The following is a 57039-nucleotide window of genomic DNA, read 5'->3' as shown; positions in this document are numbered from 1 at the left end:
CGCGTGCATCGGGTCCGGTGGCCACGCGGGTCAGGCCGCCGGGCATGACCACATACCCGTTCGGCGTGGCGCAGGCGAACACGCGCAGGCCGACCGCGCGCGCCTGCAGGCCGGGCGCGACGCCGTCCTTCCACACCGGCGCCTGCGACAGCCGCACCAGTTCCTGGGCGATGTAATTGTTCGGGTTGGCGCGCAGCCGGGCGATGAGGGCCGCACGCGCGGCGCCGTCCAGGTCCTGGCCGAACACGGCCGCTTGCGGCAGTTGCGAGAAACTGGGCTTGATGACCAGCCGGTCCAGCTTGCCGACCACGGTGTCCAGCGCCGCCTCTTCGCCGCACCACCAGGTGGCCACCGACGGCATCTTGAGGGGCTCGCCCAGCAAGCGCCTGGACAACGCCGGCAAGAAGCCGAGCAGGGCGCCCGATTCGAGCAGGCTCGAGCCGAGGCTGTTAGCGACCAGCACATTGCCGCGCATGGCGGCCTGGGTCAGTCCTGCCACCCCGAGCAGCGTGCCTTGCAGCTCCAGCGGGTCGCATGACTCGTCGTCGACCCGGCGCATGATCACGTGCACCCGGTGCAGGCCGGCCAGGGTTTTCAGGTAGACCACGCCGTCACGCACCGTCAGGTCGCCGCCTTCGACCAGCGGCAGGCCGAGATAGCGCGCCAGGTACGCTTGTTCATAGTAGCTGGCGGTGCGCGGACCGGGCGTCAGCAGCACGATCAGCGGCGCTTCGCCTGCGCGCAATGGCGCCGGCGCGTCGCCGCCGGCCGCGCACAGGCGGCCCCAGTGCACCAGGCTCTCGTGCATGGTGCGGAAGAACCTGGTCAGCGGCTGCACCTTGAGTTCGCGCAGCAGGTCGGGGAAGGTGGGCGCGATGATGGCGCGGTTTTCCAGGGCATAGCCGGCGCCGAAGGGCGCCTGGGTGCGGTCGGCCATGACCCACCAGTGGCCGTCGGGCGCGCGCGCCAGGTCGACCGCGTAGAAGTGCAGGGCGATGTCGTCGTGATGGCGCATGCCGTGGCAGGGACGCAGGAAGCCGGCGTGGCCGTGGATCAGCGCCGGCGGCAGCAGGCCTTCGCTCAGCATCTCCTGCCTGCCGTAGACGTCGCCGAGGATCTTGTTGAGCAGAGTGGCGCGCTGGATCACGGCCGCCTCGATGCCGCTCCATTCCCCGTACGGCAGGATCAGCGGCAGCACGTTCAGGTCCCACGGCCGTTGCCGGCCGTGGACGTCGGCGGCCACGTTGTAGCTCACGCCGTTCTCGCGCACCTGGCGCTGCACCATGTCCTGGCGCTGGCGCATCATGGCGGGCGCCTCGTGCGCCAGGCTGTCCAGCAGCGCACGCCAGTGCGCGCGCGGCGCCTTGGCCGCGTCGAGCATTTCGTCGAAACTGTCCGGCGCGGCCAGGTAGTGGGCAAGTAGTTGATTCGGCATGAGGCGCTGCTGATGACTGGTGATGCAAAACGATAGGTTAGCTTGCCTGCCAGCGTAAATCTAGTGTCATAGGGAAACTCGGATTGAGTGGCTCCTTGTGCACCGTCATCGGACCCGGGGTGTGGCCATGCGGCCAGAAGCGCGCGAAGCGGCGCGCCTCGGCGGCATTCGCATTGACCGGCGAACCCGTTTCATTGCGTCCGCCGGGGTGCACCACGTGGTAGGTGCAGCCGCCGATCGCGCGTCCGTTCCAGGTGTCGACCAGGTCGAACACGAGCGGCGCCTGCACCTTGATGCTCGGATGCAGGGCCGACCAGGGGTTCCAGGCACGGAAGCGCACACCTGCCACATACTCGCCCGGCACGCCGGTCGGATGCAGCGGCAGCATGCGGCCGTTGCAGGCCACCACGTGGCGGCCATCGGTCAGCCCGCGCACCAGCAGCTGCATGCGTTCGACCGACGAATCGACGTAGCGCGCGGTACCGCCGGCGGAGACTTCCTCGCCCAGCACGTTCCACGGCTCGATCGCCTGGCGCAGCTCCATTTCCACGCCTTCGTAGGTGACGGTGCCGAAGCGCGGGAAGCGGAACTCGACGAACGGCTCGAACCAGTGGTCTTCGAAGGCGTAGCCGGCCGCGCGCAGGTCGCGTGCGACGTCGCGGATATCCTGGGCGACGAAGTGGGGCAGCATCCAGCGGTCGTGCAGGGCCGTGCCCCAGTGCACCAGCCTGGCCTGGCAGGGCGCGCGCCAGAACTGCGCGACCAGGGCCCGCAACAACAGCATTTGCAGCAGGCTCATACGCTCGTGCGGCGGCATTTCGAAGGCGCGGAATTCCACCAGGCCCAGGCGGCCGGTCGGGCCGTCCGGCGAATACAGCTTGTCGATCGAGAACTCGGCGCGGTGCGTATTGCCGGTCAGGTCGACCAGCAGGTTGCGCAGCAGGCGGTCGACCATCCACGGCTTGTCGCCCGGATGCAGGGTCGGCAGCACCTGGTCCATTTGCTGGAATGCGATCGCCAGCTCGTACAGATTGTCGTCGCGCGCCTCGTCGACCCGCGGCGCCTGGCTGGTCGGCCCGATGAAGGTGCCCGAGAACAGGTAAGACAAGGCCGGATGGATCTGCCAGTAGATGATCAGGCTCTTGAGCAGGTCGGGACGGCGCAGCATCGGGCTGTCGTCGACGCTGGCCCCACCGAGGGTGGCGTGGTTGCCGCCGCCGGTACCGGTGTGGCGGCCATCGTGCATGAATTTCTCGGTGCCCAGGCGCGTCAGGCGTGCTTCCTGGTAGAGGGTCGTCACGTTGTGCACCAGCTCGCTCCACGAGGCGGCCGGATGGATATTGACTTCGATGACGCCCGGGTCGGGCGTGACGCTGAGCAGCTTGATGCGCGGGTCGCGCGGCGGCGCATAGCCCTCGATCCGCAGCTTCATCTTGAGCTTGGCGGCGGTGGTCTCGATCGCGCCGACCAGCGCCAGGTAATCCTCGATGCGTTTTTGCGGCGGCATGAACACGTACAGGCGCCCGCCCCGCACTTCGACGCACAGCGCGGTATGGATCACGTCGCGCGCCGCCGGCTCGGGTGGCGCGGCGGGCGTGGCCGGCTTGCCTGTCCTGGCGGTCTTGTCCGCCGACTTGCCGGCGGCCAGGCCCAGCACCGGGCGCCGGTCCTTTTTCGCCGCCGGCAGGGCTGCGCGCGGCGCGAACGGATCGACATCGAAGCCGGGATCGCGCTCCTCGGGCAGCACCCACGGCAACGTGGCCAGCGGCAGGCGCAGGCCGATCGGCGAGTCGCCCTCGAGCAGGTACAGGTTTTCGCGCCGCAGCGGCCAGGGCGAGGTACGCCAGCTGCTGCCGAGCATGACCGCGGGGTCGTAGTCCCTGGCCTGCAGCGGCAGCACGTAGCCGGCCACTTGGCCCAGGCCGCGCTCGAGCAGGCGCGCCAGCCGGCGCCGTTCCTCCGGCGCGTTCAGGTCGGCCCGCAAGGGGTCGAGGTTGCGCGGCAGCGCCTGCTCGCGCTGGGCCTGCAGCAGCACGTCTTCATAGGCCGGGATGGCGCTGCCCGCCGGCAGGCCGAGCGACTTGACCAGCTCGGCGATGAAGCGGCCGGCTTCCTCGCCGCCATAGCCATCGTCGACATGCTCGTCCGAGAACAGGGACGGATCGAGCCAGATCGGCTGGCCATCGACGCGCCAGAAGATGTTGAGCGCCCAGCGCGGCAGGGGCTCGCCCGGATACCATTTGCCCTGGCCGTAGTGCAGCATGCCGCCCGGCGCGAAGTGGTTTTTCAAACGGTGCAGCAGGTTGCCGGCCAGTTCGCGCTTCTTGTCGCCGTGCGCCAGGGTATTCCATTCGGGACCATCCATGTCGTCGATCGAGACGAAGGTGGGCTCGCCCCCCTGGGTCAGGCGCACGTCCTGGGCCAGCAGATCGGCATCGACCTGCTGGCCCAGGCGGTCGATGGCCTGCCAGTCGGCCTCGCTATACGGCTTGGTCACGCGCGGATCTTCATGGATGCGGGTGATCGTCATCTCGTGGACGAAGGTGACCTCGGCCTTGTCGCTGAACCCCGTCACCGGCGCCGCCGACGACGGCAGTGCGGTACAGGCGAGCGGAATATGGCCTTCGCCCGCCAGCATGCCCGACGTCGGATCGAGCCCGATCCAGCCGGCGCCGGGGATATATACCTCGGTCCAGGCGTGCAGGTCGGTGAAGTCCTCCAGGGGACCGCTCGGACCGTCGAGCGCTTCCTGGTCGGCCCGCAGCTGGATCAGGTAGCCCGAGACGAAACGCGCCGCCAGCCCCATCTCGCGCAGGATCTGCACCAGCAGCCAGCCAGTGTCGCGGCACGAGCCGGAACACTTTTCCAGCGTGTCTTCGGGCGTCTGCACGCCGGGTTCCATCCGCAACAGATAGGCGATATCGCGCTGCAGGCGCTGGTTGATGGCCACCAGGAAGTCGTTGGTGTTCATCGGCTGCGCCAGCAGCTCGCGCCGCGCCGCGTCCACCCAGGCCAGCAGGCGGGGACCCGGCGGCTCGGCCTGGGCGTAGGCGCTCAGCTCCGCCTTCAGTTGCTCCGGATAGGCGAAAGGGAAGTTTGCGGCATAGCTTTCGATGAAAAAATCGAAGGGATTGATGACGGTCATGTCGGCGACCAGGTCGACCGTGAACTCGAGCGTATCCGTTTTTTCCGGGAAGACGAAGCGGCCGATGTAGTTGCCGTACGGGTCTTGCTGCCAATTGATGAAATGCGCTTGCGGTAGCACCGACAGCGAATACGACAGGATCGGCGTGCGCGCATGCGGCGCCGGACGCAGGCGCACTTCATGCGGCGACAGGGCGACTTGCCGGTCATAGCGGTAACTGGTCTTGTGGTGCAGCGCGATACGGATAGCCATGCAAAAGTGCCTTTATAGGGAAGATCACCAACGATACCAGTCTGATCGGCGGGTGCCTGTTTCAACAGTATTTAAGCATGATTCGTACCCGCAATATAATGCGATCGTGCGGCATCGCCCCAGCTGGCACGTTTCTTGATTGCACTTATGTCACTGGAGGATCCGATGCCGAATTTTTATGATGAAATGTATTCCGCTGCGGCAACTGCACGCCCTCACTACGACGCATTTGCCCGGTGGCTTGCCCTGCAGCCGCCGCACCTGATCGCGCAAAAGCGGGCCGAAGCCGAACTGACTTTCCAGCGCGTGGGAATCACCTTCGCGGTCTATGGCGACAACGCCGGCAAGGAACGCCTGATCCCGTTCGACATCATCCCGCGCGTGATCGACGCCGCCGAATGGGCCCGGCTGCAGGCCGGCCTGGTGCAGCGGGTGACGGCACTGAACCGCTTCCTGCACGATGTCTACCATGAGCAGAACATCCTGAAGGCGGGCATCATCCCGGCCGAACAGATCCTGGACAACGCCCAGTACCGGCCCGCCATGCAGGGCGTCAAGATGCCTTCCGATATCTACGCCCATATCGCCGGGGTCGACATCGTGCGCGCCGGCGAGGGCGAGTTCTACGTCCTGGAAGACAATCTGCGGGTGCCTTCGGGCGTGTCGTACATGCTGGAAAACCGCAAGATGATGATGCGGCTGTTCCCGGCGCTGTTCGCGAGCAACCGCGTGGCGCCGGTCGAGCACTATCCCGACCTGCTGCTCGACAACCTGCGCACCGTGGCGCCGCACAGTCCGGGCGACCCGACCGTGGTCGTGCTCACGCCCGGCATGCACAACTCGGCCTATTTCGAGCATGCCTTCCTGGCCCAGCAGATGGGCGTGGCGCTGGTGCAGGGGCAAGACCTGTATGTGAGCGACGACACTGTGTACATGCGCACCACGCGCGGGCCGAAGCAGGTCGACGTCATCTATCGCCGCATCGACGACGACTACCTCGACCCACGCGCCTTCCGCGCCGAGTCCACCCTGGGCGTGCCGGGCCTGCTCGACGCGGTGCGTGCCGGCCGGGTCGGCCTGGCCAACGCCATCGGCACCGGGGTGGCCGACGACAAGTCGATTTATCCGTATGTCCCGGACATGATCGAGTTCTACCTGGGCGAACAGCCGATCCTCAACAACGTGCCGACCTACCAGTGCAGGAAGAAAGAAGATCTCGCCTACACCCTGTCCAGGCTGCCCGAACTGGTGGTCAAGGAAGTGCACGGCGCCGGCGGCTACGGCATGCTGGTCGGGCCGGCCTCGACCCACGCCGAGATCGAGGCCTTCCGCGCGCGCCTGCTGGCCAATCCCGACGGCTATATCGCCCAGCCCACGCTTGCGCTGTCGGCTTGCCCCACCTATGTCGAAGCGGGCATCGCGCCGCGCCACATCGACCTGCGGCCCTTCGTCTTGTCGGGCAAGACCGTGTCGATGGTGCCGGGAGGCCTGACCCGGGTGGCGCTGCAGGAGGGCTCGCTGGTAGTCAATTCGTCGCAGGGCGGCGGCACCAAAGACACCTGGATACTGGAGAACTAGCATGTTGAGCCGCACCGCAGATCATTTGTTCTGGATGGCCCGTTATACCGAGCGGGCCGAAAACACGGCCCGCATGCTCGATGTCCGGGTCCAGTATTCGCTGATGCCGCAGTCGGCGCAAGCCGAGCAGCAGGGCTGGCGCAGCATGCTGGCCGTGTCCGAGCTGGAATCGCAGTTCGAGGCCAAGTATCCGGCGCTCACGCAGAAGGACGTGATCGATTTCATGGTCCGCGATCCGGACAACCTGTCCTCGATCACCAGCTGCCTGCGCGCGGCGCGCGAGAATGCGCGCGCCGTGCGCGGGGCCCTGACCACCGAGGTATGGGAAACCGAAAACACGACCTGGCTGATGCTGCAGCAGCACCTCAAGAAACGCACCTTCGAGCACGATCCGGGCCAGTTCCTGGAATGGGTCAAGTACCGTTCGCACCTGTCGCGCGGCGTCACGCTGGGCACCATGTTCCAGGACGAGGCGTTCAATTTCATCCGCCTCGGCACCTTCCTGGAACGAGCCGACAATACGGCGCGTATTCTCGACGTCAAGTTCAGGTCCCAGGCGTCCGATCCGATCCAGGCCGGGACGCAGGCGGAGTTCTACCAGCTTGCGGCGCTGCTGCGCTCGGTCTCTGCCTTCGAGATCTACCGCAAGGTCTACCGCGACGCCATCACGCCGAAGCGGGTGGCCGAGCTCTTGATACTGCAGGAGAAAATGCCGCGCTCGCTGGTGGCGTGCATCGCCGCCGTGGTCGCCAACCTGAAGGACGTACGCAATGCGCAGTCGCACGACACCGAGCGCCTGGCCGTGGAACTGTACGCCATGCTGCAATCGGCCCCGATCGGCGACATCCTCGAAGAAGGCCTGCACGAATTCCTGACCCGCTTCCTGGCGTCGGTCGACGCACTGGGCAACGGCATCAGCCGCGACTTCCTGATCCCGATCGAACCGGCCTTGCCTGAAGAAGGACCGACCCAGTCCCAGACGCAGACCCTGTCCGGGATGACGCAAACCCAGACCCAGACCGCGTGACGGGGCGCACCAGCATATCGCGCGTCGCACCGTTTTGAGGAAAACGGCGGCGCGCGCGTCATGATGGTGCGTCGGCTCAGGCTTCGGGCGCGGCAGGCGCCGGCGTCGTCGCCGGCCTGACTGGCACGGCATCCTTCTTGATCTGGGCGCGCACGACCCGGTGCACGAAGTGCAGTTTTTCCATGACCGGCGGGCTGAGCGTGAAGGGATACGAGTCCGGCATCCCGATGCTGCGATTCAGGCTGTTGAGCACATAGGTCAGCGCGAACCAGTCGTTCAGGGTATCGTCGAACGCATCCGTCCTGGTTGGCAGGGTGATGCCGTCGAGCGCAGGCTCGTCGGCCTTGCGCGGCTTGAGCTGCAGGCCGCAGGCGTGCGCCGTCTCCAGCGTATCGATCATATGCAGGTAGTGGGCCCAGGTCTCGGCCCAGTCTTCCCACGGATGGGAGCTCGCATAGCTGCTCACGAAGCGCTCCGCCCAGTCTTCGGCGGGCCCGTTCTCGTAGTGGCGTTTCAAGCTTTCGCCATAATCCTGGCGCTCGTCGCCAAACAGGGAGCGGTACTCGTCGATCCAGGGGCTGCCGACGACCAGGCGATCAAAATAGTAATGTCCACTTTCGTGACGGAAATGGCCTAACAGGGTGCGATAACGCTCGTGCATCTGTTCGCGCGTGCGTTCGCGCTCGGCCGGATCGGCTTCGGCGATGTTCAGGGTGATGACGCCGTCGGCATGGCCGGTCATCACGCACTGGTCGGTCACGCCGTCTTCCAGGAACTGGAATGCCAGGCCGGTTTCGGGCTCGGCTTCTTTTGACGCCGGGGTCAGGTTCAGCGTGGCCAGCGAAAACAGCAGGCGGCGCTTGGCTGCTTCGAGGCGCGCCCACAGGATATGGTTTTTTTCCGACGTCAGTGCCGGGATGACGACGGTCAGCTGGCACGAGGCGCACAGATCGTGCGGGTCGTCCGCAGGCAACATCCAGTTGCAGACATTGTGCTGCACATAATTGCGGCACTGTTTATAGACCTTGCCTTCGTCGCTGCGGTTCAAGCTGCGCCACAGGCCGTCCGCGGTCTGCTCGAAGCTGTTGACGCTGCGCGTGGCCGGCTGGTAGCCGAGCGTGCTGTCGCAGTTGAAGCACAAGGTATTTTCAAAAAATATCTGTTGTGAGCACTTATCACAGTGGAAGGTTTTCATGGCAGGACTGGAGAGTGGATAAGAGGCGTGGTGGTCGGTATTGACAATCTAACAGCAAAATCGATCTCAACGGGCGCGTGTAAGACAGCGCCGCATAACGTGTGCGTATGCAAAGAGGGTGTGCGATGGCCACCACAGGATGCCTTGGTCTGGCACAGATGAGCGCGCGATAGCGGGTCAGGCTCGATCGTGCGACCCGATGCCCGGTGCACGATCGTCTGGGTTGCCCGCATCGTCGATGGTGACGGGTCCTGGATTACTCATTCACCATGGGAGATATGCATGACTTTTGTTCGAGCAAGAAAAGGTGTGGCTGGCAACGCGGCAAGGTGGCTGGCGCGCGTGATGTTGCCGTTGCTGCTGCTGCTGGTGGCTGACGGTGCGGCGCTTGCCCAACCGGCGCATCCCACTTACCGCGTCATCAATCTCGTGCCGGGCGCGATCGCTACCTATCCGAACATCAACGCCAGCGGGCAGGTGGCTTTTTCATCCATCGACGGCGGGCGTACGACAGGATTTTTTTACGACGGCGCCGCGGTACGCAATATCGGCTCGCTGGGTGGCGGTATCGTTTATGTGAACGGCTTGAACGACGCCGGGCAGGTCGCCGGCACGTCCATCAACCAGGAAGGCACCGAAAACGCCTTCGTCTGGAGCGCCGGGAGCGGCATGGTCGGCATCCGCGCCGAACCGGGCAGGGGGCGTTCGTATGCCTGGGCAATCAACAACCGCGGTGTCGTCACCGGCTCGTTCGGCGATTCGGCGCGGCCTTTCCGCTGGAGTATGGGCAGCGGCATGGAAGACCTGGGCGTCACGCCGGCCTTCGCGCAACCTTCCGGCCGGGTGCTCAACGACGCCGGCCTGATCGCCGGCGTGACCACGATCGACGACGAAGTCACCCGTGTCTTCGCCTGGACGCGCGCGCGCGGCCTGGTCGACATCGACACGCTGGGCAGCGTCGAGTCGAACCCCGTCGCGGTCGGCGCCGGGGGCGAGGTGGCGGGCAACCGTCTCGCATCCTGGGACGACGGCGGGGACCGCCCCTTCCTGTGGACGCGGGCCACGGGGATGGTCGACCTCGGGATCGGCCGCGGCACGGCTGCCTGGGTCAACGCGATGACGCCCGACCTGCACATCGTCGGCGGCATCGGTCATGCCGACGGGCGCCAGCGCGCCATGTCATGGACGCGGCGCGGCGGCATGCGCGAACTCGGCACCCTGGGCGGCCGGACCTCGAGCGCGCGCGCCGTCAATGCCAGGGGCCGGATCGTCGGCTTCGCCGAGAACAGGGCCGGCGCCATGCGCGCCTTCGTCTGGAGCGCCGGCGCCGGCATGCTCGACCTGAATCCGCTGCTGCGCCGCGCGCCTCCCACCCTGGTGCTCGACCATGCGATGGCGATCAACGACCGGGGCGAGATCGTGGCCGGCTCCAACGCCGGACTGGTGCTGCTCCGGCCGGGCAATGGACGCGGGAGCGGGCATACGGTCGGGCCGCTGGTGGCGCCGCGGACGATTGCCGTCGGTGCGCCGCTGCAGGCGTCGGTGTCGTTCGTGGATGGCGACCGGATCGGCACACGCGGCGTGCATTGGTCGTGGGGAGATGGCAGTAGCGGGGCCGCCCGCAAGATCAGCGAGCGCGGCGGCGTGGCCAGCGCGAGCGCCAGCCACGGTTATTCAGCGCCGGGAAACTATACGGTGACGGCCACGGTGGTCGACCGGGAAGGCCGCGCCGTCGTGGTCAACCAGGAGGTCGAGGTGACCGGGCCCTAGGGCCCGTCCCGGCAGGTTCCGGGTCGCCTCGGCCCAGTCGCTCAGCCCTTCTTCTGGGCGGCGATCCAGCGATCGGTCGCCGCTTCGAGCACGTCGAGCGGCACCGCGCCGTGCGACAGCACTTCGTTGTGGAAGGCGCGCAGGTCGAACGACGAACCCAGCGTCTTCTCGGCGCGTGCGCGCAGTTCGCGCAGCTTCAGTTCACCGATCTTGTAGCTGAGCGCCTGGCCGGGAATCGCGATGTAGCGCTCGACCTCCTGCACCGCCGTCACTTCGTTTTGCGGCACGTTGTCCATGAAGTAGGCGATCGCCTGCTCGCGCGTCCAGCCTTTCGAGTGGATGCCGGTATCGACCACCAGGCGCACGCCGCGCCAGATCTCGGCGGTCAGGCGACCGATCCACTGCCAGGGATCCTGGTACATGCCGATTTCCTGGCCCAGCATTTCGCTGTACAGGCCCCAGCCCTCCGAGAAGGCGGTGCTGCCGCCGAAACGGCGGAAGGCCGGCAGGCCCGTCGTTTCCTGCGCCAGGCTGCGCTCGAAGTGGTGGCCCGGAATGGCTTCGTGCAGGAAGAAGGCGGTGGTCGTGAAGTTGGTGCGGGTCTCCGGCTTGTAGGCGTTGAAGTAGAACACGCCGGGACGCTTGCCGTCGACCGAGCCGCGCTGGTAAGAGGCCGGGGCCGCACTGACTTCGCGGAATGCCTCGACCGGGCGAATCTCGAACGGCGCCTTGGGCACGCGCGCGAACAGCTGGTCGACCTTGGCCTCGACGCGCGGACGCATCGCTTCATAGGCCGCCTGGATGTCCTCGCGCGACTTGAAGCGCAGTTCGGGCGCGGTATTGAGGTGTTCGAAGAACTGCTTCAGCGTGCCCTGGAAGCCGACCTTTACTTTTGCTTCCTCGAACTGCGCACGGATGCGCGCGACTTCGCGCAGGCCGATGTCGTGGATTTCTTCCGGCGTCAGCTCGGTCGTGGTCGAGCGGCGCGCGAGGAAGGCATACCACTCCTTGCCACCAGGCAGGGCGCCGATGCCGGCCGTATCGCGGCCCGCCGGCAGGTAGGTGTCGCGCATGAAGGCCAGCAGCTTGCGGTTGGCCGGTGCGAGCTGTTCGCGCACCATCTTGCCGTAGGCGTCCGTCAGGCGCGCCTTGTCGGCGGCGCTGAACGAGTCCGGGAATTTCCTGGTCGGCGCCATATAGGTGCTGGCCGACAGGTCGTCGCTGCCGACATTCTCGAGCTGCGGCAGCACGCGCTGGATCAGCGCCTTCGGCATCACGATGCCCTGCTTGATCCCGGCGCGCATATTGGTAATCGCGTCGTCCATGGCCGGCGCGTAGCCAGAAGCGCGCTTGAGCCAGTTATCGTAGTCCTGCACGGTCTGGAACGGCTGCGCCGAGGCGCCAGAACCGAGCTGGGCCATCAGCAGGTGCAGGCCCGAGAACTGGTCCACGGGGACCAGGTCGGACGGGAAACGCAGGCCGTCGAGATCCTGCTGCAGGCGGTAGCGCAGCAGGTCATAACTGATCCGGTCTTCCGAGGGCAGCGGGGCAGGATCGAAGGTGGCGCTACGCGCCAGGTATTTTTCCGCCAGCGCGCGCGTCTGCTTGCGATCTTGCGCCGAGGACGTCGGGCCGAAGCGGTCGTTGTAGCGATGGTCGCCATTGAAGGTGGCGGCGATCGGGTTGTCGCGCAGGTAGTCTTCCCAGTAGTCGGTATATAACTGGTTCATCTTTTCCGGCGTGGCCGGCGTCTTGACCTGGGCGATGGCGGGCAGGGCTGCGCACAGCAGGGTGCACAGGAACAGGGGAATCGAGCGTGTCATGTCTTCTCTTGGTGGTCGAGGCCGTGCAAGAATAACATGATGCCGAGGCAATGGAATCAACCGCCCAGCGGTGGCGCAACGGTACAACGCCGGCCTCGCAGGCCGGCGTCACGCCGGTGGTGGGGCTAGCGCGGCATCAGGTCACGCCCTGGGCCAGCATGGCGTCGGCGACTTTCACGAAGCCGGCGATGTTCGCGCCGTCCACATAGCTGATGCTGCCGTCGGCGCGCGCGCCATATTTCAGGCAAGCGGCATGGATGCCGCGCATGATCTGCAGCAGGCGGGCGTCGACTTCCTCGCTCGGCCAGGACAGGCGCTCGGCGTTCTGGCTCATCTCGAGGCCCGAGGTGGCGACACCGCCGGCATTGCTGGCCTTGCCGGGAGCGTACAGCACGCCCGCCGCCTCGAATGCTTTCGCGGCCTCGATGGTCGACGGCATATTGGCCCCTTCGGCCACGCACAGCACGCCGTTACGGATCAGGACGGCGGCATCGTCGGCATCGAGTTCGTTCTGCGTGGCGCAGGGCAGCGCCACGTCGACGGGCACATGCCATGGTCGCACGCCGGCATCGAAACGGCTGCCGGTGCGTTCGGCGTAGTCACTGACGCGGCCATACAGGTGGTTCTTGACTTCCATGAGGATGGCCAGCTTCTCGGCCGTGAATCCGTCGTTGTCGATCACCGTGCCGCTCGAGTCGGACACCGTGACGACCCTGGCGCCGAGGGACGTCGCTTTCTCGATGGCGTACTGCGCCACATTGCCCGAGCCCGATACGCTCACGCGCAAGCCCTCGAAGGAACGGCCTCGCGTCTTGAGCATCTCTTCGGCGAAGTACACGGTGCCATAGCCGGTGGCTTCGGGCCGCATCAGCGATCCACCGAAGCTCAGCCCCTTGCCGGTAAACACGCAGTCGGCCCGGTTGCTCAGCTTTTTCATCATGCCGGCCATATAGCCGACTTCGCGCGCGCCGACGCCGATATCGCCGGCAGGAACGTCGGTATCGGCGCCGACATGGCGGAACAGCTCGCTGACGAAGGCCTGGCAGAAACGCATCACCTCGCCCGGACTCTTGCCCTTGGGGTCGAAGTCGGCGCCGCCCTTGCCGCCACCCATGGGCAGTGTCGTCAGCGCATTCTTGAACGTCTGCTCGAAGGCGAGGAACTTGAGCACCGACAGGGTGACCGAGGGATGGAAGCGCATGCCGCCCTTATAGGGACCGATCGCCATGCTGTGCTGGATCCGGTAGCCGCGGTTGACCTGGACCTGCCCGTGGTCGTCCACCCAGGCGACGCGGAACATGACCACCCGTTCGGGCTCGACCAGCCGGTCGAGCAGGCCATGCTCGGCATATTTGGGATGCTGTTCGATGAAGGGCCACAGGCTTTCCATGACTTCGGTCACGGCCTGCAGGAATTCGCCCTGGCCGGGGTTGCGGTCGGCAACATGCTGCAAGAACTGGTGTAGGGATTCGTATTTCATGGTGGATCCTAAAGATCGGAAAATGTCTGAGTCAGGTACCTCGCCGTCGGCGCCGGTTGTCGGCGTCCTGTGGGGAGCAGGCGCGGACGACGACCGCGGCCCGTCCGGCGGTAGGCGGCTCGTCACGCAGCGGCGGGCGTCACCTTGTAGGATTGGCGCGGCCGTGATGGTAGGGGAGTGGTGACCCGAAAGACTGACACGCCGACTTCCTGGGTCGGCGTCTCGATGATGCTGTATCAGGGAACCATGTTATCAGAAGCGGTTCGCACGCTCTAGCAATGTGCTGGCCAGGCTGAAACGCTTGCAGCCCGATTGTCCGGTGGTAAGCTATTGATGTTGTCACTCCAACCTTGAGGGAATCCTATGAAACCGCTGTTCTCCTCCGACGAGGAAGCAAACGCCGCCTCTGTCGCCCCCGCGACGCCCGCTGCGGGGTTGCCTCCATTGCTGGATCCGGCCCGCACGGCGGACGCGCTGCCGGCGTTGCCCCCGGAGGCAGGCGCGGCGCCAGTGGTGCGCGTCGACCTCACCGGTATCGACGACAAGGCGATCGAGACACTGGGCAGCGCCGCCGGCCCCGGCGTGGCGAAGGTGTCGGCCAAGCTGCTGGGCACCGTGCGCGCATCGGATGCGGACGTGTTCGGCACGCAGCTGAACGAGCTGATTGCCACCTCGAAGGGCCTGGACCCGGCCAAGCTGCGTTCCGGCGGCCTGATGTCGCGCGTGACGAACATGTTCGGCTCGGTCAAGGAAAAAATGCTGTCGCAATACCAGGTGGTCGAATCGCGCATGGACACCCTGGTTTCCGAGATGACCCGCCATGCCAGCGTGCACCGGGGCCGGATCCATGATTTCGACGAGATGTACAAGGGCCTGGAAATCTATTACCAGGGCCTGGACGCCGACGTCAGGAAGGGCGAAGCCTGGGCCGAGCGGCTGCGCCAGGCGGTGGCGCAGCAAGGCGCGGCGGCGAATGCCTTCGAGGCGCAGCAGGCGACCGAGCTCCGGCGCCGCCTCGAGCGGCTCGAAAAACGCATCGACGACTTGCGCCGCGCCATGCTGATGGCCACGCAGATGGTGCCGCAGATCCGCCTGTCGCAAGACAATGCACGGGCGTTGACCGACACCTTCACGGACATCGTCAATGTGTCGATTCCCGCGTGGCGCAATGTGTTCTCGCTCTACCTGCTGCAACTGGAAGCCAAGCAGAGCGCGGCGGTCGCCAACGCCGCCTACGACGCCACCGATGCGGCCTTCCGCGCCCAGGCCGACATGCTGCTGGAAAACACCGAGACCGTGGCGCGCGCCAAGCAGCGCTCCATCGTCAGCCTGGAAACCGCCCAGCACGTCCAGACGCAGCTGGTCACCGCCTTCGACAAGCTCGAGCAGATCTCGCACGAAGGCCAGCAACGCCGGCGCGACGAGCTGCCGAAGCTGCAGGAACTGGAGCGCGAGCTGATCGCCAGGTTCTCGCCCGGCGCGGCGTAATGGCGGTTGGCGCCCGTTGATGCGCTTGCCCAATCCAGCAAAAAATACCATTCTTACCATACAAGGAAAGCTCATGTCGACGACGCTCCAGACCGGCCACCGCATCAACCTCGAAAAATCCGCTCCGGGCTTGAAGCGCGTACGTATCGGCCTCGGATGGAAGGTCAACGCGACCGACGGCCACGCCTTCGACCTCGATTCGTCGGTGTTTTTGTGCAGGAAGGACGCGGACGACCATCCGGTCATGATCAGCAACGCCCACTTCGTCTACTACAACCACACGACCTCGCCGGACGGCGCCGTCGTGCACTCGGGCGACAACCGCACGGGCGACAAGGATGGCGACGACGAAGTCATCACCGTCGACCTGGCCAAGGTCGACGCGGCGGTAATGGAAATGCCGATCGTGGTCACCATCCACGATGCAGAGGTGCGCAGGCAGAATTTCGGCAGCGTGTCCGGCGCCTACGTGAAGGTGTACAACGACGATACCGGCGAGACAATTGCTGAATACAACCTGAACGAAGACTACTCGGACAAGACCGCGCTGCAATTCGGCTCGCTGTACCGCAGGGATGGTGAATGGCGTTTCCAGGCCGTCGGCGCCGGTTTCAAGCTGAACCTGGCGACCTTTATTCGCAAGCTGGGCGGCACTGTCTGAGCAAAGGCATGCGCCCTGCCGCGCAGCCTTGCCCGAGCGGAGCGTTGATGGCTTTTGATGCAAGCAGCTAGATGACACACCAGACGCCCAAGGCATTCGACTTCGGCGAGGCGCCGGAGCCGTCCCCCGGCCCGGTCGACCGTCCAGCCGGGCCGCGGGCGTTCGACTTCGGCAACGCGCAGGATGGTGCTGCAACGCCTGATCGCGACGGCCCACCCAGGGCGCTGTCGTTCGACGATATACCCACGGCGCCGGCGTCGTCTTCCTTGATTCGGAAAGCCGCGGCCCGGCCATTGTTCGACAGCGAAGACCATCCGGCGGTGCGCGATGCGCTCGCCACGGTGCACGCCGACTATCCGGATGTGTTCGCCCAGGCCGAGCAGCGCCTGGCGATCCTGTTCCGCCGCATCCTGCCGGTCAGGCTGGCGCTGGTCACCGACTGGGCCGAGGCGCCGCTGATGGAACAGGCCGCGCTGCTGCAGCCCATGACCGACCTGGTGCTGAAGTTCACGCAGATGGGCGTGCCGGCGCTGCTCGAGGCCGCGCTCGCTACCACCAGGGGGCCGGTGGGCATGTTCGGCAAGCTGTTCCGCCGCCCGACTTCGCCGGCCGAGTACCGGCCGGCGTTGACGTCGTCCCGCATGCAGCTTCTGCAGTTGATGGCCGACAGCGAGGCCGCCATGCGCAAGCTGGACGCGTCCGCAACGGAACTGGGCCTGCATCTGCTGGTGCTGCGCGTGGTGTCGACACTCGTTGAAGACGCGCCGGATACGGCCTTGCGAGATGCGCTCGTGCAGCGCCGCACGCTGATCCAGCAGGCGGTGCGCCAGGCCGAATTGTCGGTGCTGCAAATGGGGCAGGTACGGCAGCAGGCGGCCGACTTGATCGGGCAGGTGTCGTCGTTCCTGACGGTGACCTTGCCGGCGCTCGAGATGGCGCAGGCGCAGGGTGGGACCGGCAGGAATCCCACCTGAAATGAACTGATGCGTTGCTGGCCTGAAGATGGCTATCGATCGCTGCCGTGGGTTGTCGCGCGTGACGGCAGCGTTCCGGTGCGTGCTGGTCGGCGTCTTTGCCTGTCCGGCGTGATGTGAACGGCGAGAGGCTGCTGGTGGCCGTACAATCCGAGCATCCGACCGTTTCCGCGATTGCGACCATCCATGGACCGACGCCATTTTCTAGCCGCACTGACGGCGTGCGCAGCGCCTGTTGCGAGCGCTGCCGAATCGCCGTGGCTGCTACTCCAGCGCGGCAGCTTCGTCATCCTGATGCGCCACGCTGCCACGGTGCCGGGCATTGGCGATCCGCCCGGTTTCAGGCTCGGTGCGTGCGCCACCCAGCGCAACCTGTCGGCGGCCGGCCGCGACGATGCCGTCAGGATCGGCGCGGCATTGCGCAGGCACGCGGTGCCGGTCGGCCCGGTGCTGTCGAGCCGCTGGTGCCGCTGCCTGGACACCGCCCGGCTGGCGTTCGGCCGGGTCGAACCGAGTACGATGATCGACTCGATGTTCCAGGATGACGAAAGTGCGCGCCAGCGCAAACTGGCGCAGCTGCGCACTTACCTGGCGGGGTACGACGATCCGGGCAACCTGGTGCTGGTGACCCATGACGTGAACATCCGCGCGCTGGTCGGCAAGTACGTGGAACAGGGCGAATTCGTCATTGCCGCGCGCAGCCCCGACGGCGCCTTGCGGATCGAGGCGACCGTCCCGGTGGCACAGCTGGCAAGCTGACGGGCAGGCAGGATCTTTCGCCCTACCATTGCACTGGCCGGTCATCGTTGCAGCGCGGCTCGGGTGTGCAGCACGTCCGCCGCATTCTCATGCGTACGAGCAAGCACCTGTCGCTTGTCGTACAGCAGGTATGCCTGTTCAATCGGGAGCAAATCTTCCTCGGCCTGGGCTCATGCGAAAACCGCGCCGTGTGCACGCTTCTTCCCTTCGTCGGCCTGGTGGGGGTGATATGCTGCGCCATTATCCTTCGAAGCTATTTCAATGACCAACAAACAACAGCCTTCCGCCACAAAGCCGTCCGGGACGGCCACCGGGCGGGTGGACAATCCCTTCCTGGATGCCGAGTTCTATCACCGTATGCGCGACTATACGGAACGTGATGCCGCGTTTTCAAAGGAGTTGAAAGCCATCGGCGACAGGGGCGCGGGCAAGCAAAGCACCGATATGCGCGAGGCGCCGTCACTGCAATTGCTGCGTGCCGTCGTCAAGAAGGGATTGTCGCTGGAGGCCATGCTGGGGCGCATGGTGCAGGGCGTAGAACGGGGCTTGTGGGAACCGTGGCTGAGCAGCTTCGGTATCGAGATCCGCGGCGTCAACTATGCCAAGCCCGAACAACGCAACGCCCGCCTCGCGCTCGACATGAGTCTGGCATGCAAGGTCAACTCCGTGTTTGCCAACGCAGGCGTCGTCAACTGGCGCAGCCTGGTGGCAGAGGACTGCGCGCAGATTCAGATTGACAAGCCGACCGAGAAATCCGGCGCCAAGGTCTACGCCATCTTCTACCTGGATGCGCCAGGAAAGTGACACATCCAGGCAGGCGGTGCCGGGCTTAGGCCGATTCCTGGCGGGCGGGTAGTTTCCAGCCCGGCCGGATGAAATGGCAGGTGTACCCGTTCGGGTTGCGTTCCAGGTAATCCTGGTGTTCTGGCTCGGCCTCCCAGAAAGGCCCCGCCGCGGCGATCTCGGTGACGGCCTTGCCGGGCCAGAGGCCGGACGCATCGACGTCGGCGATGGTCTGCTCGGCCATGCGCTTTTGGGCGTCGTCGAGATAATAGATGGCCGAGCGATAGCTCATCCCACGATCATTGCCCTGACGGTTCTCCGTGGTCGGATCGTGGATCTGGAAGAAAAACTCGAGGATCTGGCGATAGCTGATCTGGCCTGGATCGAACACCAGTTCGAGCGCTTCCGCGTGCGTGCCATGGTTACGGTAGGTGGCGTTGGGCACGTCGCCGCCAGTGTAGCCGACGCGTGTCGACAGCACGCCGGGCATACGCCGCAGCAATTCCTCCATGCCCCAGAAGCAGCCGCCGGCCAGGATGGCGGTTTCAGTTTGCGCTGTCATTGATTGCCTTTGCTTGAATGAGTGGTGTATCAAAGAGCCTATCTTCCCACGTTGCTCCGTTCTTCGCTGTCCGGGGCGAAAATCGAAGCACCGACCCTGTTAAACTGGCGATAATCTGTCGATGCCCACTTACCGGAGTACACAAATCCTACGTATCCTCGTAAATGCAGCGTTCCGCATGCCAAAGTTGACGATGGCTGTCGCATTGTTGCTATTGGCAGCGTTGGCCAGTGTAATGACCTACACCGGTTTCCTTGTCGTCGGGGTGTTGGCCGATTATCTTGGCACGGGGCGGTTCCTTGCCGGTCTGCTTCTAGGTGGCCTTTTTGCAAGATTTCCCCGGATAAGCAAAGGCAAGTTGCGCGTCGTTGGGCTATTGCCTAAACCTGTACGTCGACCGCTCATCGTGGGCTTGCTGGCACTTTGCCTAGTGCACTTCGTGTTGCGAGGCGACGCGGTTTCCGCAACGTTGACAGGGTTTTCCACGGCTGTTGTTCTCACATTCCCCTGGTTGAAGCGGGCCGCTTTTGATCGCATATCGTCCGTCTTCAAACGCACTGGCCCACAAGCTCCCCGCGGCAGCGACGATATGGTGATCGATGGCGAGTTCAGGGAGCGAAAAGACTGAAACTGGGGCGTTCGAGTTCTCGTTGTCGCGGCGCCGCAATGCCAAGCCCGGACGCTTGACGCTCCGGAAAACAAAAACGCCACCCAAAGGTGGCGTTCTACTTGCCACCGAACTCTTGGTGGCCCTCGGGCGGAATCGGAGCGCCAGCACAAGGATCGTCAATCTTCGCGCCGAGTCTGTCACCGCATCAGTGTTTGCTGGACCAAGGTTCTGCCTGCCACAATGGTCTTTTCCAACAAACATCATAGACGCTTCAACGGCGGCGCGCCGCCCTCATTCCCAGTACGCCCAGGCCCAGCAAGACCAGGCTCGCTGGTTCCGGCACCGGAATCGGTGCATCGGCAATAATATCCAGTTGCGCGGAAAAGAATTCCAGCGGGTCTGCGCGCGCGAAGTCTTTCATGTGAAGTGTCCATATGCCGGATGCGTCCATCCCGTCGAAGGCTGACAGCGCTGCCGCAGGGCGGAAGTTTCCGCCTTCGATGCGTGGCCCAGCGGCGCGCAGGGCTTCGTCGTCGAACGTCACGCTGACCCGGCCTTTCCCCGCGCTTGCCAGTCCGTTATAGGTGACGAATGGGGAGACCAGAACAACGGCTTTCCCGTTCGGCGCAATCAGGGTGAACTGAAACTCTTCTTCGAAAGGATCACCTCGACCCAGGCAGGCAGTGCCGCTTGGTCCAATCTCCGGGTTGTCACATTTGGCGAATTCGATCGTAATATTGACATCGGTGATCACGCCCTGCGCCGTGACATCCAGCGTGCGGCTGGCCTCACCGCCGTCCAGCGCGCCGTAATTGGTATTGGTGGCGAGAATTGCCGCATTGGTGCTGGCACAAAACATCAGGCCAATGACGGCGCCGATCAGTTGGGGAAAGATATTCATGAATTGTCCTTAACAAAGTTTCCTTCTAAGAGCAATTATTGAGCTATGGATAAAAATGCCGATTATCAAGGAGTTAGCGCATAAACCTGTTTCAGGCGCGATTATGTGTAAAGTTTTTCGACGCGGCCAATTGGTCTGGAAAGCACCAGGGGGCAAGAATGTCGGATGCTGACAAAACGCCAACCTGCATGGGTTGGCGTTTTGCTGAAACGTTCTGGTAGCCCTGGACGGCGGAATCACATCATCGATACAAGTACTTTCAATATTCTGGCCGCCGACCGAGGTGCGATTTCGATGACGGGAACTCGGATGGCAGCTTCCGTTAGCTGGCGCACTGCGTCAATGAGATTCGGGCCGCATAGTAGCCTTTGGGTTGCTGCGCTTGGCTGCAACCGACAACTTTTTGCGCGGAAAGGATCATCATGAAAGCACTTGTCTATAACGGCCCCTGCAATGTCCAGATCAAGGAGGTTCCGGATGCAAAGATCGAAAAGCCGACAGACGTTCTGGTGCGCATCACCACCACCAACATCTGTGGCTCCGACCTGCACATGTATGAAGGCCGCACCAGTATGGAGAGCGGCCGCATCCTTGGTCACGAGAACATGGGCGAGGTGATCGAAGTTGGCAAGGCGGTCGACCGGGTCAAGGTCGGTGACATGGTATGCCTACCATTCAATATCGGCTGCGGCTTTTGCGAGAACTGCGAACGCGGCCTGTCCGGCTTTTGCCTGACCGCCAATCCGGGTACCGCCGGGGCTGCCTATGGCTTTGCTGGCATGGGACCGTACAGCGGGGGACAGGCAGAATTGCTGCGCGTACCCTACGGTGACTACAACTGCCTGGTGTTGCCGGAAGATGCACAGGAGAAGGAAAACGATTATGTCATGCTGTCCGACATTTTCCCGACCGGTTATCACGCCACCGAGCTGGCCGGCATGCGGCCCGGCGACTCGGTCGTGGTGTATGGCGCCGGTCCCGTCGGCCTGATGGCGGTGATGTCGGCCTACCTGAAGGGCGCAAGCCGCGTATTCGTGGTCGATACCCACAAGGACCGACTGAAGCTGGCCGAAAACATGGGCGCGATCGCGATCGACGATACCGAGCAGGGAGGCGTGCAGCAAATTCTTGACCTGACCGATGGCAAGGGTGCTGATTGTGGTTGTGAATGTGTCGGTTACCAGTGCTGCGACAAACACGGCAAGGAAGTGCCGAACCTGACGATGAACAATCTGGTGCAGTCGGTCAAGGCCACCGGCGGCATCGGGGTAGTCGGTGTCTTTCTGCCCGAGGATCCGGGCGCCAAGGACCAGCTCGCCAAGGAGGGCAAGCTGGCCTTTGACTTCGGCCAGCTTTGGTTTAAGGGGCAACGCATAGCCACTGGCCAGGCCAACGTCAAGGCCTACAATCGTCACCTTGCCAAGCTGATCCAGGCAGGGCGTGCCAAACCGTCAGCGATCATTTCACACGAACTCGCGCTGGATGAAGCGCCCAAGGGCTATGAACAGTTCGACAAACGGGCGGATGGATGGACCAAGGTGGTGCTCAAGCCCGGTAAATAAAGCGATCCCCGGGCGCTGAAACGACAACGCCAACCCGATGGGTTGGCGTTTCGTTTGACACCTGTTCTTGGTGGCCCGGGGCGGAATCGAACCACCGACACAAGGATTTTCAATCCTGGCCTCTATGAACGCGCATGTGATAATTTTTAGCAAGATTAAGTTTGCTATGGAGGCAACATTCCCCGTACACTTGGCAGGAAGAAACAGGCTTCGCCTTGGGCGGCTCATTGCCGATTTGGCAAATACTCGAGATGCCACGGCAAGTATGCTTTTGGAACGCAGAAGAGCAGGTGTCTGTTTCCTTTGCACGCCTTCTTAACGATCGGCGTCTCGATGTTTGCTGCGTGATCCTCCAAATCGCTAGCGCTCCTCGCACCGCTGCTTTTTGCAGTCTTTTAACGTTCGGTGGTTCCTCGTGGGTCATTTTCTCTCCGTTACGTTCCAGATCATTCGACGTAACCTGCTTTTATTCGGATTCATTGTGCTCATTCTCGTCTCGGGAAAATTGATTCGGAGCGAGTGGATACACGTTCAACGCATTGTCAACGAACTACCGGCGCTGCGGACCGTTCAAGCGGACGTGAGCAATCATCAGGCGGCACTGGCGCACGAAATGGCCCGGCAGGTCGGGCGGTTGTCCGAAGCAACCATTGAGCAGCTTGATGCGGAAATCCGTGTTCTCGACAACCAAATCACCTGTTTACAACACAACCGGAATAACGTAGCCCTATCGCCTGGCGCATTAAAGGGCGCTGATTGGATAGTGGAAGAGCTGCGGCAGAAGGCTATACGTGGAGTCGAAATCGAACTGCGGCGTCAGACAAGAGCTTATCTGAGTGCATTGCGCACACACGTTTTTGTACTAGGCAACCGACGGGCGGCGCTTGAAAAGCTCGAGAAACTCCGTCTGGAGCATGTGCGAATTTATGCGGGTCTCCGACGCACAGAGCAGCAACTGACCCAAATTGAAGCGGCTGCAGGTGTGCTGATGAAGATCCCCTTCACGAGGTGGTACGAGCAAGTAGAGAAGCTGAAAAAGGATGCGAAGGTCTTTAAAGCTGCGAATAGCCGGGCGCACAAGGATTATCTGGCGCAGAAAGCAATTCTGGCCCGACTGTCGCTGCCCGTCGCGCTGAACGAATTTCGGGTTAATGAACAGCAGATTGCAGAAGCCGTTTCTCCGCTGCGTAACCGAGTTCTCGAGGCCGAGCGCCTAGCGGAGCAGAACCACCTCTGGCAGGCGTACCAGGCGGTGCGTCCAGTACTGCCGATTGCGTTGGCCGTGCTAATCGGCTGGTGGCTTGTTCCGGTAGCCATTCGCACACTCTTCTATTTCGTTCTGGCGCCGCACGCCGCACGCAGGCCTCCGATTGTGATTTGTACGAAGAAGGGGAGTGGGGCTACGTTAACGTCTCCAAACCAACGCTCAGCTCGTGAAGGCTCGTTTATCTCTTCGATATCGCAGACGATGAAATTACCTCCTGATCATGAAATGCTCATCCGTCCGGACTACTGCCAAAGCCAGCCCGCAGGAGTGAACGCCAAGACGAAGTTGCTATTCGACTGGAACCATTGGCTTACAAGCATCGCTTCGCATTTATGGATGTTGAAACGACTTCGTACCACGCAATCTGCTGATATCGTGGTGTCGTCCACCACCGACGCACTTGATGAAGTCGCTGTTCTGGAGATTTCTCCCGGCGAGGCCGTTGTGCTCCAGCCACGGGGGCTGGTTGGGATGGTGTACAAGACTGGGCAGCGCCCGAAAATTAGCAGCCACTGGCGCTTGGGAACACTCCATGCATGGCTGACGTTCCAGTTGCGTTACCTCGCTTTTGAAGGACCAGTTACGCTCATCGTAAAGGGGTGTCGTGGCGTGCGCCTGGAAAGCGCATCCACCGGTCGAACGATCAGCCAAGATGCGACCTTGGGTTTTAGCGCAAATGCCATTTATGCTACCGTTCGCGCTGACCCGTTTGTTCCGTACCTGAGAGGCAGGCAGTCGCTTTTCCACGATAAGTTCACTGGACAGAATGCCTACTACCTATATGAGGAAGTGCCGCGCAATGCGCGCCCAGATGGTCAAAAACATAATCCGTTGGAAGTGCTACTCGATGCGAGCCTGAGGGCTTTCGGAATCTAAATATCACCATGCCTCCGATTCTACTGAACGATCTACTGCAGATACCCGCGGCACGTTGACCTTTTTTGGAGAAGAGATGAGTGAAATTTTGCTGCACGCAGCTGATCGGTCCGCACTCGAGCGAGCACTTGACCGCTGCAAAGAATGGGCTGCAAAACATCAAGCAGAGGTAGGAGTTGCAGAGATAGCACTTGGTGCCGCCATCCTGTCGTGGGGAGTGCTCAATGGCCAGGTTGTCCTTGGTCGGGACCTGGCAGGTAGTCAACTAGCGGACATGAGTGGATTAACGGGACTTGGAATCGGCGCGGCCGGCTCAGCGGCTTTTGCCATGACGCTGCTTAAGGGCGTGTTCGTCGGAGGCGTTGGAATGGTTGCTGGTGTCACCTGCGTTCCCGCAATGGTAATCATTGGAGGAGGAGCGGCAATTCTGGGGAGCTTCGGCTACGTGTTAGGGGACAAGGTTGACGCGCTACTGAACGCGCCCAATGGATTCGGGGACTTGTTGCTTGACGGGGCAATTGTCGCGGTAGGTGTGGCGTTGATAATCGGTGGGGCACGTCGAGTTGTGAACGATGAGCGGGTATTGTCATTGGCTTCAAGGTTTAGGGAAGGCGTGATTAGTCTGGTTCCGCAAGCGTCCGAAGCGGTTGCTGCGACGTGGGACGACCTGCAAGATCTCGTAAAAGAGGCTGCTGAAAGCCCCTCGGCATACGCAACCGGAGGGGCAACAGCGTTGGCCGGTGCTGCAATAGGAAGTTCCCTGGCTGCTGGCTCGGTAACGGTGTTAGGGTCGAGTGGGCTTGGAGCGGCCGCAATATCGCTGGGACTAGTGTCCGCACCCATTTGGCCCATCATAGCCGGGGGCGCGGCTGGCCTGACGCTTGGAATCGCTGCATGGAAGGGGATACAACATCTGCGAAAACAGGAAGATCAGTAAGCGGGAAAAGTCGCAGTTCGGAACTCGCCTATCACTAACGAGTACCGGAAATATACCCGACACAAGGACTGTGGAGTCCACAAACAAAAACGCCAACCGGCGACGGTTGGCGTTTCGTTTGACACCTGTTCTTGGTGGCCCGGGGCGGAATCGAACCACCGACACAAGGATTTTCAATCCTCTGCTCTACCAACTGAGCTACCAGGCCAAGAGGCCGCAATTATAGCAGCGTTTGCGCTGGATAAACAATCCGGCCGTGGCGACGCTTATTCCTTGCTCGAAATCCGCTGCGCATGGTCGCGTTCCAGCGCCAGCCGCGACTGGCGCCGGCCCTTGGCTTCTTCGAAGCGGCGCAGTTCGTCCGGCGTCTCCGGCGCGAGGGCAGGAACCGCTGCCGGCTTCTTGTCGTCGCCCACCGCCACCATCGTGAAGAAGCAGCTGTTCACATGGCGCACCACCTTGCTGCGGATGTCCTCGGCGATCACCTTGATCCCGATCTCCATCGAGCTGCGCCCGGTGTAGTTCACGGCAGCCAGGAACGTCACCAGCTCGCCCACGTGGATCGGCTGGCGGAAAGTCACCTGGTCGACGCTCATCGTCACCACATAGGCGCCGGCATAGCGGCTGGCGCAGGCGTAGGCGACCTGGTCGAGCAGTTTCAGGATCGTGCCGCCATGCACATTGCCAGAAAAGTTGGCAGTGTCGGGCGTCATCAGCACCGTCATGCTGAGCTGGTGGGAAGGCAGGTTCATGGTCGTGTCATTACAAATGGAAATCGTTCGTTGATGTTGCCTTAGAAACTGCTGCGCGGCAAGTTCGACCGTTGGCAGATGCCGTTTTTGAGCGCGTCAAAGCACGCATATCGACATGCACATAAAATCGTAGGCATCGAAAAACGAATCGTATAGGCTCGGCAAATGAACAGCGAATTTTCTCATCAAGGTGGATCGGTGCAGTGGCGCCTCGGTCCTGTCATCGACGCGTTGCGCACCTCGCGCGAATCCACCCATAACATCCGGCACCAGGGCAGGGTGCGCGAGCTGCCGTCGCGCGACGTGGTGCGCCAGATCGTGGACGGCGTCTCGGCCGCCCTGTTTCCCACGCATTACGGCCGCCCCGACCTGAACGACGAAAGCATCGATTACTTCGTCGCAGACACCCTCAACGTGGCGCTCGACCGCCTGGCCGAGCAGGTGCGGCGCGCGCTGCGCTTTTCGCCAGAGTTCTCCGCCGAGCATGACCAGACCGAAGACGTCGTGCTGGCCGAGCGCGCCCGCGCCATCACGCGCGAGTTCGCGGCCAGCCTGCCCGGCATCCGTGCGCTGCTGGTGTCGGATGTGCAGGCTGCGATGGCGGGCGACCCGGCCGCGACCTCGGTGGCCGAGATCATGCTGTGCTATCCGGGCACCATCGCCATCCTCTACCACCGGATCGCGCACTGCCTGAACCGGTTGAAAGTACCGTTTCTGGCGCGCGTTGCGGCCGACATCGGCCACTCGCTGACCGGGATCGACATCCACCCCGGCGCGCAGATCGGCGGCAGCTTCTTCATCGACCACGGCACCGGCGTCGTCATCGGCGAGACCGCGATCCTGGGCGAGCGCGTGCGCCTGTACCAGGCCGTGACCCTGGGCGCCAAGCGCTTCCCGGTCGACGACAGCGGCGCCCTGGTCAAGGGTACGCCGCGCCACCCGATCGTCGAGGACGACGTCGTCATCTATGCCGGGGCCACCATCCTGGGCCGCATCACGATCGGCGCCGGCTCGACCATCGGCGGCAACGTCTGGCTGACCCAGAGCGTGCCGCCGGGCAGCAATGTGTCGCAGGCGCAGATGCGCAACACCTAGGCGGCGAGGGCGCCGGCCACCCCGCGCACGGCCCGCTTTGCTATGATGGCGCGATGACTATCCTGCTGGTTCCCGGCTACATGCTTGATGCGACGCTGTGGGACGATATGCGCGAACGGCTGGCCCCATTCGGCCCGCTGGCGCATGCCGACCTGCGTCACGACTCCACCATCGAGGACCTGGCGCGCCGCGCACTGGCGCAGGCGCCGCCGTCCTTCATCCTGATCGGCTTTTCGATGGGCGGCTACGTGGCGCGCGAGATGGTGCGCCAGGCGCCCGGACGCGTGCGCGCATTGGTGCTGATCGCCACCTCGACCCGGCCCGACTCCGATGCCGTCCGCCAGGGCAAGCGCACAGTCGCCAGGGCGGCGCCATCGGTGTCGTTTGCGGGCCTGAGCCGCACCGCGATCGCCAGGTCGCTGCATCCGCGCGAGGCCGCCAACGCGGCCCTGATCGAGCGTGTGCGCATGATGGGCGTGCGCCTGGGCGGCGTGGCTTTTCGCAACCAGTCGATGGTCGAGCGGCCGGGCGACCTGCACCTGCTGGGCGACATCCGCTGCCCGACCCTGGTGGTCGCAGCGGGACACGACCGCTTGCGCAGTCTCGACGAGGTGCAAGAGCTGCATGCCGGGATCGCTGGGGCGCAGTTCGCACTGGTCGAGGATAGCGGGCACATGATTCCCCTGGAAGCGCCGCGGCAGTTGTGCGATGTGATCGTGCCGTGGCTCGACGGGCTTCCAACCCTGCCTTGAAGGGGTGAATCAGGCCGGCGCGACCCGTGTGCACCACCCATCCAGGCCGCGGATCGCTTCTTCCTTGAGCTTGGCTTCGATCTCGATATACGGCGCGGCGAGATAGGACGACGGCATGGTCGCGATCAGGTCGGAATGCTGGCGGTCGTTGAAGCCCTCGCGGCCGTTCGAGATGTGCACCAGCTGCTGACCAGGGTCGGGCCAGGTGGCGCGTGCCTTGGCCACCATCTCGGCCACGCTCGGGTGTTCGTAGCTGTCCAGCTTTTCGTGGACGATGTGGTGATGGGCGTCGAACACCATCGGCACGCCGGCGCGCACGCAAACGGCGAGGATCTCGTCGGCGCTGTAGGCGTATTCATCGTTCTCCAGTCCGATGCGGCAGCGGATCGCGTCCGGCAGCGCGGCGATGCGCTCCACGAGTTTATCTTCACGGTCGGCCTTGCCGCCATGGATTTCCAGCAGGGCCCAGGGTGAGCGTGGCTGGTCGAGCAAGTCCATGATGTCGGCGTGCATTTGCAGGATCGTCACGCTGTTGGCCACCACGCTCTCTGAATCCGAACTGAGCACCACGAACTGGTCGGGATGCATCACCAGGCGGATGCCGCGCTCGATCGCGCGCCGGCCGGAACGGCCCAGGGTTTCCTTGAACTGTTGCAGGATTTCCAATCCAAGTGGCGTGTCGGAGAACGGGAAGATCGACGAGGGCATGCGGTAGAGCGCGATGCCTTCGCGCTCGCAGTAGCGCAGGGCGTTGTCCAGCGTTTGGATATTGTCGCGGTAAATATCTTCCAGCAGGCGGCGCTGGCCATCTCCGGAATGCTCGAGCAGGCGCTTGCGCGTGAGCGCGCGGTAGCGCACGTCTTTCGAGACGGTGATACAGACGAGGCCGAGCCGTGGTTGGGACTGGGTCATGGGACGTTGCCGGCGCAGCAGGGCACGGACGGGAAATTGATGTTGAAAAGAAGTCTATCCCAAGCAGCTTTTGCGGGAAGCGCGACTCGGTACGCATGCCGGGACGAAGGCGGGCAGGGCGGGGCGTGTCCCCGGGAAAGGTGTGTCAGCGCGGTGCGCCGAATACCTGGGTCCAGTAAATGATGCCGGTCTGCCGCTCGGGCGTGACGCCGTAGGCGGCGCCCATCTCGGTGAAGTCGCGGTTCATGATGTTGGCGCAATGTCCCGGGCTGTCGAGCCAGCCCTCCACTGCTTCGCGCGGCGATCTCTGGCCGAAGGCAATGTTTTCGCCGACCCGGCGCCAGTTGTACCCGGCGCGCACGGCGCGGTCGGCAGCCTGGCTGCCATCCTTGGCGCGGTGGCTGAAGTAGCGGCGCGTGGCCATGTCGCGGCTATGGGCCAGTGCGGCGTTGCCCAGCGCTGGGTTCCAGGCCACCGGGGGCGCCGGTGGGAACGATCGGCTGCCGCAAGAGCGGGCGCTGGCACGCGCCGCGTTCACCTCGTCGAGGATTTCGCGGCCAGCATCACGCCAGTCCGGGTAGGTGCTCGATGGCAGTGGCGGGGCGGGGCGCGCCAGCACGACGGTCCAGGTCGCTCCTTCGCGATAGCTGCCGATTGCCGAGAAATCTTCGCTCAACAATACATTGCAATATTGTTGCGCCAGTACGGTCATCGCGGCCTTGGCATCTCCGGGGCCAGTGACGTAGACGGCCTGCGCTTGCTCGGCGGCGTAGCCGGCGCGTTCCAGCGCGGATTCGATGAAGGTGCCGGCGCCGATGCGCAACTGCGATAGCACGGCTTGCGGGATGAGCGCGGCAGCCGGCCTGGCCGGGCGGTCGTTGCAGGCGCCGGGATTGGCGCGATAGGCATTGACCAGTGCGGCCAGCGGATCGCCACCGCCGAATGGCGCGGGCAAGGCCTGTGCCTCAGGCGGCGCCAGCAGCATGGCGGACGCCGCGACCAGCGCCGGCAGCGTGTGGCGCAATGCAGGGAATCGGATTGGACCAGGCATCGAAGTCTTCAGGGACGACAAGGCAACCGGCGAAGCCGGTGCTCGGAGTTGACTCAGTAGTAAAAATCCAGCAAGCGCAAACGCCAACGCGAAGCTGGCGCTGCTTGCTGATCCTGCTGTCGATGAAGATGGGGACGGCTGCCGGGATTTCCAGGCGTATCGGCGCCATGCGATCAGTGTGACCGTCCTTTCCGAAGCGGAACGGCCCGGTATTCGTCCTACTGGCCGGGTTGTTGTAACTGTGTCTGCGAGGTGCGCACCAGCTTGGACACATCCAGCCCTTGTGCTGTGAGGCGCGTGAGCAGGGCGTCATACGCGGCCGGTTCGACCTGCGGCGTCCGTGACAGGATCCACAGGTATTCGCGCTTGGGCTCGCTCACTGCGGACAGCTGGTATTTCTCATCGAGGTCGATGACCCAGTAGTCGCCCCAGACCATCGGGATGAAGGACAGGATGGCGGGTGCGAAGCGCACCTTGAGCTTGGGCGACGTGGCGCCGCCGAGCTGGCGCGCGACGCCCTCGGCCTCGTCGGATTTGCCATCGGCGGTGCGGCAACGGTTGACCACCTGCACCCTGCCATCGTTGCCAAGGGTATAGGTCGCGGTCGTGTCACCGACACATTTTTTCTGGAAGGCGTTAGGGAATTTTGCGATCTCGTACCAGATGCCCATATAGCGCGGCACCACGAGCGTTTCGATCGGTTGCAGCGGCCGGGCGGGGTCCGCCGCCAGTACCGGAACGGCGCACAGGCCGGACAAGACCAGGGCGGCGCACGACCCATAGAACGAAGGCTTGGCGATCATCGGAACCTCTTGTAAGTATTTGGGTTCCTAGCATAAGTGACAATGGGATTGCTGTGTCGCATGAATTGCATGCGACGTGCACGCTGGTGCTAGTTCATGCCGCGGCCAGCAAGCCCCCCCCCGGTAGGGCCAGTTCGGCGCTGCCAGTCTAGAGTGCCGACAGCGCCGGCCCCTCGCGCTTGCCGAGCCAGGTGGTGGCAAACTGTTTTTGCGCTGCCGCGAGTGCGGCGTCGTCGCCACGCTTGCGGTACACCTCCATCAGGCCGCGCAGCGCCCAGCCATTGCCCGGGGTACGCGCCAGTGAATCGCGGAACACTGTTTCAGCTGCCTCTGGCTGTCCGCTGCGCAAGAGCGCTGCGCCGAGCGACTGGCGTACCGGGTAATGCCAGTAAGGTGGTTCCATATACGGCAGCCCATCCTGCACGGCGATGGCCTTGCGGTAGGCGCCGATCGCCCGCGGCAAGTCGCCGCGTGCATCGGCGATCCGTGCCTGGGCCACCGAACGGGCGGTCTGGACGATCTCGCGGCCGGGGATATTCCAGTCGTTCAGCGCCTTGAAGTCGCCGTTCTTCTCGATCCTGGCGAGCGCCGCGACTTCGCGCGCGGCCGCATCGAAAGCGCCCTTGCGCGCATGGCCGACGGCGCGGGCGTAATGCCACATCGCCTGCACGAGGACGAAATCGGGGCCGGGATCGGGCAGGGCGAGCAGGGTGTCGGCGTCGCTGAACTGGACGTGGGCGAAGTAGGGCGCCGCCTTGACCGGCTGCAGCGCGCCGATGGCCTTGAGCAAGTCGGGTGATCACCTTGTCGAGCTTGCCCGCGACGTCGAGCGCCGTGGGGCCGTCGCCGCTCATGAGGGCCGATACCATGACGAAGTGGATATTGTGCGGGTAATAGGCGCCGCGGTAGACGGGATCGCTGGCTGCGCCGGCGAAGTAGCGCTCGTCGATGGCGACCGCCTGGACATTCGAGCGTAGCGCTTCGCGGTACATGCCCAGCCGGTAGTAGATGTGCGAGGGCATGTGCACGATGTGGCCGGCGCCCGGAATCTGCTGCGCCAGCACGCGCGCCGCGGGCAGCGCTTTTTCGGGCCGGGTCGAGGCTTCCATCGCGTGAATATAGTAGTGGGCGGCGCCGGCATGGCTTGGGTTGCGCGCCAATACGCTCTCCAGCGCGGCGACCAACTCGGCAGTGCGATGCTTGGCCCTGGCGCCGCCGGCCGCCCAGTAGTCCCAGGGCGCCAGGTCCATCAGCGATTCGGCGAACAGCACCTGGATGGTGTCGTGGGTAGGGAAGTCGCGCGCGGCCTCGGCCATGGCGTCGGCGTAGGCCTTGTCGAGCGCGGGCCGCCCGACGCCGGGATGGGCACTGTAGCGGCGCGCCACGGCACGGATCACGGCCTGCTCTTCGGGCCGGGTGCGCGGCGCCAGGCGGCTCGCCTCGGCCGCGGCGGCCAGCGCCGGTGCGACGGCCTCGGGGAACATGGGCGCATTGATGTTGGGGCCCAGCACCAGCGCCTCGCCCCAGTAACACATGGCGCAATCGGGGTCGGCGTCCTGCGCGGCGCGGAAGGCGCGCGCCGCCTCGGCATGGTTGAAGGAAAAAGCGAGGCGGATGCCCTGGTCGAAATACGTCTGGGCGCGCTTGCTGGAGGTGGTGATCGGCACGTGCAGCTTGCCCAGGTCGTCGTACAGGGGCGGCGGGGCGGCCTTGCCCGGCTTGACGCCGGGATTGACCGCAGGCCGGCCGCCCGGCCTGGCCGGCGCCACCTGGCCCGGCGTGAACGGACGGGTTTCGGTCTGGGCCAGCACCAGATGGGCCAGCAGGGGAGGCATGCCCGCGCGTGCCGGTGTGCAAGTGCTGCCGGCAGGGCTGGCGAACAGTGGATCGAAACCGCTATTGGCCGTGCCGCGGCCCGACCAGAGCGACGGCATGGCGGCGAGCGCGACCGCACCGATAACGGCGACGGCGAGAAAGACGAATGCGGTGATGGCGGCGATGCCACACGGAACAAGACGCGGTTTCATGGGTCCTCCGGGAGGCGACGCAGCGTGCGGGCCTGCTTTAGTATTGGAGTCGAATCGGCCTGGCGATTTCCCGCATCGGGATTGAGAAACCACAAAGTGTGGCGCCGAACCAGGAGCGGCACGCCTAGTCATACCCAGAACATGCCTGCTCGAGGAGTGTCGATCATGACCCAGCCAGTCCAACCCACGCCGTCGTCCCAGACGGGCGCCAGCGCGCCCAGCCCCGATCTCGCCGCCATCAAGCAGCGCCAGCAGGCCACCTGGGCCAGCGGCGACTTTGCCGTCGTCGGCGTCACCCTGCAAATCGTCGGCGAGCTGCTGGCCGAGTCCGCCGATGTGCGCGCCGGCGAGCGCGCCATCGACATCGCCGCCGGCAACGGCAACGCCACGCTGGCCGCGGCGCGCCGCTTCGCCCGTGTCACCTCCACCGACTACGTCCCCGCGCTGCTCGAAAAAGGCCGGGCGCGCGCCGCCGCCGAAGGCCTGGCGATCGACTTTCGCGAAGCCGATGCCGAGGCGCTGCCGTTTCCGGACGCCAGTTTTGACGTCGCCCTGTCCACTTTCGGGGTCATGTTCGCGCCCGACCAGGCGCGCGCCGCGGCCGAGATGCGGCGCGTGGTGCGGCCCGGCGGCCGCATCGCCATGGCGAACTGGACGCCCGAAGGCTTCATCGGCCAGCTGTTCAAGGCGGTCGGCAAGCACATCCCGCCGCCGCCCGGGCTGGCGTCGCCGCTACTGTGGGGAAATGAAGATCATGTGCGCCAGCTGTTCGGCACCGATGCGCTGCAGGCGCGCATCACGCGCAAGATGTTCAATTTCCGCTACGCCTCGCCCACGCACTGGGTGCACGTGTTCCGCGATTACTACGGACCGTTGAACCGGGCCTTCGCCGCCCTTGCGCCGACGGCGGCCGACGCGCTCGAACAAGACCTGCTGGCCCTGATCGACGGCTTCAACACGGCCGGCCCCGATTCAATGGTGGCGCCGGCCGAATACCTCGAGATCGTGCTGACCCGCGAGGCGGCTGGCGCGCTGCACTAAGAGCCTGTCCCGGCAGGTCAGCGTCGCGCCTGGCAGGCCGGTACGGTGTTGCTCGTCGTCGCAGGGCGTGCATGCGGCAGCTGGCGCAGATTGCGCGCAGGTTGCGCGCCAGCGCAGTTACACCTTGCGCACGAATTCCGTCTTCAGGCTCATGGCGCCGAAGCCGTCGATCTTGCAGTCGATGTCGTGATCGGCATCGACCAGGCGGATATTCTTGACCTTCGTGCCTTGCTTGATCACGCCGCCCGAACCCTTCGGTTTCAGGTCCTTGATCACCGTGACGGTGTCGCCATCCTGGAGGATATTGCCCGACGCATCTTTGTAGACGCGTACGCTGTCGCTGGCGGCAGCGGCGGCCTGGACCGGCCACTCATGGGCGCATTCCGGACACACATACTGGCCGGAACCGTCTTCATAGGTGTAGGCCGATTGGCATTGGGGGCAGGATGGAAGAGTGTGCATGAGGGCCTTGGAATGCAAAAACGCCACCCGGAGGTGGCGTTTTCTGAATCTTGGTGGCCCGGGGCGGAATCGAACCACCGACACAAGGATTTTCAATCCTCTGCTCTACCAACTGAGCTACCAGGCCAAGAGAGGCATGATTATAGCCAGCGATTTTCGGATGCGCAAGTACCCGTTGGCGTTTTGTCTGCGCACACCCGCATTTCACCCCGGCGCGGCCGCCAGGACCCGCCGACCGGGGCGGCGTACCGGATTGGCATATCGCTATAATGTGCAGCATGACCACGCCCACGACCTCCACCACCCGGACCGATGTTTGCATCGTCGGCAATGGCGCCATCGCCAAGACCACCGCTCTCGGCTTTGCCCAGGCCGGGCATAGCGTGACCCTGCTGGCGCCGCCCGCGCGTCCGGCGGCAGAGGCGCCGATGACTGCGGCCGCGGAACGGCCATGGGACGTGCGGGTCTACGCGCTCAACCACACGGCCCACGACCTGCTGGCCTCGCTCAAGGTCTGGGGCGCCCTCGACCTGGCGCGCGTCGCGGCGGTCGATGCGATGGAGGTGAATGGCGATGGCGAGAACGGCGGCAACCTCGGTTTCGACGCCTTCGGTGCCCGGGTCGGCACGCTGGCCTGGATCGTCGAAGACCATAACCTGAACCAGGCGCTCGATGCCGCGCTCAAGTTCGCCCACAATGTGCAGCGGGTCGAAGGCCGGGCCTGCGAGCTCACCTGCAGCGACGAGGGCGCCGCGGTACGCCTGGAAGACGGCCGCCGCATCGAATGCGCGCTGCTGGTCGGGGCCGACGGCCGCGAATCCTGGGTGCGCGGGCAGTGCGACATCGGTGTCGACTACCGGATGTACCACCAGCGCGCCATCGTCACCAACTTCGCCTGCGACAAGCCCCACCATGGCGTGGCCCACCAGTGGTTCACCTGCTCGGACGGCATCATCGCCCTGCTGCCGCTGCCGGGCAAGCGCGTGTCACTGGTATGGTCGGCGCCCGAGACCCTGGCCGACACCCTGATGGACGAGTCGCTCGGCGAGCTGGCGATCCGGCTCGGCGAGTACGCCGACGACAAGCTGGGCGCCCTGCGTCCGCTGCAGCCCGAGGCGGTGGCGGCGGTGCCGCTGGCGCTGGTCAGGCCGCATGCGATCGTGGCGCCGCGCGTGGCGCTGGTGGGCGACGCCGCCCATGCCGTGCATCCGCTGGCCGGCCATGGCATGAACCTGGGCTTCGGCGACGTGGTCGACCTGCTGGCCACGGTGCGCGAACGCGAGGAAAGGCGCGCCATCGGCGACGAGCGCGTGCTGGCGCGCTATGCCCGCAAGCGCAAGGAAGACGTGGTCATGATGCAGCTGGCGACCGATGGCCTGGAGCGCCTGTTCGGGGCGAATCTGGAGCCTGTACGCGTGATGCGCAATATTGGACTCAACTTGCTTGATAAAATGCCTGCTCTGAAGCGGCGCCTGATGGCGCATGCGATGGGCAAGTCATCAATCTGAGGAATCAAGCATGGTCAAAATGAAGCTCGCCGTCTTGCTGGCGACAGCGCTGCTCGCGTCGTGCGTCGACGCGCAGAACACGGTCGAAGCAACCATCAAGAAGGCGCTCGAACCGCACCTGGGCGGCGCCAAGATCGAGTCGGTCAGCCAGACCCCGTACGGCGGCCTGTATGAAGTGCGGGTCGCGGGCGACATCCTCTATACCGACAAGAAGGGCGAGTTCCTGGTGATCGGCCAGGTGTATGACGTCAAGAGTTCGCGCAACCTGACGCGCGAGCGCCTCGACGACATCAACAAGATCAAGTTCAGCGACTTGCCGCTCGAAATGGCGCTCAAGCAGGTCAAGGGCAACGGCAAGCGCGTGATCGCGGTGTTCGAGGACCCGAACTGCGGCTACTGCAAGCGCCTGCGCCAGACGACGCTCAAGGACATCGACAACGTCACCATCTATACCTTCCTGTACAACATCCTGTCCGAGGATTCGTTCACGAAGTCGAAGAACATCTGGTGCGCGCCGAACCGCAACAAGGCCTGGGACGACTGGATGATCAGCGGTAAAGTGCCGCCGGCGGCGCCCGCCGCCTGCGAGTCGCCGAACGACAAGGTGCTGGCCCTGGGCCAGAAGCTGCGCATTACCGGCACACCGGCGATCTTCTTCAGCGACGGCACCCGCATCCCGGGCGCGATCGACCTGAAGTCGCTCGAGGCCAAGTTCGATTCGCTCGAAGGCAAGCCGGCGAAGTAAACCATTGCCACGTTCGATCGGGGACCTGCATGCTCACATTGGCCATCAACGGAAGAAACCTGCAGGTCGATGCCGATCCCGCCACGCCGGTGCTGTGGGCGCTGCGCGACAACCTGAACCTGACCGGTACCAAGTTCGGCTGCGGCGCCGCCCTGTGCGGCGCCTGCACCGTGCACCTGGACGGCATGCCGATCCGCTCCTGCATCACCCCGATCTCGGCGGTCGTGGGCCAACAGATCACCACCATCGAGGCGATGGCGGCCGACCGGGTCGGCAAGGCCGTCCAGGATGCCTGGGTCCGCCACGACGTGCCGCAGTGCGGCTATTGCCAGAGCGGCCAGGTGATGAGCGCAGTCGCCCTGCTGCGCACCAACCCACGTCCGGGCGACGCCGACATCGACAACGCCATGAGCGGCAACCTGTGCCGCTGCGGTACCTACCAGCGGATCCGCGCGGCCATCAAGGATGCCGGCGCGGCCCTGGAGGCGTGAATCGATGATCTTGACCGGCATTCTCCTGGCCGCGGGGCGTGGCCGCCGCTTCGACCCGGCCGGCATCCACAACAAGCTGTTGCAGCGCCTGCCCGGCGGCGAGCTGGTGGTCGCCGCCAGCGCGAGCAAGCTGCTGGCCGTGTTCGCGCGCGTGGTGGCGGTGGTGCCGCCGGATGATAATGGAGTGGGGGAGGTGCTGCGCCAACTCGGCTGCGAGGTGACCGTTTGTGCCGACGCCGACAGCGGCATGGGTCTCTCGCTGGCCCACGCGATTCGCTACTCCCTGCGCGGCCAGGCGCCCGGCCAGGGCTGGCTGGTGGCGTTGGGCGACATGCCCTTCGTCGATCGGTCCACCCTGCAGGTGCTGACTGGTGCGATCGGGGACGGCGCCGCCATCGCCGCGCCGCGGTTCGCGGGCCGGCGCGGCAATCCGGTCGCCTTCGCTGCAGCGCACCGCGACGACCTGCTGACGCTGGACGGCGACCAGGGCGCGCGGCGACTGCTGGCCGCAAGTCCGGTCACCACGATCGACGTAATCGACCCCGGCGTCCTGCGCGACATCGATTCCCCGTCCGACCTGCCGGCCTGAGGCCACCTGCCTCCCATGCATGGCGCGGTTTTGCTTCGCCCGATGGATTACACTATGTTCATTCGGCGCGTCCCGAGAGACCATTCAAGAAGATCATGAAAAAGCCATCCCAGAAAAAGCACATCGCCATCCACTACACCATCGTCCCCAAGGACCTGGGCGGTCACCTGTTCAATGTTACCGTCACGGTCGCCGATCCCGACCCCGAAGGCCAGGTGTTCGCGCTGCCGGCGTGGATCCCGGGCAGCTACATGATCCGCGAGTTCGCGCGCAATATCGTGCGCATCCGCGCCGACAGTGGCGGCGATGCGGTCGCGCTGACCAAGCTCGATAAGCACTCCTGGCGCGCCGCGCCGAGCGGCGGCCCGCTGACCCTGCACTATGAAATCTACGCCTGGGACCTGTCGGTGCGCGCCGCCCACCTCGACCAGACCCACGGCTTCTTCAACGGCACCAGCGTGTTCCTGCGCGTGGTGGGGCAAGAGTCGCTTGCTCACCAGGTCGACATCCAGCGTCCGCTTGACCCGTCCGCCAAGACCTGGCGCGTGGCCACCGCGATGCCGGAAGCAGGCGCCAAGCGCTACGGCTTCGGCGTCTACGCTTGCGCCAACTACGACGAATTGATCGACCATCCGGTCGAGATGGGCGACTTCGAGCTGGCCACCTTCAACGCCCACGGCATACCGCACGATATCGTGATCACGGGCCGCGTGCCCAACCTCGACATGGCGCGCCTGCAGGCCGACCTGAAGGCGATCTGCGAAACCCAGATCGCGTTCTTCGAGCCGAAAACCAGGCGCGCGCCGCTCGATCGCTACGTGTTCATGACCATGGCCGTGGGCGACGGCTACGGCGGCCTCGAACACCGCGCCTCGACCGCCCTGATCTGCGCGCGCGCCGACCTGCCGAGCCTTGCCACGCCAAAGGCGGCCGAGCCGGGCGAGGGCTATCTGCGCTTCCTGGGCCTGTGCAGCCACGAGTATTTCCATACCTGGAACGTCAAGCGCATCAAGCCGGCCGCATTCGCCCCCTACGACCTGCAGGCCGAGAACTACACGCCGCTTCTGTGGCTGTTCGAAGGCTTCACCAGCTACTACGACGACCTGATGCTGGTGCGCGCCGGGATTATCGGCGAAGCCACCTATCTCAAGCTGCAGGCCAAGACCATCGGCGGCGTGCTGCGCGGCAGCGGGCGCCTCAAGCAAAGCGTGGCCGATTCGAGCTTCGACGCCTGGAGCAAGTATTACCGCCAGGACGAGAACTCGCCGAACGCGATCATCAGCTACTACACCAAGGGTTCGCTGATCGCGCTGGCCTTCGACCTGACCATCCGCGCCAAGACCAGTGGCGCGCGGTCGCTCGACGACATCATGCTGGCGCTGTGGGAGCGCTATGGACGCGACTTCTACCACGGCGCGGGCCGCGGCGTGACCGAGCAAGAGGTCGAAGCGCTGTTCGACGAAGTCAGCGGCCTCAAACTCAAGACCATGTTCGAGCGCTACGTGCGCGGTACCGCCGACCTCCCGCTGGCCAAGCTGTATGCGCCGCTGGGCGTGAAGCTGGTCGACGAGCGCAAGGGCGGCAAGGCCTCGCTGGACGCCGGCATCGGCCGCGATCCGCTCGGCGCCAAGCTGACCCAGGTGCACGAGGGCGGCGCCGCCCACCAGGCCGGCCTGTCGGCGCTGGACATCGTGATCGCGATCGACGGCCTGCGCGTGAACGGCAACCCGCCGAATGTCGATGCCCTGCTGGCGCGCTACCGCGTCGGCGACCGCGTCACGGTGCATGCCTTCCGCCGCGACGAGCTGATGGCCTTCGACGTCACGCTGCAGGGCGACCGCGTGCCGGGCATTGCCCTGACGCAGGCGGTGGCCGGCCGCAAGCCGGCGGCGATCAAGCGGCCGAGCGCGGTGTAATCCCAAGAATTCCACAACGATAAAGAACCCATGACCCTTACCCGACTTGCCGCGGCGGCCGCAGTATTCACCTCCCTGGCGCTGGCCGCCGTCCCTGCCCTTGCCCAGCAAGCGGCTCCGCTCAAGAACGATGTCGTCGCCAAGGTCGACGCCATGTACCCGTGGCTCGACACCATTTATAAGGACCTGCACGCCCATCCGGAGATCGCGTTCCAGGAAGTGCGCACCGCCGCCAAACTGGCGGCCGAGATGCGCAAGCTCGGCTTCACCGTCACCGAGAAGGTCGGCAAGACCGGCATCGTCGCGGTGCTCAAGAACGGCGCCGGTCCGACGGTCCTGGTGCGCACCGACATGGACGGCCTGCCGATGGAAGAAAAGACCGGCCTGCCGTATGCCAGTCGTGCCAAGGCGCTCAGCGACGGGCGCGAGACGTTCGTCACCCACAGCTGCGGCCACGACGTCCACATGGCCAGCTGGCTCGGCGCCGCGCGTACGCTGGTGGAACTGAAATCGCAGTGGAAGGGCACCCTGGTCTTCATCGGCCAGCCGGCCGAGGAAATCGTCTCCGGCGCCAAGGCGATGCTGGACGACGGCCTGTTCAAGCGCTTCCCGAAGCCCGATTACGCCTTCGCCCTGCATTCCTGGCCGCTGGCCCATGGCACGGTGGGCTTCAACGACGGTCCGGTGTCGTCCAACTCGGACTGGCTCGAGATCACTTTCAAGGGCCGCGGCGGCCACGGCTCGGCGCCGGATAAAACCATCGACCCGGTGGCGATCGCGGCGCGCTTCATTGTCGACGTCCAGACCGTCGTCAGCCGGGAGAAGGATCCGAAGGAATTCGGCGTGGTGACGGTCGGCTCGATCCAGGGCGGCACGGTCGGCAACATCATCCCGGACAGCGTGCAGGTGCGCGGCACCATCCGTTCGTACAGCCCGACCGTGCGCGCCAAGCTGCTCGAAGGCGTGCGCCGCGTGGCAGAAGGTGCGGCGGCGATGGCCGGAGCGCCCAAGCCCGACATGCTGATCGGCGGCGGCGGCCAGGCCATCGTCAACAGCACCGAACTGGTGAACAAGACCGAGGTGGTGTTCAAGGAGGCCTTCGGCGCCGACAAGGCCCAGCGCATGCCCGCCATGACCGCCAGCGAGGACTTCTCGCTATATGCGAACGAGGGCGTGCCGTCGATGTTCTTCTTCACCGGCGTGTATGACGCCAAGGTGGTGGCGGAAGCGGAGCGCGAGGGCGGCAAGCCGATCGCCTTCAACCACTCGCCGTTCTATGCGCCGGTGCCGGAACCGTCGATCAAGACCGGCGCCCAGGCGATGACGCTGGCCGTGCTCAACGTGCTCGGTAAATAAACAGGCAAGCCATATAAACAGGCAAGCCATATGAAAACGGCCGGTCGCTTGCGCGCCGGCCGTTCTTGTCTTGTGCTGTCGTTCAGGACTCGAGGCAGTCGGCGCAGCGGCCGTACAGGGTCAGCTCGTGGCTTTCGACGCTGAAGCCCTTCGGCGCCATGTGCTCGATGTCGCCCGGGCAGGCGTGCACGTCGAATACGCGCTGGCAGACGGTGCACTGAAAATGGTGGTGATGATGTTCGGCGGCGCTGGTCGATTCATAGCGCGCGCCTTCGCCCGGCAGGGTGACGACCTTGAGCGCGCCGTCGTCCACCAGTGACTTCAGGTTGCGGTAGACGGTCGCCATGCCCAGCTGGCTGACCTGGCGGCTGGCTTCATCCAGGATCTCTTGTGGCGACAGCGGACGCTGCGCATGCTCGATCGCATGCAGGATGGCGGATTTTTGACGTGTATTACGTTGCATAGGGCGAAGGATACCTCAAAGCGCGAGCGGGGGCCAAAAAGCAGTTGAATGCTTAATGATAATGGCTTATCATTTCGATGCTAATGATAACGAATTATCGTTATCGGCCTTTTGTCTAGTTTGCCGCTCAATCCAATCGAGGAACCACATGTCCGACTTTTCCTGCAAGCGTACTCCGCTGACCCTGGCGCTGATGCTGGCCTTCGGCGCGCCCCTGGCCGTCCATGCCCAGACGACAAGCCGGTCGGCATCGGACCCTGACAGCGTGCCGACCGTGGTCGTGTCCGCGAGCGCCCTGGGCGTGCTGGACGATGACATGGTCACGCCGGTGACCTCGCTCGGCGGCAGTGAGCTGGTGCGTGCGCGCGAATCGACCCTGGGCGAAACCCTGGCCCACCAGCCCGGCATCACGTCGAGCCACTTCGGCGCCGGCGCCAGCCGCCCGGTGATCCGCGGCATGGACGGTCCGCGCGTAAAGATTCTGTCCGATGGCGCCGAGATCCAGGATGCCTCGACCATCAGCCCCGACCACGCTGTCGCGTTCGAGCCTGTGCTGGCCGAGCGCATCGAAGTGCTGCGCGGCCCGTCGGCCCTGGCCTATGGCGGCGGCGCGGTGGGTGGCGTGGTGAACATCCTTGACCGCAAGATCCCGACCGTGATGCCCGAGAACGGCCTGGAAGGCAGTGCCGAAGTGCGCGCCAATTCGGCCGCCCGCGAAAAAACCGGCGCTTTCGAATTCACCACGGCGGCCGGCAGCAACCTGGCCCTGCACCTGGAAGGCGTCAAGCGCGACGCCGATGACTATCGCGTCGGCAAGGACTGGAGCGAAGGCCGCCGCGTGGACGGCAGCTACAAGGAAACCGAGACCGGCACCGTTGGCCTGTCGTGGATCGGCAAGAACGGCTACCTGGGCGCCGCCTTCACCAAGGAGCGCACCGAATACGGCATCCCGGGCCACAACCATGAGTTCGAAGGCTGCCACCCGCATGGCGACCACCTGCATTGCGGCGGCCATGGCCATGAAGAAGAGAGTCATGATCATGGCGAAGAAGAGCACGATCACGAGCATGAACACGAACATGGCGTGCCGATCGTGAAGCTCGACAGCGAGCGCTGGGACATCCGCGGCGAATACCGCAACCCGGTGGCCGGCATCGAGCGCGTGCGCATGCGCGCATCCATCACCGAATACGTCCACGACGAACTGGAAGAGGGCGTCGTCTCGACCTCGTTCCGCAACAAGGGCCATGACGCCCGCCTGGAAGCGGTGCATGCGCCGCTGGCCGGCTGGCGCGGCGTGTTCGGCCTGCAGACCACGCGCCGTGACTTCTCGGCGATCGGCGAAGAGGCCTATGTGCCGCCGACCCTCACCAGGAAGCACGCCGCCTTCCTGACCGAGGAATACAGGCTCGATAACTGGCGTTTCGAGGCCGGCCTGCGCCATGAATGGCAGGACATCGAGGTCGACGCACCAGGCCTGCGCGACACCGACGCACGCGGCACCTCGGCGTCGGTCGGCGCCGTCTGGAAGCTGGCGCCGCAATACTCGCTGCGCGCTTCGCTGTCGCGCAGCCACCGCCTGCCGACGGCCGAAGAACTGTACGCCGACGGCATTCACCTGGCCACCGCCACCTATGAAGTCGGCAACCAGGACCTGGAAAAGGAAACCTCGAACAACGTCGACCTGACCCTGCGCAAGTTCGAAGGCGACACCACGTTCTCGCTCAGTGCCTTCCACAACCGCGTCGACAACTACATCTATGCCCGCACGCTGGACAACCACGAAGGCTTCCAGCTGGTGGAATACGCCCAGCGCGACGCCACCTTCACCGGCCTGGAAGGCGAGATCCGCCAGAAGCTGACTCCGGCGATCAGCGCGACCGTGTTCGGCGATTACGTCCGTGCCCGTTTCGACGAAGGCGAGGGCAGCCGCAACCTGCCGCGCATCCCGGCATCGCGCATCGGCGTCAAGTTCGACGGCGACTGGAACCATTGGCATGGCATGGTCGAGGTCTACCGGGTCGGCAAGCAGGACAAGCTGGCCGAATACGAGACCGAGACCGCTGGCTACAATATGCTCAATATCGGCGCCCATTATTCGACGCGGATTGGCGGCGTGCCGACCCAGTTCTATGCGCGCCTGAACAACCTGACCGACGAGCTGGCCTACAGCCACACTTCGTTCATCAAGAACGCGGCACCGCTGACGGGGCGTAATTTGACGGCAGGGATTCGCGTTATCTTCTAATAACCGACGTCGAGCAGTATCGCCGGCGCAGGGCGAGTTCGTCCTGCGCCGGTTTTGTATTGCCGCGCGCCATTGCTGGATTGCGTTGAATCCTTAACGATAATGAGTTATCATTAGATTTGACTAATCATGGCATCGCTGCTCCGCGGCGAACCACGCGCGAGGATTCCCCATGACTGACTTCACTGGCAAGCGCACGCCGCTCGCATTGGCATGCCTGCTGGCGCTTGGCGCGCCCCTGGTTGCGCATGCCCAATCGACCGCCGTTTCCGCGACCGTCGTCGTCTCCGCCAGTGGCCTCGGTGTGGCAAGCGACGACATGGTCACGCCCGTGACCTCGATCGGAGGCAATGAGCTCGTGCGCACCCGCCAGTCGACCCTGGGTGAAACCTTGTCGAGCATGCCGGGCATTACCTCGAGCCACTTCGGCGCGGGCGCCAGCCGTCCGATCATCCGCGGCATGGACGGTCCGCGTGTGAAGATCCTGTCCGACGGTTCCGAGATCCAGGATGCGTCCACCATCAGCCCCGACCACGCCGTCGCCTTCGAGCCGGTCCTGGCCGAGCGCATCGAAGTGCTGCGCGGCCCGTCGGCACTGGCGTATGGCGGCGGCGCCGTGGGCGGCGTGGTAAACATCATCGACCGCAAGGTACCGACCGCGATGCCCGAAGGCGGCCTGGAAGGCAGCGCGGAAGTGCGCGCCAATTCGGCGGCGCGCGAAAAGACCGGCGCGTTCGAATTCACCACGGCCGCGGGCGGCAACGTTGCCCTGCACGTGGAAGGCGTCAAGCGCGATGCCGACGACTACCGCGTCGGCAAGGACTGGGAAGGCGGCCGCCGCGTCCCGGGCAGCTACAAGGAAACCGAGACCGGTACCGTCGGCCTGTCCTGGGTCGGCAAGAATGGCTACCTGGGCGCCGCCTTCACCAAGGAACGCGGCAAGTACGGCTTGCCGGGCCACGGCTTCGAGAACGAAGCGGGCGCGATCGAAGTGCCGGTGGTGGACCTGGACAGCGAACGCTGGGACGTACGCGGCGAATACCGCAATCCGGTGGCCGGCGTCGAGCGCGTGCGCCTGCGCGCCTCGTTCACCGACTACATCCACGACGAGGTCGAGGGCAGCGCGGTCGCCACCACCTTCAAGAACAAGGGTCACGACGGGCGCCTGGAATTCGTGCACGCGCCGTTCAAGGGCTGGCACGGCGTGTTCGGCCTGCAGACCACGCGCCGCGATTTTTCGGCCATCGGCGCCGAGGCCTATGTGCCCCCGACCCTGACGACGAAGCACGCTGCCTTCCTGACCGAGGAATACAGGCTGGGCAATGTGCGCTTCGAGGCCGCCGTGCGCCACGAGTGGCAGGATGTCGACGTCGAAGTGGACAAGCCGGACAGCCATACGCGCGGCACCTCGCTGTCGGTCGGTGCGGTGTGGAAGTTCGCGCCGGAGTACTCGCTAGGCACGTCGCTGTCGCACACGCACCGCCTGCCGACCGCCGAGGAACTGTTCGCGGACGGCCCGCACCTGGCAACCAACACCTACGAAATCGGCAACCCGAACCTGGTCAAGGAAACGTCGAACAATCTCGACCTGACCCTGCGCAAGTTCGCCGGCCGCACCACCTATTCACTCAGCGCCTTCCACAACCGCATCGGCGACTATATCTATTCGCAGACGCGCGGCGAGTTCGAGGGCCTGCAACTGATCAACTACGCCCAGCGTGATGCCACCTTTACCGGGCTGGAAGGCGAGGTCGCGCACAACCTGTCGTCGGTGTGGAAGGCGACTGTGTTCGGCGACTATGTGCGCGCGCGCTTCGATGAAGGCCCGGGCAGTCGTGATATTCCGCGCACGCCGGCGCACCGCATCGGCGCCAAGCTCGAAGGCGACTGGGGCGCCTGGAATGGCTTGGCCGAACTGGTCCGCGTGGGCAAGCAGGACCAGATCGCCGATTTCGAAACCGAAACGCCCGGCTACACGACGCTCAACCTCAGCACGCATTATTCGACCCGTATCGGCAGCTTGCCGGCGCAGTTGTACGTGCGCCTGAACAATGTTACCGACCGGCTGGCGTACAGCCATACTTCGTTCATCAAGGACTATGCGCCACTGACCGGTCGTAACCTGACAGCCGGCCTGCGGGTATTGTTCTGACCGGACCCAATCCACCGGTGCCGGCGGATGCGTTATTTGCCGCGCCGGCTTTAAGAAAGGAGCAGGGCCCATGAAATCCCTGATCAAATACGGCGATGTCGCCGGCATGACGGCGTCGATCCTGTGCCTGCTGCACTGCATGGCGATGCCGCTCATGATCCTGGCGTTTCCAATGCTGGGTCTGGCGCATGTGCACGACACTTTCCACGACACGCTGATCGCGGCAATCACTCTGCCGGTCTTGCTGGCGCTGGTGCCCGGCTACCTGAAGCACCGCGACAAGACCACCTTGCTGGTCGGCTGCACTGGCCTGGCGATCTTCCTCGCCGCCGTCTTCATCATCAGCCCGCTGTTCGGCGAAGTGGCCGAAGCGGTATTTGCCGTCATCAGTGGTTTCATGCTGCTGTATGCGCACCTGCGCAACCGCCGCCACTGCAAGCGCTGCGCCACGCGCGCCGGAAGTGACGACGCCCTGGGCGCCACGGCGTCCTGCCATAACCGTTGACCGACGCTACAGGCCTGCGCGCTGCGGCCTCGCCAGCGTCCTGATCTGGAAGCGGTAGCGCTCTGCGAACAGGAAGGTCTCGGAAAACGTCATCAGGTCGGCATGCCGCGGCCCCAGGCCATCAGGCGGAGGTAGCGGACCGCTGCGGCGCAGCGAGGCCAGCGCGACTTCGGATGCACCCTGATCGCGCGAACGCTGTACCTGGACATCGAGCAACTGGCCGGCACGGTCGACCGTGATATTCAGCACCACCACCGCCGGCAGCATGGGCGGCAATTCCCCCTCGAACACCCGCTCTGGATTGCGCAGCATGACGTGGCGCGCGACATCGGCCTTGTAGGAAGCCAGCGTGCGGGTCGGCGCAGGGGCGGGGATCGGTGTCAGCGGAACAACCGCCGCTTGGGCCACGGACGGCGGGGCCGGTGGCGATGTCGACGTGCTGCATGCGGACAGGGCCGCAAGCACGATCGATGCGAGGAAGAGACAAACGATACTGCGATGGAGAGTCTTCATGGTGGATGCAGGGCAGTCGCAGGTCGCGCCGGGATTGGCGTAACCGTTCGACCCACCCTTGCATCCGAAGTTCGCTACATGACTTCCCTACATCACGCGAACAGGCGCTGCAGCTCCTTGCCGGGATTTTCTGCACGCATGAAGGCTTCGCCGACCAGGAAGGCATGGACGTCGGCGTCCCGCATGCGCTGCACGTCGCCCGTACCTAGGATGCCCGATTCGGTCACCACCAGGCGGTTCTCCGGAATGCGTGGCAGCAGGCCGAGCGTGGTGTCGAGGGTGACGTCGAAGGTGCGCAGGTTACGGTTGTTGATGCCCAGCAGCGGGGTCTTGAGCTTGAGGGCCGCATCGAGTTCTTCGCCATCGTGCACTTCGACCAGCACGTCCATGCCGAGGTCCATCGCGCAGGCTTCGAGTTCGGCCATCAGGCCATGATCGAGCGCGGCGACGATCAGCAGGATCGCATCGGCGCCCATCGCGCGCGCTTCATAGACCTGGTAAGGGTCGACCATGAAATCCTTGCGCAGCACCGGCAGCGCACAGGCGGCGCGCGCCTGCTGCAGGTAGTCCCTCGTGCCCTGGAAGAACTGGACGTCGGTCAGCACCGACAGGCAGGCCGCGCCATGCTCGGCGTAGCTCTGCGCGATCGCGGCTGGCTGGAAGTCGGGGCGCAGCACGCCTTTCGACGGCGAAGCCTTCTTGACTTCGGCAATCACGCCGGCCTGGCCCGCGGCGATCTTCGCGCGCAGGCCCGCTTCGAAACCACGCAGGGTGGCGCGCGCTTCGCGATCGCTTTCGACCTCGCTGCGCAGGCTATACAGGTCACGATGCTTGCGCGCCGCGGCCACTTCGTCGGCCTTCACGGCCAGGATCTTGTTCAGGATGTCGGACATCGGTGCTCTCGCAGGTGGAATTAATTGACGGCGCCGAGCAGGCGCGTGACCTGGACGAACTGCTCCAGCTTGGCGATGGCCGCGCCTGAAGCGATGGCTTCGCGGGCTTTGTGCAGGCCGGCTTCGATCGAATCGGTCACGCCGGCCGCGTACAGCGCGGTGCCGGCATTCAGGGCCACGATGTCGTGGGCCGGACCCGGCTCGCCGCGCAGGGCTTCGAGCACGCGCGCCTTCGACTCTTGCGCATTGCTTACCTTGAGATTGCGGCTCGAGATCATCGACAGGCCGAAGTCCTCCGGGTGGATTTCGTATTCGCGGATCTCACCTTTGACCAGTTCGCCGACCAGGGTGCCGGCGCCGAGCGAGACTTCGTCCATATTGTCGCGGCCCCAGACCACCACCGCGTGTTCGGCGCCGAGGCGCTGCAGCACGCGCACCTGGATGCCGACCAGGTCGGGGTGGAACACGCCCATCAGGATATTCGGCGCGCCGGCCGGATTGGTGAGCGGGCCGAGGATATTGAAGATGCTGCGCACGCCCAGTTCGCGCCGCACCGGCGCCACGTGCTTCATCGCTGCGTGGTGGTTGGGCGCGAACATGAAGCCGATGCCGGTCTGGGCGATCGATTGCGCGATCTGCTCGGGTTTCAGGTCGATGTGGGCGCCGAAGGCTTCGATCACGTCGGCGCTGCCGGACGAGGACGAGACGCTGCGGCCGCCATGCTTGGCCACGCGCGCGCCGGCGGCTGCGGCCACGAACATCGAGGCGCTCGAGATATTGAAGGTGTTGGCGCCGTCGCCGCCGGTGCCGACGATGTCGAGCAGGTGGGTGGTGTCGGCCATCGGCACCTTGGTCGAGAATTCGCGCATCACCTGGGCGGCGGCGGTGATTTCGCCGATGGTTTCCTTCTTGACGCGCAGGCCCATGGTCAGGGCCGCGACCATGGTCGGCGACATCTCGCCCGCCATGATCTGGCGGAACAGGTGCAGCATCTCGTCGTGGAAGATCTCGCGGTGTTCAATACAGCGCAGCAGCGCTTCTTGTGGGGTGATCGGCATGGCGGTTCCAGTTGGTTTCAGTATTCGCTAGCGCTCGAGCCGTCGTTCCCGCGAAGGCAGGAACCTAAGTTTGCTTGCGTGCCAGGACGATGGACAGGTCGCTGACGGCGGAACCGACTTGGATTCCCGCCTTCGCGGGAACGACGTACTGGGAACGCGTGTATTCGGTGACGTGGTTGGCGTGTTTGCAGCTACTTCTTCGAACGCGCTTGCAGCGACTCCAAGGCCGCGCTCAGCGCGTCAGGAAGTTCTTGAACAGGGCGTGGCCGTGCTCGGACAGGATTGATTCGGGGTGGAACTGCACGCCCTCGATGTCGTAGTCCTTGTGGCGTACGCCCATGATCTCGCCGTCGTCGGTCCAGGCCGTCACTTCGAGGCAGGACGGCAGCGAAGCACGTTCAATGGCCAGCGAGTGGTAGCGGATCACGGTGAAGGGACTGGGCAGGTCGGTGAACACGCCTTCGCCGATGTGCGCGATGCTCGAGGTCTTGCCGTGCATGACTTGCTTGGCGCGGATCACATTGCCGCCGAATGCTTCGCCGATCGCCTGGTGGCCGAGGCACACGCCGAGGATCGGCAGCTTGCCCTTGAATTCACGCAGGATGTCGAGCGAGATGCCGGCATCCTTCGGCGCCTTCGGCCCCGGCGAGATGCAGATGCGGCTCGGCTTCATTGCCGCGATCTGTTCGAGCGTGATCTCGTCGTTGCGCACGGTGCGCACATCCTCGCCCAATTCGCCGAAGTACTGCACGATGTTGTAGGTGAACGAGTCGTAGTTGTCGATCATTAGCAGCATGTCAGAACTCCCCATCCAGGCCATCTTGCACTTGCTCGGCGGCGCGCAGCACGGCGCGCGCCTTCTTTTCGGTCTCTTGCCATTCCATTTCGGGGATCGAGTCGGCCACGATGCCGGCCGCGGCCTGCACGTACAGGTTGCCGTCCTTGATCACGCCGGTACGGATCGCGATCGCCACGTCCATCTCGCCGCCGAAGCTCAGGTAGCCGCAGGCGCCGCCGTAGATGCCGCGCTTCACGGGCTCGAGCTCGTCGATCACTTCCATCGCCCGCACCTTCGGCGCCCCGGTCAGGGTGCCGGCCGGGAAGGTGGCGCGCAGTACGTCGAGGTTCGACATGCCGTCTTTCAGCTTGCCCTCGACGTTGGAGACGATGTGCTGCACGTGCGAGTATTTTTCGATGACCATGCGGTCGGTGACTTTCACCGAGCCGGTGTCGGCGATGCGGCCGATGTCGTTGCGCGCCAGGTCGATGAGCATCACGTGCTCGGCGACTTCTTTCGGATCGTTCAGCAGCTCCTCGGCCAGCGCGGCATCGTGCTCGGGCGTGGCGCCGCGCCCGCGGGTGCCGGCGATCGGGCGCAGGGTGACCTTGCGGCCGCCTTCGGGCAAGGTTTCGTTGCGCACCAGGATCTCGGGCGAGGCGCCGACGATCTGCATGTCGCCGAAGTTGTAGTAGTACATATACGGCGACGGGTTCAGCGAACGCAGCGAGCGGTACAGCGACAACGGCGAATCGACATACGGCTTGCGGATGCGCTGCCCGATCTGTACCTGCATCAGGTCGCCGGCCATCACGTATTCGTGGGCCTTGGCCACCGCCTTGAGGTAGTCCTCTTTGCTGAAGTCGCGTACAGCTTCGGTACGCACCGAGCTCGAGGTGACCGGCGCATCGACGCTCCGGCGCAACATCATGCGCAGGTCTTTCAGGCGCTGGCGGCCGCGCGAATACGCCTCTGGCTGGCCCGGGTCGGCGTAGACGATCAGGTACAGCTTGCCCGACAGGTTGTCGATCACCGCCAGTTCTTCGGTCACCATCAGCTGGATGTCCGGAAGGCCGAGTTCGTCGCGCGGGGCGGTGTTGGCCAGCTTGCGCTCGATATGGCGCACCGTGTCGTAGCCGAAGTAGCCGGCCAGGCCACCGCAGAAGCGCGGCAGGCCTGGACGCAGGGCGACCCTGAAACGCGCCTGGAATTGCTCGATGAAGTCGAGCGGATTACCCTCGTGCGACTCGATCACTTCGCCGTGGCGCACGATCTCGGTGACGTTGCCGGTGGTGCGCAGCAGCGTGTGGGCCGGCAGACCGATGAAGGAATAGCGGCCGAAGCGCTCGCCGCCTACCACCGACTCGAGCAGGAAGGTGTTCTTGCCGGTGTGCTGCGACTGGGCCAGCTTGAGGTAGAGCGTGAGCGGGGTTTCGAGGTCGGCGAAAGCTTCCGCGATCAGTGGGATGCGGTTGTAGCCCTGGTTGGCCAGCGACTTGAATTCGAGTTCGGTCATGTTTTCTCCGTGCCGCCGAATAGGGGAGGGCGGTGGTGTGCTTCAAAAAACCTGCCGGGTGAAGTGTGCAGACACGAACGCACCCGGCAGCAATCGATACGGCTTAGTTAGCCCAGGATTGCCAGCGTCGCCAAAGCCAGGCCTCAAGGGCGCCGGTTTGGTTGACAGTGTGTTTTTTGGTGAAAAACATGTATAGATGACTTGGTGTGTGATTTAGTTTGCCGAGGAATTATGGGCGCCGATGAGACGCGCCGCATCCAGTAGCGAATCAACTATACCATCGGATTGAATTTCTTGTACAGGGCGTCCGTGGTTATAACCATATGGGACGGTCAGCACGAAGCAACCCGCGCCACGGGCGCTTTCGGCATCGTTGGACGAGTCGCCAATGGCCACCACGCGGCTCGGCGGCAGGTCGAGCGCGGCGCAGGCGCCGAGCATCGGCATCGGGTCGGGCTTCTTTCTGGCGAACGAGTCGCCGCCGAACACCTGCTCGAAATACGGCGCCAGGCCTTTCTGGGCCAGCAGGGGAAGCGTGAAAGCCACCGGCTTGTTGGTCACGCACACGAGGCGCAGGCCGAGGTTGCGCATCGCTTGCAGGCCTTCGAGCACGCCGTCGAACAAGGTGCTGCGCTCGCCATTGATGGCGAGGTAGTGGCGTTGGTAGCCGGCGATCGCGTCGTCATAGGCCGCCTCGACACGGGCGGCGTCCCAGTCCAGCAGCAGCACATCGCGCACCAGTTTCTCGGAACCCTTGCCAACCAGCGGCTTGATGGTGGCCTGGGTGATCGGGCCCAGGCCGAGGTCGGCGCGCATGCCGTTCAGGGCCGCCTCGAAATCGGGCACCGTGTCGAGCATGGTGCCGTCCAGGTCGATGATGGCGGCCCGGATGCTTGCAGCGCCGGCCCGCATTACTTGCTCACCGTCGAGAGTTCGGCGCGCATCGCGTCGATCACGGCCTTGTAGTCCGGCTTGCCGAAGATGGCCGAGCCGGCGACGAAGGTGTCGGCGCCGGCCGCTGCGGCGGCGGCAATGTTCTCGGCCTTGATGCCGCCATCGACTTCCAGCATGATGTCGCGGCCCGATGCGTCGATCATGCGGCGCGCGATCGCGATTTTCTTGAGTGCTTCAGGGATGAAGGACTGGCCGCCAAAGCCCGGGTTGACCGACATGATCAGGATCATGTCGATCTTGTCCATCACGTGTTCCAGGTAGTGCATCGGCGTGCCCGGGTTGAACACCAGGCCGGCCTTGCAGCCGTTGTCGCGGATCAGCTGCAGGGTGCGGTCGATGTGTTCCGAGGCTTCGGGATGGAAGGTGATGATGTTGGCGCCGGCCTTGGCGAAATCGGGGATGATGCGGTCCACCGGCTTGACCATCAGGTGCACGTCGATCGGCACGTCCACGTGCGGGCGGATCGCCTGGCATACCAGCGGACCGATGGTCAGGTTCGGGACGTAGTGGTTGTCCATCACGTCGAAGTGGATGATGTCGGCGCCGGCTGCGACGACATTGCGCACTTCCTCGCCCAGGCGGGCGAAATCGGCGGACAGGATGCTGGGAGCGATGCGGTAGGTGGTCATGGGGCGAAGGAGCGGGATTGAATGAAGCCGCTATTCTACGCCGGTCATGGTCCGGCTTGCAGTGTTGCGGGCCTTTGCAACCCCTTGCGGCGCCGGGATTGGGCCGTAGGCGGTATCATTGTTGTTGTTTGCGCCACGCGGCGCGCCGGCCGCCGCGCATAGCGCAGTGGCTTTGTCCACGATCATCCAAGGAAACCCGATGTCCGCCTACGATTTTACTGTCACTGTCAGAACGCAATACCTGCCGGAGCAATCCGACCCTGACCGGAGCCAGTTCGTGTTCAGCTACACCATCACGATCAAGAACACCGGCAGCATCGCGGCCCAGCTCATCTCACGCCATTGGGTGATCCTTGACGCCAACAACCAGATGCAAGAAGTACGCGGACTGGGCGTGGTCGGCCACCAGCCCCTGCTGCAGCCGGGCGAACAGTTCGAATACACCAGCGGCACCCAGCTTGGCACCGCCCAGGGCTCGATGCGCGGAGAATACTTCTGCGTGGCCGAAGACGGGCACCGCTTCGAGTCGCCGATCCCCGAATTCGTGCTGTCGCCGCCGCGTTCCCTGCACTGATCAGGGGCTCGGGTCGTCGTCCTTGCGGTCGACGTCCTTGCGCCCGGCGAACATCGTCCACCAGACGATAAATACGAGCAAGAACAGCGCCACGCCGGCTTCCACCATCAGGATCCACATTTTCGTCTCCATATCTCTTATGTATACGACACGCCGCAGTGTACCTGCCCTGTTCTTCCTCGTCTCCCTCGCCTCCTTGTTGGCCGCCTGCTCGACGCCGCCGGCGCCTACGCTGCCGCCCATCACCATGCCGCCGCCGGTGGGGCCGGTCGTGGTGCCGCCGGCGCCGCTTCCTGAGCAGCCGGCGCCGCCGCCCGCGCCGGTTCCTCCCTTGACCCCGGTAGGCTTCGAGGCGCTGCCCGGCTGGCAGCAGGACGATGTGCGCCAGGTTTGGCCGGCTTTCCAGCAGTCATGCAGCGTGCTGGCTTCGCGCGCCGCCGAATGGAAGACGCCATGCGCGGCGGCGCGCTCGGTCGACGGCCAGGATGGCGCGGCGGTGCGGCGCTTCTTCGAGACGTATTTCGTGCCCAACCAGGTGCGCGAGCCGGACGGCAGCGATACCGGCATGGTCACGGGCTACTACGAAGCGATGCTGTACGGGTCGCGCAAGCGTGGCGGCGCTTACCAGGTGCCGTTGTACCGGGTGCCGGATGATTTGATCACGGTCGACCTGGGCGCTATCTATCCGGACCTGAAGAACCGGCGCCTGCGCGGCCGCCTGTCCGGCAAGACCCTGGTGCCGTACCAGAGCCGCGCCGAGATCGACCGCGCGCCTCTGAAGGGCAAGGAGCTGCTGTGGGTGAACGATCCGGTGGAAGCTTTCTTCCTGGAGGTGCAGGGTTCGGGCCGGGTGCAGCTCGATAGCGGCGAGACGGTGCGCGTCGGTTATGCCGACCAGAACGGCCATCCCTACAAGGCGATCGGGCGCTGGTTCGTGGAGCAGGGCATCATGACGCCCGATCAGGTGTCCGCCCAGTCGATCCGCGCCTGGCTGGCGGCCAATCCGGCGCGCCGCCAGGAGGTGCTGAACGTGAACGCCAGCTATATCTTCTTCACCGAGCAGAAAGTCACCGATCCGAACGCCGGCCCGCGCGGCGCGCTCAATGTGCCGCTCACCCCTGGGCGCTCGATCGCGATCGATCGCAGCATCCTGCCGCTGGGTGCGCCGGTATGGCTGTCGACCACCATGCCCAAAGATGGCGCGCCGCTACGGCGGCTGGTGATGGGACAGGACGTCGGCGGCGCCATCCGGGGCGCGGTGCGGGCCGATTTCTTTTTCGGCTTCGGGCCTGAGGCGACCGAGAATGCGGGACTCATGAAGCAGCAGGGCGCGCTGTGGGTGCTGCTGCCCAGGACCGGGGCCCCAGGCGTGGCCCGCTAGGCTTGCGTCCGGCGGACGATCTGCCGCGTATCTTTCCTGACTCAACAACCCATCGACTTGACGCATGCGTAAAGCGCTAGAATCGCAGAGTCGTGATTAACCAAATAAGGGTGTGATATGGAATATGCTGACCTGTTGATCGAGAACCATGGCAAGGTTGCCGTGGTCCGCCTGAACCGGCCGAAGGCGATGAATGCGCTGAACGACAATATGATGAACGAGCTGGGCGACGCCCTGCGCAAGTTCGACAAGGACCCAGCGATCAATGTGATCGTATTGACGGGAAGCGAGAAGGCCTTCGCCGCCGGCGCCGACATCGCCGCCATGGCCAGCTACGATTACCAGGAAACCTACGGCAATAACTATATTGGTCGCAACTGGGAGCACATCCTCGACATCCGCAAACCCGTGATTGGCGTGGTGTCGGGCTATTGCCTGGGTGGCGGCTGCGAGCTGGCGATGATGTGCGACTTCCTGATCGCCGCCGACAGTGCCAAATTCGGCCAGCCCGAGATCAAGGTCGGCGTCACCCCTGGCGCCGGCGGTACCCAGCGCCTGCCGCGTGCGATCTCCAAGTCGAAGGCGATGGACATGCTGCTCACCACGCGCATGATCGACGCCGCCGAGGCCGAGCGCACCGGCCTGGTGTCGCGCGTGTATCCGGCGGCCGAGGTGATGGATGAAGCGATCAAGATCGCCCAGGGCGTCGCCGAGATGCCGGTGTCGGTGGCGATGCAGATCAAGGACTGCGTCAACCAGGCCTATGAGACGACCCTGAGCCAGGGCGTGGCTTACGAGCGCCGCTATTTCCACGCCGGTTTCGGCACGCCTGCCCAGAAAGAAGGCATGTCGGCCTTCCTCGAAAAGCGCAAGCCGGACTTCGAAGGACTGTAATCGATGGGCGCGCGCCGGGTATGGCTGGTGTTGCCGGGGGCGCTGCTTGCGCTGTCCCTGGCGCTGACGAGTTGCTCGTCGCTGCCGCCGCTGGAGGGCAGGGTGGCGAGCACCGCCTTTGCCGAGACCGACGATACCCGGCTTGGCAAGGCGCTCCTGCCTTTGGTGATGGCCCACCCCGGCCTCGCGGGCATCCACGCCCTCGCGGACGGGCGCGACGCCTTTGCCGCGCGCGCCGTGCTGGCCCAGGCTGCCGATCGCAGCCTGGACGTCCAATACTATATCTGGCGCGATGACACGACTGGTCGGTTGATGTTCGATGCGCTCAGGAACGCAGCCGGGCGGGGCGTGCGCGTCCGCCTGCTGCTCGACGATAACAATACTGCCGGGCTCGACGGGGCGCTGGCGGCGCTGGATGCCCATCCGATGATCGAGGTGCGGCTGTTTAATCCCAATGGCTTCCGCTCGGTGCGGGCGGTCGGCATGGCCGCCGATTTCATGCGCCTGAACCGGCGCATGCACAATAAGTCGTTCACGGCGGACAACCAGGTCACGATCATCGGCGGACGCAATGTAGGTGACGAATATTTCGGGGCGGCGGGCGAAGTCTCGTTTGCCGACCTCGATGTCATCGCGGCCGGTCCGGTAGTGCGCGCCGTGTCCGACGATTTCGACTTGTACTGGAACAGCCCATCGGCCTATCCGCTGGCGCTGCTGGTGCCGGATGCGGTCGCGGCGCCGGCCTTGAAACCCGATCCCGAGGCGCAGGCTTATATCGAGGTGATCAAGCGCTCGGCATTTCTCGAACAATTAGTCGGAGGGAGCTTGCCGCTGGAATGGGCGCGCGCCAGGTTCGTGAGCGACGATCCGGCCAAGGTCAGGGGAAAGGCGGCGCCCGAAGCCAATATCGCCTTCAAGCTGAAGGATATCCTGGGCGTGCCACGGCGCAGCCTCGATCTCGTCTCGCCGTATTTCGTTCCCGGCAAGGAGGGAACGGCTGCTTTCGTGGATCTGGCCGGCAAGGGCACGCGGACGAGGATACTGACCAATTCGCTGGAAGCGACCGACGTCGCGGCGGTGCACGCCGGCTACGCCAAGTGGCGCAAGCCGCTGCTCGCGTCCGGCGTCACCTTGTATGAATTGCGCCAGGAAGCGACCGACGAGCCGTCGCGCGAAAAGCGCGCCAGCGGCAGCGGGATCGGTAGTTCGGATGCCAGCCTGCATGCCAAGACCTTCGGCGTGGATGGAAACCGGGTGTTCGTCGGATCGTTCAACTTCGACCAACGCTCCATTCACCTCAATACCGAGATGGGAATGGTGATCGATAGCCCGGCCCTGGCCACGCGCCTGACCGAGACGCTGGACAGGACCTTGCCGACACGGGCCTATGAGGTGCGGTTGGATGAGCGGGGGAATGTGGTCTGGCACGAGCGGCGAGGCGACCAGGTCATTCGTCATGAGACGGAACCCGGCACCAGCTGGTTCAAGCGGGCCGCGGTAAAGGCGCTGTCCTGGCTGCCGATCGACTGGCTGTTGTAGGCGCCACACTTTCTTTTTCGCCCTCTTGCGGACCTGCTGGTTGGTTTGCTATAGTTCGCCTCCGCTTCGGCAGCGACCGAAAATGTTAACGTAATCAAGTGGTTACGATGGCAAGATCGGCAGAGAAATCTGAGACGAAGCGAACGAGGGGGTTGACGAGAAACGAAAAATGCTCCATACTCTCTTTCCTCTGCTGCTGACGAACACAACGATTCGAAGCAAGCTGCAGATGACGCAGTGCCGAATAAAGTTCTTTAAAAATTAACAGTCGATAAGTGTGGGCGTTTGATGAAGGTGCCAAGAACTTCGGTTCTTGATTACTTAAATTATCAAATGTTCACGAAAAAGAAATACGTT

General features: G+C 64.4%; 50 protein-coding genes and 2 tRNA genes (1 of these 52 only partly in view). 28 read left to right on the top strand and 24 right to left on the bottom strand.

From position 1 onward, the window contains the following. Both AC56KW_RS20670 and AC56KW_RS20665 read right to left on the bottom strand, forming a co-directional pair. Positions 1-1435 carry the 5' portion of a circularly permuted type 2 ATP-grasp protein gene (locus AC56KW_RS20670; protein WP_497172553.1) on the bottom strand. It extends 1118 nt beyond the left edge of the window, so 1435 of the gene's 2553 nt are visible here — the first part of the coding sequence; it begins with the start codon at positions 1433-1435; the stop codon falls past the left edge of the window. A gap of 37 nt (positions 1436-1472) precedes the next feature. Further along, complete coding sequence (locus AC56KW_RS20665; RefSeq protein WP_497172552.1) at positions 1473-4832, bottom strand: transglutaminase family protein; 3360 nt, start codon at positions 4830-4832, stop codon at positions 1473-1475. Between the two features lie 165 nt (positions 4833-4997). Between AC56KW_RS20665 and AC56KW_RS20660 the strand changes: the two genes are divergently transcribed. Then, positions 4998-6410 (top strand): circularly permuted type 2 ATP-grasp protein, encoded by a 1413-nt coding sequence (locus AC56KW_RS20660; RefSeq protein WP_497172551.1) that lies wholly within the window; start codon positions 4998-5000, stop codon positions 6408-6410. Between the two features lies 1 nt (position 6411). Next, positions 6412-7437, top strand: coding sequence for an alpha-E domain-containing protein (locus AC56KW_RS20655; RefSeq protein WP_497172550.1), 1026 nt, complete (start codon positions 6412-6414; stop codon positions 7435-7437). 76 nt (positions 7438-7513) lie between these two features. Here AC56KW_RS20655 and AC56KW_RS20650 read toward each other — a convergent pair whose 3' ends face one another. Then, positions 7514-8632, bottom strand: a complete 1119-nt coding sequence (locus tag AC56KW_RS20650) for a zinc-binding metallopeptidase family protein (RefSeq protein WP_497172549.1) — start codon at positions 8630-8632, stop codon at positions 7514-7516. Positions 8633-8914: 282 nt separating this feature from the next. On the opposite strand from AC56KW_RS20650, the gene AC56KW_RS20645 reads away from it, so the two are divergent. Then, entirely contained in the window at positions 8915-10402 is a 1488-nt protein-coding gene (locus AC56KW_RS20645; protein ID WP_497172548.1) for a PKD domain-containing protein, read from the top strand. Between the two features lie 41 nt (positions 10403-10443). Here the strand turns inward: AC56KW_RS20645 and AC56KW_RS20640 are convergent, their stop codons facing one another. Together AC56KW_RS20640 and gdhA are read right to left on the bottom strand one after the other, a co-directional pair. Then, positions 10444-12225, bottom strand: coding sequence for a DUF885 domain-containing protein (locus AC56KW_RS20640; protein ID WP_497172547.1), 1782 nt, complete (start codon positions 12223-12225; stop codon positions 10444-10446). Positions 12226-12361: 136 nt separating this feature from the next. After that, on the bottom strand, positions 12362-13705 hold the full coding sequence (gene gdhA, locus AC56KW_RS20635; protein WP_497172546.1) for an NADP-specific glutamate dehydrogenase: 1344 nt from the start codon (positions 13703-13705) through the stop codon (positions 12362-12364). 363 nt (positions 13706-14068) lie between these two features. Between gdhA and AC56KW_RS20630 the strand changes: the two genes are divergently transcribed. From AC56KW_RS20630 to AC56KW_RS20610, 5 genes are all read left to right on the top strand, one after another. After that, positions 14069-15193: a toxic anion resistance protein gene (locus AC56KW_RS20630; RefSeq protein WP_497172545.1), complete on the top strand. Its 1125-nt coding sequence runs from the start codon at positions 14069-14071 to the stop codon at positions 15191-15193. Between the two features lie 73 nt (positions 15194-15266). Beyond that, positions 15267-15854 carry a TerD family protein gene (locus tag AC56KW_RS20625; RefSeq protein WP_497172544.1) on the top strand — a complete coding sequence of 196 codons (588 nt, stop codon included), beginning with the start codon at positions 15267-15269 and terminating at the stop codon, positions 15852-15854. Positions 15855-15925: 71 nt separating this feature from the next. Beyond that, positions 15926-16828: a hypothetical protein gene (locus tag AC56KW_RS20620; protein ID WP_497172543.1), complete on the top strand. Its 903-nt coding sequence runs from the start codon at positions 15926-15928 to the stop codon at positions 16826-16828. Positions 16829-17014: 186 nt separating this feature from the next. Beyond that, on the top strand, positions 17015-17587 hold the full coding sequence (locus AC56KW_RS20615; protein WP_497172542.1) for a histidine phosphatase family protein: 573 nt from the start codon (positions 17015-17017) through the stop codon (positions 17585-17587). 261 nt (positions 17588-17848) lie between these two features. Further along, positions 17849-18391, top strand: coding sequence for a hypothetical protein (locus AC56KW_RS20610; RefSeq protein ID WP_497172541.1), 543 nt, complete (start codon positions 17849-17851; stop codon positions 18389-18391). A gap of 25 nt (positions 18392-18416) precedes the next feature. Here the strand turns inward: AC56KW_RS20610 and msrA are convergent, their stop codons facing one another. Then, positions 18417-18932: a peptide-methionine (S)-S-oxide reductase MsrA gene (msrA, locus tag AC56KW_RS20605; RefSeq protein ID WP_497172540.1), complete on the bottom strand. Its 516-nt coding sequence runs from the start codon at positions 18930-18932 to the stop codon at positions 18417-18419. Between the two features lie 178 nt (positions 18933-19110). Here msrA and AC56KW_RS20600 point away from each other — a divergent pair, with 178 nt between their 5' ends. After that, positions 19111-19560: a hypothetical protein gene (locus AC56KW_RS20600; protein WP_497172539.1), complete on the top strand. Its 450-nt coding sequence runs from the start codon at positions 19111-19113 to the stop codon at positions 19558-19560. A gap of 253 nt (positions 19561-19813) precedes the next feature. On the opposite strand, the gene AC56KW_RS20595 is transcribed toward AC56KW_RS20600, so the two are convergent. Then, on the bottom strand, positions 19814-20443 hold the full coding sequence (locus AC56KW_RS20595; RefSeq protein ID WP_497172538.1) for a PEP-CTERM sorting domain-containing protein: 630 nt from the start codon (positions 20441-20443) through the stop codon (positions 19814-19816). A gap of 422 nt (positions 20444-20865) precedes the next feature. On the opposite strand from AC56KW_RS20595, the gene AC56KW_RS20590 reads away from it, so the two are divergent. The 3 genes from AC56KW_RS20590 to AC56KW_RS20580 all read left to right on the top strand — a co-directional run bounded on the left by AC56KW_RS20590 (position 20866) and on the right by AC56KW_RS20580 (position 25085). Continuing rightward, complete coding sequence (locus AC56KW_RS20590) at positions 20866-22005, top strand: glutathione-independent formaldehyde dehydrogenase (RefSeq protein ID WP_497172537.1); 1140 nt, start codon at positions 20866-20868, stop codon at positions 22003-22005. Positions 22006-22420: 415 nt separating this feature from the next. Beyond that, positions 22421-24148 (top strand): hypothetical protein, encoded by a 1728-nt coding sequence (locus AC56KW_RS20585; protein WP_497172536.1) that lies wholly within the window; start codon positions 22421-22423, stop codon positions 24146-24148. A gap of 76 nt (positions 24149-24224) precedes the next feature. Next, positions 24225-25085, top strand: coding sequence for a hypothetical protein (locus tag AC56KW_RS20580; protein ID WP_497172535.1), 861 nt, complete (start codon positions 24225-24227; stop codon positions 25083-25085). 132 nt (positions 25086-25217) lie between these two features. On the opposite strand, the gene AC56KW_RS20575 is transcribed toward AC56KW_RS20580, so the two are convergent. Both AC56KW_RS20575 and AC56KW_RS20570 read right to left on the bottom strand, forming a co-directional pair. Continuing rightward, positions 25218-25293 (bottom strand) — tRNA-Phe (locus AC56KW_RS20575). Between the two features lie 58 nt (positions 25294-25351). Next, positions 25352-25837: an acyl-CoA thioesterase gene (locus AC56KW_RS20570; protein WP_497172534.1), complete on the bottom strand. Its 486-nt coding sequence runs from the start codon at positions 25835-25837 to the stop codon at positions 25352-25354. A gap of 165 nt (positions 25838-26002) precedes the next feature. On the opposite strand from AC56KW_RS20570, the gene epsC reads away from it, so the two are divergent. Together epsC and AC56KW_RS20560 are read left to right on the top strand one after the other, a co-directional pair. Further along, a complete protein-coding gene (epsC, locus tag AC56KW_RS20565) occupies positions 26003-26932 on the top strand; it encodes a serine O-acetyltransferase EpsC (protein WP_497172533.1) in 930 nt (309 codons plus the stop codon). 53 nt (positions 26933-26985) lie between these two features. Continuing rightward, a complete protein-coding gene (locus AC56KW_RS20560; protein WP_497172532.1) occupies positions 26986-27684 on the top strand; it encodes an alpha/beta fold hydrolase in 699 nt (232 codons plus the stop codon). Positions 27685-27693: 9 nt separating this feature from the next. Here AC56KW_RS20560 and uvsE read toward each other — a convergent pair whose 3' ends face one another. The 5 genes from uvsE to AC56KW_RS20535 all read right to left on the bottom strand — a co-directional run bounded on the left by uvsE (position 27694) and on the right by AC56KW_RS20535 (position 32477). Next, complete coding sequence (uvsE, locus tag AC56KW_RS20555) at positions 27694-28596, bottom strand: UV DNA damage repair endonuclease UvsE (protein WP_497172531.1); 903 nt, start codon at positions 28594-28596, stop codon at positions 27694-27696. Positions 28597-28741: 145 nt separating this feature from the next. Continuing rightward, entirely contained in the window at positions 28742-29647 is a 906-nt protein-coding gene (locus AC56KW_RS20550; protein ID WP_497172530.1) for a CAP domain-containing protein, read from the bottom strand. A gap of 218 nt (positions 29648-29865) precedes the next feature. After that, positions 29866-30450 (bottom strand): lipocalin family protein, encoded by a 585-nt coding sequence (locus AC56KW_RS20545; protein ID WP_497172529.1) that lies wholly within the window; start codon positions 30448-30450, stop codon positions 29866-29868. Positions 30451-30598: 148 nt separating this feature from the next. Further along, positions 30599-30766 (bottom strand): hypothetical protein, encoded by a 168-nt coding sequence (locus tag AC56KW_RS20540; protein ID WP_497172528.1) that lies wholly within the window; start codon positions 30764-30766, stop codon positions 30599-30601. A 4-nt stretch (positions 30767-30770) separates the two neighbouring features. Next, the gene (locus AC56KW_RS20535; RefSeq protein WP_497172527.1) at positions 30771-32477 is read right to left on the bottom strand and encodes a tetratricopeptide repeat protein; all 1707 of its coding nucleotides are present in this window, start codon (positions 32475-32477) and stop codon (positions 30771-30773) included. A 165-nt stretch (positions 32478-32642) separates the two neighbouring features. On the opposite strand from AC56KW_RS20535, the gene AC56KW_RS20530 reads away from it, so the two are divergent. Then, on the top strand, positions 32643-33518 hold the full coding sequence (locus tag AC56KW_RS20530; protein WP_497172526.1) for a class I SAM-dependent methyltransferase: 876 nt from the start codon (positions 32643-32645) through the stop codon (positions 33516-33518). A gap of 117 nt (positions 33519-33635) precedes the next feature. Here AC56KW_RS20530 and AC56KW_RS20525 read toward each other — a convergent pair whose 3' ends face one another. After that, positions 33636-33980, bottom strand: a complete 345-nt coding sequence (locus tag AC56KW_RS20525; protein ID WP_497172525.1) for a zinc ribbon domain-containing protein YjdM — start codon at positions 33978-33980, stop codon at positions 33636-33638. Positions 33981-34031: 51 nt separating this feature from the next. Continuing rightward, positions 34032-34107: transfer RNA gene (locus AC56KW_RS20520), tRNA-Phe, on the bottom strand. Between the two features lie 151 nt (positions 34108-34258). Between AC56KW_RS20520 and AC56KW_RS20515 the strand changes: the two genes are divergently transcribed. From AC56KW_RS20515 to AC56KW_RS20490, 6 genes are all read left to right on the top strand, one after another. Then, positions 34259-35488: an FAD-dependent monooxygenase gene (locus AC56KW_RS20515; protein WP_497172524.1), complete on the top strand. Its 1230-nt coding sequence runs from the start codon at positions 34259-34261 to the stop codon at positions 35486-35488. Positions 35489-35498: 10 nt separating this feature from the next. Continuing rightward, entirely contained in the window at positions 35499-36233 is a 735-nt protein-coding gene (locus AC56KW_RS20510) for a DsbC family protein (RefSeq protein WP_497172523.1), read from the top strand. A gap of 29 nt (positions 36234-36262) precedes the next feature. Next, entirely contained in the window at positions 36263-36724 is a 462-nt protein-coding gene (locus AC56KW_RS20505; RefSeq protein ID WP_497172522.1) for a (2Fe-2S)-binding protein, read from the top strand. A gap of 4 nt (positions 36725-36728) precedes the next feature. Further along, entirely contained in the window at positions 36729-37313 is a 585-nt protein-coding gene (locus AC56KW_RS20500; RefSeq protein ID WP_497172521.1) for a nucleotidyltransferase family protein, read from the top strand. Positions 37314-37408: 95 nt separating this feature from the next. After that, a complete protein-coding gene (locus AC56KW_RS20495; RefSeq protein WP_497172520.1) occupies positions 37409-39229 on the top strand; it encodes a M61 family metallopeptidase in 1821 nt (606 codons plus the stop codon). Between the two features lie 30 nt (positions 39230-39259). Further along, positions 39260-40585, top strand: a complete 1326-nt coding sequence (locus tag AC56KW_RS20490; protein WP_497172519.1) for an amidohydrolase — start codon at positions 39260-39262, stop codon at positions 40583-40585. An 82-nt stretch (positions 40586-40667) separates the two neighbouring features. Here the strand turns inward: AC56KW_RS20490 and AC56KW_RS20485 are convergent, their stop codons facing one another. Further along, positions 40668-41048 (bottom strand): Fur family transcriptional regulator, encoded by a 381-nt coding sequence (locus AC56KW_RS20485; protein WP_497172518.1) that lies wholly within the window; start codon positions 41046-41048, stop codon positions 40668-40670. 148 nt (positions 41049-41196) lie between these two features. Between AC56KW_RS20485 and AC56KW_RS20480 the strand changes: the two genes are divergently transcribed. From AC56KW_RS20480 to AC56KW_RS20470, 3 genes are all read left to right on the top strand, one after another. Then, on the top strand, positions 41197-43296 hold the full coding sequence (locus AC56KW_RS20480) for a TonB-dependent receptor domain-containing protein (RefSeq protein ID WP_497172517.1): 2100 nt from the start codon (positions 41197-41199) through the stop codon (positions 43294-43296). A 172-nt stretch (positions 43297-43468) separates the two neighbouring features. Next, positions 43469-45448, top strand: a complete 1980-nt coding sequence (locus tag AC56KW_RS20475; protein WP_497172516.1) for a TonB-dependent receptor — start codon at positions 43469-43471, stop codon at positions 45446-45448. Positions 45449-45518: 70 nt separating this feature from the next. Then, a complete protein-coding gene (locus tag AC56KW_RS20470) occupies positions 45519-45953 on the top strand; it encodes a MerC domain-containing protein (RefSeq protein WP_497172515.1) in 435 nt (144 codons plus the stop codon). 6 nt (positions 45954-45959) lie between these two features. Here the strand turns inward: AC56KW_RS20470 and AC56KW_RS20465 are convergent, their stop codons facing one another. The 7 genes from AC56KW_RS20465 to rpe form a co-directional block, all read right to left on the bottom strand. Continuing rightward, positions 45960-46466, bottom strand: a complete 507-nt coding sequence (locus AC56KW_RS20465) for an energy transducer TonB (protein ID WP_497172514.1) — start codon at positions 46464-46466, stop codon at positions 45960-45962. A 92-nt stretch (positions 46467-46558) separates the two neighbouring features. After that, entirely contained in the window at positions 46559-47359 is an 801-nt protein-coding gene (gene trpC / locus AC56KW_RS20460) for an indole-3-glycerol phosphate synthase TrpC (protein WP_497172513.1), read from the bottom strand. Between the two features lie 20 nt (positions 47360-47379). Next, a complete protein-coding gene (gene trpD, locus AC56KW_RS20455; protein ID WP_497172512.1) occupies positions 47380-48417 on the bottom strand; it encodes an anthranilate phosphoribosyltransferase in 1038 nt (345 codons plus the stop codon). Between the two features lie 232 nt (positions 48418-48649). Then, positions 48650-49213: an anthranilate synthase component II gene (locus tag AC56KW_RS20450; protein WP_497172511.1), complete on the bottom strand. Its 564-nt coding sequence runs from the start codon at positions 49211-49213 to the stop codon at positions 48650-48652. A gap of 1 nt (position 49214) precedes the next feature. Then, on the bottom strand, positions 49215-50711 hold the full coding sequence (trpE, locus tag AC56KW_RS20445; protein WP_497172510.1) for an anthranilate synthase component I: 1497 nt from the start codon (positions 50709-50711) through the stop codon (positions 49215-49217). Between the two features lie 213 nt (positions 50712-50924). Then, complete coding sequence (gene gph / locus AC56KW_RS20440) at positions 50925-51623, bottom strand: phosphoglycolate phosphatase (RefSeq protein ID WP_497172509.1); 699 nt, start codon at positions 51621-51623, stop codon at positions 50925-50927. Beyond that, on the bottom strand, positions 51623-52294 hold the full coding sequence (gene rpe, locus AC56KW_RS20435) for a ribulose-phosphate 3-epimerase (RefSeq protein ID WP_497172508.1): 672 nt from the start codon (positions 52292-52294) through the stop codon (positions 51623-51625). The genes gph and rpe overlap by 1 nt, the downstream gene beginning before the upstream one ends. Before the next feature lie 199 nt (positions 52295-52493). Here rpe and apaG point away from each other — a divergent pair, with 199 nt between their 5' ends. The 4 genes from apaG (at position 52494) to AC56KW_RS20415 (ending at position 56682) form a co-directional block, all read left to right on the top strand. Continuing rightward, complete coding sequence (gene apaG, locus AC56KW_RS20430; RefSeq protein WP_497172507.1) at positions 52494-52868, top strand: Co2+/Mg2+ efflux facilitator ApaG/CorD; 375 nt, start codon at positions 52494-52496, stop codon at positions 52866-52868. Between the two features lie 139 nt (positions 52869-53007). Further along, positions 53008-54249 (top strand): murein transglycosylase A, encoded by a 1242-nt coding sequence (gene mltA, locus AC56KW_RS20425; protein ID WP_497172506.1) that lies wholly within the window; start codon positions 53008-53010, stop codon positions 54247-54249. A gap of 117 nt (positions 54250-54366) precedes the next feature. Then, positions 54367-55143 (top strand): enoyl-CoA hydratase, encoded by a 777-nt coding sequence (locus AC56KW_RS20420; RefSeq protein WP_497172505.1) that lies wholly within the window; start codon positions 54367-54369, stop codon positions 55141-55143. Positions 55144-55146: 3 nt separating this feature from the next. After that, positions 55147-56682, top strand: coding sequence for a phospholipase D family protein (locus AC56KW_RS20415; RefSeq protein WP_497172504.1), 1536 nt, complete (start codon positions 55147-55149; stop codon positions 56680-56682). Positions 56683-57039 lie beyond the last annotated feature (357 nt).

It is taken from the genome of Telluria sp. RT2P19, assembly GCF_059685725.1.
Note: the sequence above shows the minus strand (reverse complement) of the source record. Positions and strands in the feature narration are given on the sequence as shown.

What these genes read in the sequence shown, in the direction of transcription:
- AC56KW_RS20650 (WP_497172549.1), bottom strand. Translation starts at nt 8,632, where the DNA reads ATGAAAACCTTCCACTGTGATAAGTGCTCACAACAGATATTTTTTGAA.
- mltA (WP_497172506.1), top strand. Translation starts at nt 53,008, where the DNA reads ATGTATACGACACGCCGCAGTGTACCTGCCCTGTTCTTCCTCGTCTCC.
- AC56KW_RS20475 (WP_497172516.1), top strand. Translation starts at nt 43,469, where the DNA reads ATGACTGACTTCACTGGCAAGCGCACGCCGCTCGCATTGGCATGCCTG.
- gdhA (WP_497172546.1), bottom strand. Translation starts at nt 13,705, where the DNA reads ATGAAATACGAATCCCTACACCAGTTCTTGCAGCATGTTGCCGACCGC.
- AC56KW_RS20465 (WP_497172514.1), bottom strand. Translation starts at nt 46,466, where the DNA reads ATGAAGACTCTCCATCGCAGTATCGTTTGTCTCTTCCTCGCATCGATC.
- AC56KW_RS20450 (WP_497172511.1), bottom strand. Translation starts at nt 49,213, where the DNA reads ATGCTGCTAATGATCGACAACTACGACTCGTTCACCTACAACATCGTG.
- AC56KW_RS20645 (WP_497172548.1), top strand. Translation starts at nt 8,915, where the DNA reads ATGACTTTTGTTCGAGCAAGAAAAGGTGTGGCTGGCAACGCGGCAAGG.
- AC56KW_RS20515 (WP_497172524.1), top strand. Translation starts at nt 34,259, where the DNA reads ATGACCACGCCCACGACCTCCACCACCCGGACCGATGTTTGCATCGTC.
- AC56KW_RS20580 (WP_497172535.1), top strand. Translation starts at nt 24,225, where the DNA reads ATGAGTGAAATTTTGCTGCACGCAGCTGATCGGTCCGCACTCGAGCGA.
- AC56KW_RS20535 (WP_497172527.1), bottom strand. Translation starts at nt 32,477, where the DNA reads ATGAAACCGCGTCTTGTTCCGTGTGGCATCGCCGCCATCACCGCATTC.
- AC56KW_RS20485 (WP_497172518.1), bottom strand. Translation starts at nt 41,048, where the DNA reads ATGCAACGTAATACACGTCAAAAATCCGCCATCCTGCATGCGATCGAG.
- AC56KW_RS20500 (WP_497172521.1), top strand. Translation starts at nt 36,729, where the DNA reads ATGATCTTGACCGGCATTCTCCTGGCCGCGGGGCGTGGCCGCCGCTTC.
- AC56KW_RS20420 (WP_497172505.1), top strand. Translation starts at nt 54,367, where the DNA reads ATGGAATATGCTGACCTGTTGATCGAGAACCATGGCAAGGTTGCCGTG.
- AC56KW_RS20655 (WP_497172550.1), top strand. Translation starts at nt 6,412, where the DNA reads ATGTTGAGCCGCACCGCAGATCATTTGTTCTGGATGGCCCGTTATACC.
- epsC (WP_497172533.1), top strand. Translation starts at nt 26,003, where the DNA reads ATGAACAGCGAATTTTCTCATCAAGGTGGATCGGTGCAGTGGCGCCTC.
- AC56KW_RS20590 (WP_497172537.1), top strand. Translation starts at nt 20,866, where the DNA reads ATGAAAGCACTTGTCTATAACGGCCCCTGCAATGTCCAGATCAAGGAG.
- AC56KW_RS20560 (WP_497172532.1), top strand. Translation starts at nt 26,986, where the DNA reads ATGACTATCCTGCTGGTTCCCGGCTACATGCTTGATGCGACGCTGTGG.
- apaG (WP_497172507.1), top strand. Translation starts at nt 52,494, where the DNA reads ATGTCCGCCTACGATTTTACTGTCACTGTCAGAACGCAATACCTGCCG.
- AC56KW_RS20570 (WP_497172534.1), bottom strand. Translation starts at nt 25,837, where the DNA reads ATGAACCTGCCTTCCCACCAGCTCAGCATGACGGTGCTGATGACGCCC.
- AC56KW_RS20665 (WP_497172552.1), bottom strand. Translation starts at nt 4,832, where the DNA reads ATGGCTATCCGTATCGCGCTGCACCACAAGACCAGTTACCGCTATGAC.
- AC56KW_RS20620 (WP_497172543.1), top strand. Translation starts at nt 15,926, where the DNA reads ATGACACACCAGACGCCCAAGGCATTCGACTTCGGCGAGGCGCCGGAG.
- AC56KW_RS20495 (WP_497172520.1), top strand. Translation starts at nt 37,409, where the DNA reads ATGAAAAAGCCATCCCAGAAAAAGCACATCGCCATCCACTACACCATC.
- AC56KW_RS20595 (WP_497172538.1), bottom strand. Translation starts at nt 20,443, where the DNA reads ATGAATATCTTTCCCCAACTGATCGGCGCCGTCATTGGCCTGATGTTT.
- AC56KW_RS20550 (WP_497172530.1), bottom strand. Translation starts at nt 29,647, where the DNA reads ATGCCTGGTCCAATCCGATTCCCTGCATTGCGCCACACGCTGCCGGCG.
- AC56KW_RS20610 (WP_497172541.1), top strand. Translation starts at nt 17,849, where the DNA reads ATGACCAACAAACAACAGCCTTCCGCCACAAAGCCGTCCGGGACGGCC.
- msrA (WP_497172540.1), bottom strand. Translation starts at nt 18,932, where the DNA reads ATGACAGCGCAAACTGAAACCGCCATCCTGGCCGGCGGCTGCTTCTGG.
- AC56KW_RS20640 (WP_497172547.1), bottom strand. Translation starts at nt 12,225, where the DNA reads ATGACACGCTCGATTCCCCTGTTCCTGTGCACCCTGCTGTGCGCAGCC.
- AC56KW_RS20630 (WP_497172545.1), top strand. Translation starts at nt 14,069, where the DNA reads ATGAAACCGCTGTTCTCCTCCGACGAGGAAGCAAACGCCGCCTCTGTC.
- AC56KW_RS20615 (WP_497172542.1), top strand. Translation starts at nt 17,015, where the DNA reads ATGGACCGACGCCATTTTCTAGCCGCACTGACGGCGTGCGCAGCGCCT.
- gph (WP_497172509.1), bottom strand. Translation starts at nt 51,623, where the DNA reads ATGCGGGCCGGCGCTGCAAGCATCCGGGCCGCCATCATCGACCTGGAC.
- AC56KW_RS20470 (WP_497172515.1), top strand. Translation starts at nt 45,519, where the DNA reads ATGAAATCCCTGATCAAATACGGCGATGTCGCCGGCATGACGGCGTCG.
- AC56KW_RS20625 (WP_497172544.1), top strand. Translation starts at nt 15,267, where the DNA reads ATGTCGACGACGCTCCAGACCGGCCACCGCATCAACCTCGAAAAATCC.
- AC56KW_RS20600 (WP_497172539.1), top strand. Translation starts at nt 19,111, where the DNA reads ATGCCAAAGTTGACGATGGCTGTCGCATTGTTGCTATTGGCAGCGTTG.
- rpe (WP_497172508.1), bottom strand. Translation starts at nt 52,294, where the DNA reads ATGACCACCTACCGCATCGCTCCCAGCATCCTGTCCGCCGATTTCGCC.
- AC56KW_RS20530 (WP_497172526.1), top strand. Translation starts at nt 32,643, where the DNA reads ATGACCCAGCCAGTCCAACCCACGCCGTCGTCCCAGACGGGCGCCAGC.
- AC56KW_RS20525 (WP_497172525.1), bottom strand. Translation starts at nt 33,980, where the DNA reads ATGCACACTCTTCCATCCTGCCCCCAATGCCAATCGGCCTACACCTAT.
- trpD (WP_497172512.1), bottom strand. Translation starts at nt 48,417, where the DNA reads ATGCCGATCACCCCACAAGAAGCGCTGCTGCGCTGTATTGAACACCGC.
- AC56KW_RS20660 (WP_497172551.1), top strand. Translation starts at nt 4,998, where the DNA reads ATGCCGAATTTTTATGATGAAATGTATTCCGCTGCGGCAACTGCACGC.
- AC56KW_RS20505 (WP_497172522.1), top strand. Translation starts at nt 36,263, where the DNA reads ATGCTCACATTGGCCATCAACGGAAGAAACCTGCAGGTCGATGCCGAT.
- uvsE (WP_497172531.1), bottom strand. Translation starts at nt 28,596, where the DNA reads ATGACCCAGTCCCAACCACGGCTCGGCCTCGTCTGTATCACCGTCTCG.
- trpC (WP_497172513.1), bottom strand. Translation starts at nt 47,359, where the DNA reads ATGTCCGACATCCTGAACAAGATCCTGGCCGTGAAGGCCGACGAAGTG.
- AC56KW_RS20510 (WP_497172523.1), top strand. Translation starts at nt 35,499, where the DNA reads ATGGTCAAAATGAAGCTCGCCGTCTTGCTGGCGACAGCGCTGCTCGCG.
- AC56KW_RS20545 (WP_497172529.1), bottom strand. Translation starts at nt 30,450, where the DNA reads ATGATCGCCAAGCCTTCGTTCTATGGGTCGTGCGCCGCCCTGGTCTTG.
- AC56KW_RS20490 (WP_497172519.1), top strand. Translation starts at nt 39,260, where the DNA reads ATGACCCTTACCCGACTTGCCGCGGCGGCCGCAGTATTCACCTCCCTG.
- AC56KW_RS20415 (WP_497172504.1), top strand. Translation starts at nt 55,147, where the DNA reads ATGGGCGCGCGCCGGGTATGGCTGGTGTTGCCGGGGGCGCTGCTTGCG.
- trpE (WP_497172510.1), bottom strand. Translation starts at nt 50,711, where the DNA reads ATGACCGAACTCGAATTCAAGTCGCTGGCCAACCAGGGCTACAACCGC.
- AC56KW_RS20480 (WP_497172517.1), top strand. Translation starts at nt 41,197, where the DNA reads ATGTCCGACTTTTCCTGCAAGCGTACTCCGCTGACCCTGGCGCTGATG.